This window comes from Roseovarius roseus, from assembly GCF_043355935.2.
GTDB lineage: Bacteria > Pseudomonadota > Alphaproteobacteria > Rhodobacterales > Rhodobacteraceae > Roseovarius > Roseovarius roseus.
Map to the genome: position 1 here is coordinate 57,387 of NZ_JBHFPE020000012.1, position 52,154 is coordinate 109,540.

Annotated in this window: 50 protein-coding genes and 2 pseudogenes (1 of these 52 only partly in view); 24 read left to right on the top strand and 28 right to left on the bottom strand. The window is 63.6% G+C overall.

Annotation, left to right across the window (positions count from 1 at the left end; all coding sequences use genetic code 11):
* Positions 1-928, bottom strand: the 5' portion of a protein-coding gene (locus ACEWPL_RS15355) for a DUF2125 domain-containing protein (RefSeq protein WP_393930416.1). It extends 80 nt beyond the left edge of the window; 928 of the gene's 1,008 nt are visible here — the first part of the coding sequence; its start codon is at positions 926-928; its stop codon lies beyond the left edge, outside the window.
* A gap of 99 nt (positions 929-1,027) precedes the next feature.
* Between ACEWPL_RS15355 and ACEWPL_RS15360 the strand changes: the two genes are divergently transcribed.
* The 3 genes from ACEWPL_RS15360 to ACEWPL_RS15370 all read left to right on the top strand — a co-directional run bounded on the left by ACEWPL_RS15360 (position 1,028) and on the right by ACEWPL_RS15370 (position 4,659).
* Positions 1,028-1,558, top strand: a complete 531-nt coding sequence (locus ACEWPL_RS15360) for a gamma-glutamylcyclotransferase (RefSeq protein WP_393930414.1) — start codon at positions 1,028-1,030, stop codon at positions 1,556-1,558.
* A gap of 68 nt (positions 1,559-1,626) precedes the next feature.
* Positions 1,627-2,853 carry a biopolymer transporter ExbB gene (locus ACEWPL_RS15365; protein ID WP_393930412.1) on the top strand — a complete coding sequence of 409 codons (1,227 nt, stop codon included), beginning with the start codon at positions 1,627-1,629 and terminating at the stop codon, positions 2,851-2,853.
* A gap of 3 nt (positions 2,854-2,856) precedes the next feature.
* Positions 2,857-4,659 (top strand): peptidoglycan -binding protein, encoded by a 1,803-nt coding sequence (locus ACEWPL_RS15370; RefSeq protein ID WP_393930410.1) that lies wholly within the window; start codon positions 2,857-2,859, stop codon positions 4,657-4,659.
* Here ACEWPL_RS15370 and ACEWPL_RS15375 read toward each other — a convergent pair.
* The 3 genes from ACEWPL_RS15375 to gloB form a co-directional block, all read right to left on the bottom strand.
* On the bottom strand, positions 4,646-5,623 hold the full coding sequence (locus ACEWPL_RS15375; RefSeq protein WP_393930408.1) for a M23 family metallopeptidase: 978 nt from the start codon (positions 5,621-5,623) through the stop codon (positions 4,646-4,648). The genes ACEWPL_RS15370 and ACEWPL_RS15375 overlap by 14 nt on opposite strands.
* Positions 5,620-7,944 carry an ATP-dependent Clp protease ATP-binding subunit ClpA gene (gene clpA / locus ACEWPL_RS15380; protein ID WP_393930406.1) on the bottom strand — a complete coding sequence of 775 codons (2,325 nt, stop codon included), beginning with the start codon at positions 7,942-7,944 and terminating at the stop codon, positions 5,620-5,622. Before clpA ends, ACEWPL_RS15375 begins: the two co-directional genes overlap by 4 nt.
* 159 nt (positions 7,945-8,103) lie before the next feature.
* The gene (gene gloB / locus ACEWPL_RS15385) at positions 8,104-8,871 is read right to left on the bottom strand and encodes a hydroxyacylglutathione hydrolase (RefSeq protein WP_393930404.1); all 768 of its coding nucleotides are present in this window, start codon (positions 8,869-8,871) and stop codon (positions 8,104-8,106) included.
* A 121-nt stretch (positions 8,872-8,992) separates the two neighbouring features.
* On the opposite strand from gloB, the gene ACEWPL_RS15390 reads away from it, so the two are divergent.
* From ACEWPL_RS15390 to ACEWPL_RS15420, 7 genes are all read left to right on the top strand, one after another.
* Entirely contained in the window at positions 8,993-9,739 is a 747-nt protein-coding gene (locus tag ACEWPL_RS15390) for a methyltransferase domain-containing protein (protein WP_393930401.1), read from the top strand.
* Between the two features lie 359 nt (positions 9,740-10,098).
* The gene (locus ACEWPL_RS15395; RefSeq protein ID WP_393930399.1) at positions 10,099-10,659 is read left to right on the top strand and encodes a F0F1 ATP synthase subunit delta; all 561 of its coding nucleotides are present in this window, start codon (positions 10,099-10,101) and stop codon (positions 10,657-10,659) included.
* Entirely contained in the window at positions 10,660-12,198 is a 1,539-nt protein-coding gene (atpA, locus tag ACEWPL_RS15400; RefSeq protein ID WP_393930397.1) for a F0F1 ATP synthase subunit alpha, read from the top strand.
* Positions 12,199-12,220: 22 nt separating this feature from the next.
* Positions 12,221-13,096, top strand: coding sequence for a F0F1 ATP synthase subunit gamma (locus ACEWPL_RS15405; RefSeq protein WP_393930395.1), 876 nt, complete (start codon positions 12,221-12,223; stop codon positions 13,094-13,096).
* 23 nt (positions 13,097-13,119) lie between these two features.
* On the top strand, positions 13,120-14,544 hold the full coding sequence (gene atpD / locus ACEWPL_RS15410) for a F0F1 ATP synthase subunit beta (RefSeq protein ID WP_393930393.1): 1,425 nt from the start codon (positions 13,120-13,122) through the stop codon (positions 14,542-14,544).
* Between the two features lie 72 nt (positions 14,545-14,616).
* Entirely contained in the window at positions 14,617-15,042 is a 426-nt protein-coding gene (locus ACEWPL_RS15415) for a F0F1 ATP synthase subunit epsilon (protein ID WP_393930391.1), read from the top strand.
* 123 nt (positions 15,043-15,165) lie between these two features.
* Complete coding sequence (locus ACEWPL_RS15420; RefSeq protein WP_393930388.1) at positions 15,166-15,516, top strand: H-type lectin domain-containing protein; 351 nt, start codon at positions 15,166-15,168, stop codon at positions 15,514-15,516.
* A gap of 37 nt (positions 15,517-15,553) precedes the next feature.
* Here the strand turns inward: ACEWPL_RS15420 and ACEWPL_RS15425 are convergent, their stop codons facing one another.
* Positions 15,554-16,570, bottom strand: coding sequence for a ribose-phosphate pyrophosphokinase (locus ACEWPL_RS15425; protein ID WP_393930386.1), 1,017 nt, complete (start codon positions 16,568-16,570; stop codon positions 15,554-15,556).
* Between the two features lie 172 nt (positions 16,571-16,742).
* Here ACEWPL_RS15425 and ACEWPL_RS15430 point away from each other — a divergent pair, with 172 nt between their 5' ends.
* Positions 16,743-17,555, top strand: a complete 813-nt coding sequence (locus tag ACEWPL_RS15430; protein ID WP_393930516.1) for an alpha/beta fold hydrolase — start codon at positions 16,743-16,745, stop codon at positions 17,553-17,555.
* 5 nt (positions 17,556-17,560) lie between these two features.
* On the opposite strand, the gene ACEWPL_RS15435 is transcribed toward ACEWPL_RS15430, so the two are convergent.
* The 5 genes from ACEWPL_RS15435 to ACEWPL_RS15455 all read right to left on the bottom strand — a co-directional run bounded on the left by ACEWPL_RS15435 (position 17,561) and on the right by ACEWPL_RS15455 (position 21,495).
* Positions 17,561-18,601 carry a threonine aldolase family protein gene (locus tag ACEWPL_RS15435; protein ID WP_393930384.1) on the bottom strand — a complete coding sequence of 347 codons (1,041 nt, stop codon included), beginning with the start codon at positions 18,599-18,601 and terminating at the stop codon, positions 17,561-17,563.
* Positions 18,601-19,056 carry a YcgN family cysteine cluster protein gene (locus tag ACEWPL_RS15440; RefSeq protein WP_393930382.1) on the bottom strand — a complete coding sequence of 152 codons (456 nt, stop codon included), beginning with the start codon at positions 19,054-19,056 and terminating at the stop codon, positions 18,601-18,603. Before ACEWPL_RS15440 ends, ACEWPL_RS15435 begins: the two co-directional genes overlap by 1 nt.
* Entirely contained in the window at positions 19,053-19,982 is a 930-nt protein-coding gene (locus tag ACEWPL_RS15445) for a bifunctional riboflavin kinase/FAD synthetase (protein WP_393930380.1), read from the bottom strand. Before ACEWPL_RS15445 ends, ACEWPL_RS15440 begins: the two co-directional genes overlap by 4 nt.
* A gap of 60 nt (positions 19,983-20,042) precedes the next feature.
* Positions 20,043-20,486: a MaoC family dehydratase gene (locus ACEWPL_RS15450; protein ID WP_393930378.1), complete on the bottom strand. Its 444-nt coding sequence runs from the start codon at positions 20,484-20,486 to the stop codon at positions 20,043-20,045.
* Positions 20,487-20,619: 133 nt separating this feature from the next.
* On the bottom strand, positions 20,620-21,495 hold the full coding sequence (locus tag ACEWPL_RS15455; protein ID WP_393930375.1) for an HAD family hydrolase: 876 nt from the start codon (positions 21,493-21,495) through the stop codon (positions 20,620-20,622).
* Positions 21,496-21,616: 121 nt separating this feature from the next.
* Between ACEWPL_RS15455 and ACEWPL_RS15460 the strand changes: the two genes are divergently transcribed.
* Positions 21,617-22,537 (top strand): cation diffusion facilitator family transporter, encoded by a 921-nt coding sequence (locus ACEWPL_RS15460; protein ID WP_393930373.1) that lies wholly within the window; start codon positions 21,617-21,619, stop codon positions 22,535-22,537.
* Here the strand turns inward: ACEWPL_RS15460 and ACEWPL_RS15465 are convergent.
* Both ACEWPL_RS15465 and ACEWPL_RS15470 read right to left on the bottom strand, forming a co-directional pair.
* Positions 22,522-22,821 carry a DUF1294 domain-containing protein gene (locus tag ACEWPL_RS15465; RefSeq protein WP_393930371.1) on the bottom strand — a complete coding sequence of 100 codons (300 nt, stop codon included), beginning with the start codon at positions 22,819-22,821 and terminating at the stop codon, positions 22,522-22,524. The genes ACEWPL_RS15460 and ACEWPL_RS15465 overlap by 16 nt on opposite strands.
* A gap of 3 nt (positions 22,822-22,824) precedes the next feature.
* On the bottom strand, positions 22,825-23,745 hold the full coding sequence (locus ACEWPL_RS15470; RefSeq protein ID WP_393930369.1) for a manganese-dependent inorganic pyrophosphatase: 921 nt from the start codon (positions 23,743-23,745) through the stop codon (positions 22,825-22,827).
* 98 nt (positions 23,746-23,843) lie between these two features.
* On the opposite strand from ACEWPL_RS15470, the gene ACEWPL_RS15475 reads away from it, so the two are divergent.
* Positions 23,844-24,518: a DUF2161 domain-containing phosphodiesterase gene (locus ACEWPL_RS15475; RefSeq protein WP_393930514.1), complete on the top strand. Its 675-nt coding sequence runs from the start codon at positions 23,844-23,846 to the stop codon at positions 24,516-24,518.
* Here ACEWPL_RS15475 and ACEWPL_RS15480 read toward each other — a convergent pair.
* A complete protein-coding gene (locus ACEWPL_RS15480) occupies positions 24,488-24,877 on the bottom strand; it encodes a hypothetical protein (protein ID WP_393930367.1) in 390 nt (129 codons plus the stop codon). The two genes, ACEWPL_RS15475 and ACEWPL_RS15480, sit on opposite strands and share 31 nt — an antisense overlap.
* 308 nt (positions 24,878-25,185) lie before the next feature.
* On the opposite strand from ACEWPL_RS15480, the gene ACEWPL_RS15485 reads away from it, so the two are divergent.
* From ACEWPL_RS15485 to ACEWPL_RS15500, 4 genes are all read left to right on the top strand, one after another.
* Positions 25,186-25,473 carry a co-chaperone GroES gene (locus tag ACEWPL_RS15485; protein ID WP_076534294.1) on the top strand — a complete coding sequence of 96 codons (288 nt, stop codon included), beginning with the start codon at positions 25,186-25,188 and terminating at the stop codon, positions 25,471-25,473.
* Between the two features lie 74 nt (positions 25,474-25,547).
* Entirely contained in the window at positions 25,548-27,191 is a 1,644-nt protein-coding gene (gene groL / locus ACEWPL_RS15490; RefSeq protein WP_393930364.1) for a chaperonin GroEL, read from the top strand.
* Between the two features lie 191 nt (positions 27,192-27,382).
* On the top strand, positions 27,383-27,856 hold the full coding sequence (locus tag ACEWPL_RS15495) for a GNAT family N-acetyltransferase (RefSeq protein WP_393930362.1): 474 nt from the start codon (positions 27,383-27,385) through the stop codon (positions 27,854-27,856).
* On the top strand, positions 27,853-28,698 hold the full coding sequence (locus ACEWPL_RS15500; protein WP_393930360.1) for a DMT family transporter: 846 nt from the start codon (positions 27,853-27,855) through the stop codon (positions 28,696-28,698). The genes ACEWPL_RS15495 and ACEWPL_RS15500 overlap by 4 nt, the downstream gene beginning before the upstream one ends.
* Here the strand turns inward: ACEWPL_RS15500 and ACEWPL_RS15505 are convergent.
* Positions 28,695-29,198 carry a GreA/GreB family elongation factor gene (locus ACEWPL_RS15505; protein WP_393930358.1) on the bottom strand — a complete coding sequence of 168 codons (504 nt, stop codon included), beginning with the start codon at positions 29,196-29,198 and terminating at the stop codon, positions 28,695-28,697. The genes ACEWPL_RS15500 and ACEWPL_RS15505 overlap by 4 nt on opposite strands.
* A gap of 7 nt (positions 29,199-29,205) precedes the next feature.
* Positions 29,206-29,673: an NUDIX domain-containing protein gene (locus ACEWPL_RS15510; RefSeq protein WP_393930355.1), complete on the bottom strand. Its 468-nt coding sequence runs from the start codon at positions 29,671-29,673 to the stop codon at positions 29,206-29,208.
* A 42-nt stretch (positions 29,674-29,715) separates the two neighbouring features.
* Here ACEWPL_RS15510 and ACEWPL_RS15515 point away from each other — a divergent pair, with 42 nt between their 5' ends.
* The 3 genes from ACEWPL_RS15515 to ACEWPL_RS15525 all read left to right on the top strand — a co-directional run bounded on the left by ACEWPL_RS15515 (position 29,716) and on the right by ACEWPL_RS15525 (position 32,978).
* Positions 29,716-30,453 (top strand): esterase/lipase family protein, encoded by a 738-nt coding sequence (locus ACEWPL_RS15515; RefSeq protein ID WP_393930353.1) that lies wholly within the window; start codon positions 29,716-29,718, stop codon positions 30,451-30,453.
* Positions 30,450-31,592: an alpha-D-ribose 1-methylphosphonate 5-triphosphate diphosphatase gene (locus ACEWPL_RS15520; RefSeq protein WP_393930351.1), complete on the top strand. Its 1,143-nt coding sequence runs from the start codon at positions 30,450-30,452 to the stop codon at positions 31,590-31,592. The genes ACEWPL_RS15515 and ACEWPL_RS15520 overlap by 4 nt, the downstream gene beginning before the upstream one ends.
* 123 nt (positions 31,593-31,715) lie before the next feature.
* A complete protein-coding gene (locus ACEWPL_RS15525) occupies positions 31,716-32,978 on the top strand; it encodes a lytic murein transglycosylase (protein ID WP_393930349.1) in 1,263 nt (420 codons plus the stop codon).
* Between the two features lie 95 nt (positions 32,979-33,073).
* On the opposite strand, the gene ACEWPL_RS15530 is transcribed toward ACEWPL_RS15525, so the two are convergent.
* The 9 genes from ACEWPL_RS15530 to ACEWPL_RS15570 all read right to left on the bottom strand — a co-directional run bounded on the left by ACEWPL_RS15530 (position 33,074) and on the right by ACEWPL_RS15570 (position 44,384).
* Positions 33,074-35,068: a TRAP transporter permease gene (locus ACEWPL_RS15530; RefSeq protein WP_393930347.1), complete on the bottom strand. Its 1,995-nt coding sequence runs from the start codon at positions 35,066-35,068 to the stop codon at positions 33,074-33,076.
* Positions 35,065-35,535, bottom strand: a complete 471-nt coding sequence (locus tag ACEWPL_RS15535; RefSeq protein ID WP_393930345.1) for a DUF1850 domain-containing protein — start codon at positions 35,533-35,535, stop codon at positions 35,065-35,067. Before ACEWPL_RS15535 ends, ACEWPL_RS15530 begins: the two co-directional genes overlap by 4 nt.
* Positions 35,532-36,518, bottom strand: a complete 987-nt coding sequence (locus ACEWPL_RS15540) for a TAXI family TRAP transporter solute-binding subunit (RefSeq protein WP_393930343.1) — start codon at positions 36,516-36,518, stop codon at positions 35,532-35,534. Before ACEWPL_RS15540 ends, ACEWPL_RS15535 begins: the two co-directional genes overlap by 4 nt.
* 269 nt (positions 36,519-36,787) lie before the next feature.
* Complete coding sequence (locus tag ACEWPL_RS15545) at positions 36,788-37,429, bottom strand: DUF3726 domain-containing protein (RefSeq protein WP_393930341.1); 642 nt, start codon at positions 37,427-37,429, stop codon at positions 36,788-36,790.
* On the bottom strand, positions 37,426-39,117 hold the full coding sequence (locus ACEWPL_RS15550; protein WP_393930339.1) for a hypothetical protein: 1,692 nt from the start codon (positions 39,115-39,117) through the stop codon (positions 37,426-37,428). The genes ACEWPL_RS15545 and ACEWPL_RS15550 overlap by 4 nt, the downstream gene beginning before the upstream one ends.
* Before the next feature lie 61 nt (positions 39,118-39,178).
* Positions 39,179-40,723 (bottom strand): BCCT family transporter, encoded by a 1,545-nt coding sequence (locus ACEWPL_RS15555; protein WP_393930337.1) that lies wholly within the window; start codon positions 40,721-40,723, stop codon positions 39,179-39,181.
* 54 nt (positions 40,724-40,777) lie between these two features.
* Positions 40,778-41,791, bottom strand: a complete 1,014-nt coding sequence (locus tag ACEWPL_RS15560) for a membrane dipeptidase (protein ID WP_393930335.1) — start codon at positions 41,789-41,791, stop codon at positions 40,778-40,780.
* 79 nt (positions 41,792-41,870) lie between these two features.
* A complete protein-coding gene (locus tag ACEWPL_RS15565) occupies positions 41,871-43,322 on the bottom strand; it encodes an aldehyde dehydrogenase family protein (RefSeq protein ID WP_393930333.1) in 1,452 nt (483 codons plus the stop codon).
* Between the two features lie 180 nt (positions 43,323-43,502).
* A complete protein-coding gene (locus ACEWPL_RS15570; protein WP_393930331.1) occupies positions 43,503-44,384 on the bottom strand; it encodes a LysR family transcriptional regulator in 882 nt (293 codons plus the stop codon).
* A 121-nt stretch (positions 44,385-44,505) separates the two neighbouring features.
* On the opposite strand from ACEWPL_RS15570, the gene ACEWPL_RS15575 reads away from it, so the two are divergent.
* The gene (locus ACEWPL_RS15575) at positions 44,506-44,817 is read left to right on the top strand and encodes an ETC complex I subunit (protein ID WP_393930512.1); all 312 of its coding nucleotides are present in this window, start codon (positions 44,506-44,508) and stop codon (positions 44,815-44,817) included.
* Positions 44,818-45,020: 203 nt separating this feature from the next.
* Positions 45,021-45,947, top strand: a complete 927-nt coding sequence (locus tag ACEWPL_RS15580) for an MYG1 family protein (RefSeq protein WP_393930328.1) — start codon at positions 45,021-45,023, stop codon at positions 45,945-45,947.
* Positions 45,948-47,307: 1,360 nt separating this feature from the next.
* Here the strand turns inward: ACEWPL_RS15580 and ACEWPL_RS15585 are convergent.
* The 4 genes from ACEWPL_RS15585 to ACEWPL_RS15600 all read right to left on the bottom strand — a co-directional run bounded on the left by ACEWPL_RS15585 (position 47,308) and on the right by ACEWPL_RS15600 (position 50,671).
* The gene (locus tag ACEWPL_RS15585; RefSeq protein WP_393930326.1) at positions 47,308-47,670 is read right to left on the bottom strand and encodes a hypothetical protein; all 363 of its coding nucleotides are present in this window, start codon (positions 47,668-47,670) and stop codon (positions 47,308-47,310) included.
* A 33-nt stretch (positions 47,671-47,703) separates the two neighbouring features.
* Positions 47,704-47,949 (bottom strand): hypothetical protein, encoded by a 246-nt coding sequence (locus tag ACEWPL_RS15590; protein WP_393930324.1) that lies wholly within the window; start codon positions 47,947-47,949, stop codon positions 47,704-47,706.
* Positions 47,924-48,532: a hypothetical protein gene (locus ACEWPL_RS15595; RefSeq protein WP_393930322.1), complete on the bottom strand. Its 609-nt coding sequence runs from the start codon at positions 48,530-48,532 to the stop codon at positions 47,924-47,926. Before ACEWPL_RS15595 ends, ACEWPL_RS15590 begins: the two co-directional genes overlap by 26 nt.
* A gap of 63 nt (positions 48,533-48,595) precedes the next feature.
* A complete protein-coding gene (locus tag ACEWPL_RS15600) occupies positions 48,596-50,671 on the bottom strand; it encodes a hypothetical protein (protein ID WP_393930319.1) in 2,076 nt (691 codons plus the stop codon).
* A 476-nt stretch (positions 50,672-51,147) separates the two neighbouring features.
* Between ACEWPL_RS15600 and ACEWPL_RS15605 the strand changes: the two are divergent.
* Positions 51,148-51,309: pseudogene (locus ACEWPL_RS15605) on the top strand (IS5/IS1182 family transposase); the annotation flags it as partial.
* A 102-nt stretch (positions 51,310-51,411) separates the two neighbouring features.
* A pseudogene (locus ACEWPL_RS19530) lies at positions 51,412-52,154 on the top strand (IS110 family RNA-guided transposase); the annotation flags it as partial.

Genomic DNA, 52,154 nt, shown 5'->3' on the forward strand with positions numbered 1-52,154 from the left:
TGTCGAGCGCGCTGTCACCGCCCGCCATCATCGTCAGCGCCCCTTGGGCCGTGTCGGCCATGTCGGGGGTCAGCGCACCCGTTCTGCGCGCAATCTCCAGCGCCTCCTGCCAGCCGCGCGCCTTGAGCGTGATGTCGCCTTCGGGCAAACCACGCGCATCGATATCCAGCGCCCCGGACGCCTCCAGCGACATCGCGCCCCATGTGACGGCAAGCCGCTTGACCTCTATCGCGGTCGGCTGCGGGCGTGCGCGCTCGATGGCAAATCGATCCCATGGTGCGGTGAAGTGGGCGGTGATGTCTGCCGTGACGTTATCGATCACGCGGGGCACGGAGTCCCCGCCCTCCAACTGCGCCATCAGCGCGGCGGGCGGGGCGATGTCCGTTGCGGCAAGGCCCAGATGATAGCGCGCCTCGGCGCTGCCCTCCTCGATCCGCTCGGCCGCAAGGCGCAGCGCCGCGACCGACAGAGCATCGCCTTCCTCGCCTGCCTGCGGCGCGAGCGACAGCGCCTCGCCGGTCAGCGTGGCGCGCCGAAGGGCGAGGGCCGTGCTGGGCGCGACCACCATCGAGGCGCGCATATCCGCGCTGGTCAAAGAAAATTCCGCTTCCGGCAGGGCGATGCTCTGCGTATGAGGCCAGACGGCGATCACGTGATTGGGCGTATAGCTGAGCGTCAGGAGCTGAAAGAACGGCGCCTGCCAGCCAAGGCCAGTGACCGGATCGGCCAGCCGCAGCGCGGTGAAGGTCGTGTCGAACCGGCTGGGAAAACCCTGCACCTGCAGCGTGTCGTATTCGGCCACCCACCCCTCAGCACGGCGCGCGTCGAACCAGGCGGCCAGCCCGGATTTCAGGGCGCTTGACCCGATGAACCAGTACCCGGCCCAGGCCGCCGCCAATGCCAGACAGATGGCCAGCAAAATTTTCATGCTCGCACCCCTTTTGCGCCTCAATGCAAAGATGTTTATAGAGTGTTTCGGCGCGATGCCCATGGCCTCGGCGTCCAAAGCAGCAGGAGGGGCGGCAATATGACGATGTGGGTGTTCGGCTATGGCTCGCTGGTCTGGAACCCGGGATTCGAGGTGGATCACCAGATCATCGCGACCCTGCCGGGCTATGCGCGCAGCTTCTGCATGCGCTCGGTCCATCATCGGGGCACCGAGAAAGAGCCGGGGCTGGTCCTCGCACTGGATGAGGCGCATGGCGCGGAATGCCGTGGCGTCGCGTTAGCCGTGCGGTCCGGGCAGGAGGCCGAGACTTTGAAATATCTGCGCGCGCGCGAGCTCATCTCGTCCGCCTATCTTGAGCGGGATCTGGATATCCGGCTAGCCGATGGGCGCACGGCGCGCGCGGTGACCTACGTGATCGACCCGCATCACGTGCAATATTGCGGTGGCCTGCCGCTGGAAGAGCAAGCGCGCATCATCGCCCGCGCGGTCGGCGGGCGCGGCCCGAATACCGAGTATCTGCACAACACCGCCGCCCATCTGGCCGAGCTTGGGATCAGCGACAGCGATCTGGAATGGCTCTCGGCGCGGGTGCAGACGCTTTGCGCATAACGCCTTGGCTTGGCGGGGCGATCCGCGTAGGGTGAAGCCCAACCAAAACTAGTGCCTGGAGCGTCCGCATGGACAAGCCGGACCGCGAGGTCGAGCAGCAATTCTCACAGCCGTGGCGCCAGATCGTCAGCATGTTTCTGGTCCTTGGCCTGTCGGGCCTTGGCGCGTTCATGGCGCTGCCGCGCGTCCTGCCTGTGTTCGAGGCGAACCCCTATCTCAACGGCTTCATCTTCTTCGTCTTCCTGATCGGCGTCGTTGCCTGTTTCTGGCAGGTCTTCCAGTTGATCGGCTCGGTCCGATGGATCGAGAATTTCGCGCGTGAGGTGCCGGGGGCCGATGGGGTCAAGCCGCCTCTGCTGCTGGGGCCTCTGCCCACACTCTTGCGGCAACGCGGCAAGCGGATGCAGATCTCGCAATCCTCGGCCCGCTCGATTCAGGACATGGTGGCGCAGCGCATCGACGAGGCGCGCGAGATTACGCGGTATATCGTCAACCTACTGATTTTCCTAGGCCTTCTGGGCACGTTCTATGGCCTTGCCACTACCGTGCCCGCACTGGTCGAGACGATCCGTGGCCTTGCCCCGCAAGAGGGCGAAGGCGGGGTCGAGGTCTTTACCCGCCTGATGACGGGCCTTCAGTCGCAACTGGGCGGCATGGGCGTCGCCTTTGCCTCGTCGCTGCTGGGTCTTGCCGGATCGCTTATCGTGGGTCTGCTGGAGCTTTTTGCCGGTCACGGCCAGAATCGGTTCTACCGCGAGCTGGAAGAGTGGATGTCGACCATCACCCGCGTCGGCCTTGCCGGCGCCGAGGATGGCAGCAGCGAACAGGCGCTCCTGACCGGCATCATCGACCAGATGAGCGAGCAGATGGAATCGCTTCAGCAGATGCTGACTCAATCGGACATCGCCCGCGCCGCCTCGGACGCGCAGATGGCCGATCTGACCGCCGCCGTTGCGCGCCTGGCGGAGCAGACAGACAGCACCGGCGCCACCGCTGCGCTGGGCCGCGTCGCTGACGGGCAAGAGCGACTGATCGAGGCGCTGAGCGCACGTGAGGCCCCGTCCGAGGCGGGTCTCGATGCCGAAAGCCGGATGCGCCTGCGCTCGATCGATGTGCAGATGCTGCGCATTCTCGAAGAGATCAGCGCCGGGCGGCAAGAGGCGGTTAGCGAATTGCGCACGGATATCGCCGGTCTGAAATCCGCTCTGATGAGCGCGCGCAGTGCGCGCCGCAGCTATCGCGCCGCGCCCGGTATCGCCACCGCGCCGCGTGACACACCGGAGCAGGAGGGCTGATCCATGGCCCTGTCACGCCGCACCGGGCAGCGCTTTCAATCGTCGATCTGGCCGGGCTTCGTCGATGCGATGACGGGCCTGCTGCTGGTGCTGATGTTCGTTCTGACGATATTCATGGTCGTTCAATTCGCCCTGCGCGAGACGATCACGGGGCAGGAGACCGAGCTGGATACGCTTTCGTCCGAGGTGGCGGCGCTGTCGCGCGCACTGGGGCTTGAGCAGGACCGCAGCGCGACCCTGCGCGAACGGGTCGGGGCGCTGACGACCACGCTGGAGGATGCGCGCGAGCGGCAGGACCAGCAGACGGCGCTGATCGCCTCGCTGACCGAGGCGAACGAGGCTGCCAGCGCCCGCATCGCCAGCTTTGAGGAACAGGTGGCGGGCCTTCTGGCCGAGCGGGAAACGGCGCTGGGCCGGGTGGATGACCTCGAGGCCGCGCGCGATACGCTGATCTCGGACAAGGAGGCGCTGCAACTGGCGCTGGCCGATCTGCGAGACGAGGTCGATGCGGAGGCCGAGGCGGCTCGCCTCGCCGCCGCGCAGCGCGATGCGCTGGAGGCGCTGGCCGCCGAATTGCGGGCAGAGGCCGAAGGTAGCGCGGCGCAGCTGGAGCAGACCGAAGCCGAGCTGAGTGATGCCGAGGCCGCGCGCCTTGCGCAGGCCGCTGCCGCCGAGGCACTGCGCGAGCGGCTGCAAGGCTCGCGGGCCGAGCTGACGGCCATGACCCTGGCCCTGGAAGAGCAGCGCCGCCGCGCCGAGGAGACGTTGACCTTGTTGGCTGCCGCCCGCGAGGGACGCGAGGATCTGGAGGCGCAGCTGGCCGCCGCACTGGCTGCGCGCGAGGCGGAAAATGCCGAGGCGCAGAGCCTCGCGACCGATCTGGAGACGGCAAACGGGCGCATCGACGCGCTGGAGGCCGAGCTGGCGGCGCTCAAGGCCGACCGCGCCCTGACCGAGGCGGACGTGCAGGAACAACTGACCGCCGCCCTCGCCGCCAAGCTGGCCGCCGAGAATGAGGCCGAAGAGCAGATGAGCGCCGCCGAAGAGCGTGCGGCGCTCTTGTCAGAGGCGCGCGAGCGGCTGAGCGCGCAGGAGGCCCAGACGGATGCGGCGCAGCGCGAGCAGGAATTGCTGAACCAGCAGGTGGCGGCGCTGCGCGATCAGCTGGGCCAGCTTCAGGCGCTTTTGGACGATGCGAAGGAGCGCGAGGCGGCAAGCGACGTGCAGCTGCAATCGCTGGGTCAGGATCTGAACGCGGCGCTGGCGCGGGTCGCCGCCGCCGAAAAGCGCCGCCGCGAGGCCGAGGAGGAAAAGAACCGCCTGCTCGAGGCCGAAAAGCAGGATCTGGAAAAGTATCGCTCGGATTTCTTTGGCCGTCTGCGCGACGTGCTGGGCAATCAGGAGGGCGTGCGCATTGAGGGCGACCGCTTTGTCTTTTCGTCCGAAGTGCTCTTTGCGCCGGGGCAGGCGACGCTCTCGAATTCCGGCAAGAACGAGATCGCCAAGGTGGCGGAGATCCTGCGCAACGTCGTGGACGATATCCCCGAAGAGATCGACTGGGTGATCCGCGTCGACGGGCATACCGACAACGTGCCGATCCTCGGCTCGGCCCAATTCGCCGACAATTGGGAGTTGAGCCAGGCGCGCGCCCTGTCGGTGGTGCGCTACATGATCGACTTCCTCGGGTTGCCTCCGGATCGTCTGGCGGCGAACGGCTTTGGCCAGTATCAGCCGGTCGCGGAGGGCGACAGTGCCGAGGCGCGGGCACAGAACCGGCGGATCGAGCTTAAATTTACTGAGAAGTAGGGCCGGTGTGCGCTGTGCCGTCGGCGGTGTCGATGATGGCGCCCTCGCGCAGTAATTCGGCCCTCGCGGTATAGCGGCCTTCGGGCCAAGGCGCGCGCGCCCGTTTGCCCGCGGCGCGGAAATACTGCGCCTGCGCCTTGTCGATAGGGGCCTCCTGCTCGAACACGGTCTCGCCATTTGGGCCGATGATGGTCAGGTGAAGGCTGTCGCCCTTGCGCGCGCCATAGCCATAGCCCCACGCCACCAGCGATGGCGCGTCTGTGGCCAGCGCCTCGAGTGCCGCCGTGCCCGCCTTGACCGCATCGTAATCCGGCACGCCGACCGACAGGCCAGCAGCGAGAAGACCGCCGGGCTGATAGGCCGGCAGATCGATCCAGAGCGGATCGGCCCCGGCCGCGCCGCATCCGGCCTCAGGGCGGAACGGATCGACCGTCTCGCCGTCCTTGCGCAGGCTGATATGGACATGCGGAAACTGCGTGCGCCCCGAAAGGCCAACGCGGCCCAGCGGCGCGCCGCGCTGGACGACATCGCCTTTGCGCACCATGAGGGAGCCCTTCGCCATGTGGCAATACTGCGTCTCCCAGCCGTTGCCGTGATCGATGGCCACTCCGTTTCCGCAATCGCGCCCGGCCATTTCGGCCTCCATCTCGGGGCTGAAAACGCGGTCCGCCATTCCGTCGCGCATGCCGCGCACGGTGCCGGGCGCCGCGGCGATGACATCCACACCGGCCTTCATCGCGGCAAGCGAGGGCAGGGCAAAATCGGTGCCCTTGTGGCCGTCATAGCTGAGCGCCTCGCACATGTAGTCTTGCGCGGCGGGGCCGGGATCGGCGTCAGGATATTGCTGGATGAAGCAGGTTTCGCCCAAGGCGCAATCGGCGGGCAGGCCCAGCCGAGGCGGCTCTTGGGCGCTTGCGGCGCCAGCCAGCATGGCCAGCGCCGCAAGAGTTGCGATGCGTGTCACTCGGCGGTCAGGAGCGGCGGCTTGCCTCCGCTCAGACGCGGGGTGTCGGGGCCGCTGATCTGCAGATCGATCTGCCCGTCCTTGACGCCCACCTTGACGACACCGCCCTTGGCCAGCTTGCCAAAGAGAAGCTCCTCGGCCAGAGGCTTCTTGATGTATTCCTGAATGACGCGGGCAAGGGGGCGTGCGCCCATCTTGTCGTCATAGCCTTTATCGGCCAGCCATTCAGCGGCGGGTTTGCTGAGCTCGATGGTGACGTTGCGGTCCATCAGCTGCGCTTCGAGTTGCAGCACGAACTTCTCGACCACTTGTAGGATCACCTCCTTGGGCAGCGCGCCGAACGAGATGGTCGCATCGAGGCGATTGCGGAATTCAGGCGTGAAGGTCCGCTCAATCGCCGCCGTATCCTCGCCCTCGCGGCGGTCGCGGCCAAAGCCGATGGCGGATTTCGCCAGCTCGGACGCGCCCGCATTCGAGGTCATGATCAGCACCACGTTGCGGAAATCGACCGAGCGGCCGTTGTGATCCGTCAGCGTGCCGTGGTCCATCACCTGCAAGAGGATGTTGAAGACATCCGGATGCGCCTTCTCGATCTCATCCAACAAGAGCACGCAATGCGGGTGCTGATCGACGCCATCGGTCAAAAGGCCACCCTGATCGAAGCCGACATAGCCCGGAGGCGCGCCGATGAGGCGGCTGACCGCGTGTTTCTCCATGTATTCCGACATGTCGAAGCGTATCAGCTCGACGCCCAGAGTATCGGCCAACTGCTTGGCCACTTCGGTCTTGCCCACGCCGGTAGGGCCCGCGAAGAGGTAGTTGCCGATGGGCTTTTCAGGCTCGCGCAGGCCCGCGCGGGCCAGCTTGATCGCGCTGCTGAGCGCCTCGATGGCTGCATCCTGGCCGAAGACGACACGCTTGAGCGACGTCTCCAGATCCTTGAGCACCGCCGCATCATCCTTGCTGACGTTTTTCGGCGGGATGCGGGCGATCTTGGCGACGACGGCCTCGATCTCTTTCACGCCGATGCTTTTGCGGCGCTTGGAGGCCGCAACCAGATGCTGCGCTGCGCCGGCCTCATCGATGACGTCGATGGCCTTGTCAGGCAGCTTGCGGTCGTTGATGTAGCGTGAGGCCAGATCGACGGCAGTCTTGATCGCATCATTGGTGTATTTGACGCTGTGATGCTCCTCGAAATAGGGCTTGAGGCCCTTGAGGATCTTGATCGTGTCATCGACCGAGGGCTCGGCTACGTCGATCTTCTGGAAACGGCGGGCTAGCGCGCGGTCCTTCTCAAAGTGCTGGCGGAACTCCTTGTAGGTGGTGGAGCCCATGCAGCGCAGCTTGCCGCCCTGCAGCGCGGGTTTCAGCAGGTTCGACGCATCCATCGCGCCGCCCGAGGTGGCGCCCGCACCGATCACGGTGTGAATCTCGTCGATGAAAAGAACCGCGTCGGGATGGTTTTCCAATTCGGTCACCACGGCCTTCAGCCGCTCTTCAAAATCGCCACGATAGCGGGTGCCGGCCAGAAGCGCGCCCATGTCCAGCGAATAAATCGTGGTTTTCGACAGGATTTCGGGGGTCTGGCCCTGCACGATCTTGTAGGCCAGCCCTTCGGCAATCGCGGTCTTGCCCACGCCGGGATCGCCGACGAGGATCGGGTTGTTTTTGCGCCGGCGGCACAGAACCTGGATGCAGCGCTCGACCTCATCGGCGCGGCCGATCAGCGGATCGACATCGCCGGTGCGCGATTTCTCGTTCAGATCGACGCAATATTTGGCCAGGGCAGACTCGCCCGGCTCGACGGCGCTCGAGTCCTGCGTGCTTCCTTGGGTCTCCTCATCGGCACCCTGCACGGGCCGCGCCTCGCCAAAGGCGGGGTCCTTGGCGACGCCGTGGGCGATGAAGTTGACCGCGTCATAGCGGGTCATGTCCTGCTCCTGCAGGAAGTAGGCCGCGTTCGACTCGCGCTCGGCAAAGATGGCGACCAGCACGTTGGCGCCGGTCACTTCGGTGCGGCCCGAGGATTGCACATGGATCGCGGCGCGCTGGATCACGCGCTGAAACGCGGCTGTGGGAACCGCCTCGGAGCCTTCGATGTCGGTGACGAGGTTCGAGAGCTCATCATCGATGAACTCGACGAGGGTGGTGCGCAACTCTTCGGAATCGACGCTGCATGCCTTGAGCACGCGGTTGGCGTCAGGCTCGTCCACGAGGGCGAGCAGGAGGTGTTCGAGTGTGGCGAATTCGTGCTGGCGTGCGTTGGCCAGCGCCAGTGCGGCGTGAATTGCCTGTTCCAGTGTGGTCGAGAATGAAGGCACGTGTTGGTGCTCCTTCTTGTCTGGTGCGGCGGTGTGCCGGCAACCTTGGCCTGATATTCTTAAAGTTTGGTCGATATCGGCCACGCTTCAAGGTTTTATTTGCACTAGCCGCTCACTTTTCCGCAACAATGTGGCTATGTGCTGTTTTTGGCGGCGGGTTCAGAAGGCGTCCTTGCGCTTGCGGATTTCGGCAAAGACGGCGGCGTCGGGCGCGTCCTGCAGGCCCAGATGCGCCCGGATGTCCGGGTCTGCGGCGCGCAGAAACGGGTTAGTGGCCAATTCCTCGGCCAAGGTTGAGGGAATGGTGGGCCGGCCCTCGGAACGGGCCGTCTCTATCTGTGATGCGCGGGATATAAGATCGGAATTGCCGGGATCAACACTCAGCGCGAATTTGGCGTTGCTCGCGGTATATTCATGGCCCGAATAAACCAGCGTCTCAGGCGGCAGGGCCATCAGCTTGCTCAGCGAAGACCACATTTGCTCGGCCGTGCCCTCGAAGAGACGGCCACATCCCAGCGCCATCAGGCTGTCCGCGGTGAATACCGCGCGGCTGTCAGGGAAGTGGGCGGCGATATGGCCAACGGTATGGCCGCTGACATCCAGAACATGGCCCGTCTGCGCGCCGATGGTGATTTCGTCGCCTTCGGCCACGGCGATATCAAGGGCGGGCAGGCGATGCGCATCGGCGCGCGCGCCGATCACGTCGGCAGGGTGGCTCGCCAGCAGATCGCCCAGCCCCTGAACATGGTCGGCGTGATGGTGCGTGAGCAGAACATGGCTCAGCGTCCAGCCACGCGCCGCCAAGGCATCCTTGACCGGCCCGGCCTCGGGCACATCGACGCAGAGGGTTTTCCCGGTGCCGGGATCATGCGCCAGAAAGGCGTAATTGTCTGACAGGCAGGGGATCGTGATGATTTCAAATGGCATCTGTCGCACCTCGCGGTCTTGGGGGCCCGGCACGGCAGGCCGGGCGGCGGGCCTATCAGCGGTTTTCCCGGCTCGCATCATAAGCTAGGCTCCAGCGTGACGGATCAAGGGCGCGACCGCAATGCATGTCGACGTGCAGGAGTTACGGAATTTCTATTATCGCAGCACGCTGGGGCGCGCCGTGCAGAAAACCGTGCGCGCCGAGATCGCCGCCGTCTGGCCCGAGGCCAAGGGGCAAACTGTGCTCGGCTTCGGTTTTGCCGTGCCGTTCCTGCGGCCCTACCTTGCCGATGCGCGGCGTGTGATCGCGCTGATGCCGGGGCCCCAAGGGGTGATCGCTTGGCCGCAGCGGATGCCCAACATCTCGGTCCTGTGCGAAGAAACGCTCTGGCCCATCGAGACGGGCCATGTCGACAAGCTGTTGGTGATGCATGGACTGGAGGCGAGCGAGCGACCCGCCGATCTGTTGGACGAATGTTGGCGCGTGTTGGGGCCGGGGGGATCGGCGCTCTTTGTGGTGCCGAACCGGGCGGGCCTCTGGTCGCGCAGCGATCGCACGCCTTTCGGCTCGGGGCGGCCCTATAGCCAGACCCAGCTGGAGACGCTGCTGAAATCCCACAGCTTCCTGCCCGAGCGGCACCTGACCACGCTATACCAGCCGCCCAGCACGCGCCGGTTCTGGCGCAAGACCGCAGGCATGTGGGAGCGTCTGGGCGGTCATCTGTCGGTCATTGCCGCGGGCGGCGTTCTGATGGTCGAGGCGACGAAAAGGGTGCAGGCGCCGCGCGGGCCGGGCCTGAAAGTGCGCGCGCGCAGTCCGCTGGGCGCGCTGGCGCCCAAGCCAAACCCGGTGGCCGGACAGGTCTAGCCGTGCGCGCTGCACAGATTTTCTGCTGGTATCAAGGGTCGCCGCAAGAGGGCGCGAGGCCCGCCACCTCCGCTTTGCCGTGGTTAGCGCAAACAGCGATGCGCCGGATTCGCCACCCGCGTCGCAAAATGCGCCATTTCGACGGCTATTTTTTCTGCCAAAGCGCCGCATGCTGTCTATCCTCTTGAATTCACGAGGTTTTGATGCGGGCGCACCAAAACCATAGCAACTTGCGAGGTGGCGAAGGCTCTGCTAGACCCACGCCGGATTACAATGATAAGAGTGCTGAGTGCTCGCCAACGCCCCCTCAGACGCAAACCCGCGTCTGTCGCTGGGGCCTAATTGTCGAAAGGGTGGACGTGTCCGAACCAGCTTCGATTTCCTCGGGTATCGCTGAACGCTATGCGACCGCGATCTTCGAGATCGCGCAAGACAACAACCGACTGGGCAAGCTGGAGACCGGCGTCGATCAGCTGGCCGAGGCTCTGGATGCCAGCGCCGATCTGCGTGACATGATCAGCAGCCCCATCATCAGCCGCAGCGAGCAGGAAAAGGCCATTACCGCCATTTCCGAACATCTCAAGCTGACGCCGGCGCTGTCGCGCGGGCTGGCCCTGATGGCGCAGAAGCGCCGCCTTTTCGCCGTGCCCCAGGTGGTCGTGCAGCTGCGCGCGATGATCGCGGACCACAAGGGTGAAGTGCAGGCCGACGTCACCAGCGCCAAGGCGCTGACCAAGGCGCAGTCGGACAAGCTGGCCAAGACGCTCAAGTCCAATGTCGGCAAGGACGTCAAGATCAATGCGACCGTTGATGAAAGCCTCATCGGCGGTCTTATCGTCAAGGTGGGCTCGAAGATGATCGACACGTCGATCCGCTCCAAGCTTGCATCGCTCCAGAATTCAATGAAAGAGGTCGGATAAATGGGTATCCAAGCGGCAGAGATTTCTGCAATCCTGAAGGACCAGATCAAGAATTTCGGCCAGGAGGCCGAGGTGGCCGAAGTTGGCCGGGTTCTGTCTGTCGGTGACGGCATCGCCCGCGTGCATGGCCTGGACAATGTCCAGGCCGGTGAGCTGGTCGAATTCCCCGGCTCGATCATGGGCATGGCGCTGAACCTCGAGGCCGACAACGTCGGTATCGTGATCTTCGGCTCGGACCGGGACATCAAGGAAGGCGATACCGTCAAGCGCACCAAATCCATCGTGGACGTGCCGATCGGTGATGCGCTGTTGGGCCGCGTCGTTGACGGCCTTGGCAATCCGCTGGACGGCAAGGGCCCCATCGAGACCAAGGAGCGCGGCCTGGCCGACGTGAAGGCGCCGGGCATCATCCCGCGTAAATCCGTGCACGAGCCCATGGCGACCGGCCTCAAGGCCGTCGACAGCATGATCCCCGTTGGCCGTGGCCAGCGCGAGCTGATCATCGGCGACCGCCAGACCGGCAAGACCGCCATCGCGCTCGACACGATGCTGAACCAGAAGTCGATCAACGACGCCGCTGGCGATGACGAGAGCAAGAAGCTCTATTGCGTCTATGTCGCCATCGGCCAGAAGCGCTCGACCGTGGCGCAGCTGGTGAAGAAGCTGGAAGAGACCGGCGCGATCGACTATTCGATCGTCGTCGCCGCGACCGCCTCGGACCCCGCGCCGATGCAGTTCCTCGCGCCCTATTCGGCGACCGCGATGGCCGAGCATTTCCGCGACAATGGCCGTCACGCCCTGATCGTCTATGATGACCTGTCCAAACAGGCCGTGGCCTACCGCCAGATGTCGCTGCTGCTGCGCCGTCCGCCCGGCCGCGAAGCCTATCCCGGCGACGTTTTCTACCTTCACTCTCGCCTGCTCGAGCGTTCGGCCAAGCTGAACGAAGACAATGGCGGCGGTTCGCTGACGGCTCTGCCGATCATCGAAACGCAGGGCGGTGACGTGTCGGCCTTTATTCCGACCAACGTGATTTCGATCACCGACGGCCAGATCTTCCTTGAAACCGAGCTGTTCTACCAGGGCATCCGCCCCGCCGTGAACACCGGTCTGTCGGTCAGCCGCGTGGGCTCGTCCGCTCAGACCAATGCGATGAAATCCGTCGCAGGCCCGGTCAAGCTGGAGCTGGCGCAGTACCGCGAAATGGCGGCCTTCGCCCAGTTCGGCTCGGACCTCGATGCCGCCACCCAGCAGCTGCTGAACCGTGGTGCGCGCCTGACCGAGCTGATGAAGCAGCCGCAGTATTCGCCGCTGACAAACGCCGAGATCGTCTGCGTCATCTACGCAGGCACCAAGGGCTATCTGGACAAGATCGCGGTCAAGGAAGTGGGCCGCTTCGAGGCGGGCTTGCTCAAGCATCTGCGTGGCAAGCATTCCGACCTGCTGGACTGGATCACCAAGGAGGACCCCAAAATCAAGGGGGATGCCGAGGACAAGATCAAGGCTGCGCTCGACGAATTTGCCGCCGACTTCGCTTAATTAAGGGAAAGGACGCAAGGCAATGCCAAGCCTCAAGGACCTTAAGAACAGGATCGAGTCGGTCAAATCGACCCGCAAGATCACCAAGGCCATGCAGATGGTCGCCGCGGCGAAACTTCGCCGCGCGCAGGACGCCGCCGAGCAGGCGCGCCCCTATACCGAGCGTTTCAACGCCGTTATGGGGCGCCTCGCGGCATCGGTCGGCAAATCGGAAGGTGCACCCCGTCTGCTGAGCGGCACGGGGCAGGACCAGACGTATCTGCTGATCGTGATGACGGCCGAGCGCGGGCTTTGCGGTGGCTTTAACGCCAACATCGCCAAGCTGGCCAAGCAGGAAGCGTCCAAGCTGATCGCCGAGGGAAAGACCGTCAAGATCATGACCGTCGGCAAGAAGGGCCGCGACGCGATGCGCCGCGACTACGGCAAGTACTTCGTGCATCATGTCGATTTCAGCGACGTCAAGCGCATCAGCTATGCCGATGCGCAGGGCGTGGCGACCGAGGTGCTGAACCGTTTCGACGAAGGCGATTTCGACGTGGCCAAGATCTATTTCTCGGAGTTCGAGAACGTGGTCACGCAGATTCCGACCGCGCAGCAGATCATCCCGGCCGATTTCGACGCGCCCGAGGAAGAAGATGCGGGCGCCTTCTACGACTACGAGCCGGACGAGTCTGCCATCCTGGCCGATCTTCTGCCGCGCGGCGTGGCCACGGCGATCTTTGCCGCTCTGCTGGAAAACGGGGCGTCCGAGCAGGGTGCGCGCATGTCCGCGATGGACAACGCCACCCGCAACGCAGGCGAGATGATCGACAAGCTGACCATCGAGTATAACCGCTCGCGTCAGGCCGTGATCACGAACGAGCTGATTGAAATCATTTCGGGCGCGGAAGCGCTCTAGAACACGAACCGGAGACAGCAAACATGGCAAACGCAAAAGGCAAAATCACTCAGGTGATCGGCGCCGTGGTCGACGTTCAGTTTGGCGACCACCTGCCCGAGATTCTGAACGCGCTGACCACCGACAACAACGGCAAGCGCCTCGTTCTGGAGGTTGCACAGCACCTCGGCGAGAACACCGTGCGCACCATCGCGATGGACGCGACCGAAGGTCTGGTCCGTGGCCAGGAAGTGACCGACACTGACGGCCCGATCACGATCCCCGTGGGCAACGCCACGCTGGGCCGCATCATGAACGTCGTGGGCGAGGCCGTGGACGAAGGCGGCGACGTGTCGCGCGAGGAAACCCGCTCGATCCACAACGACGCGCCTCCCTTCGCGGACCAGTCGACCGAGTCGACCGTTCTGGTCACCGGCATCAAGGTCGTCGACCTGCTGGCGCCCTATGCCAAGGGTGGCAAGATCGGCCTCTTCGGCGGTGCCGGCGTGGGCAAGACGGTTCTGATCATGGAACTGATCAACAACATCGCCAAGGTACACTCGGGCTTCTCCGTCTTCGCCGGTGTGGGCGAGCGGACGCGTGAGGGTAACGACCTTTATCACGAGATGATCGAATCGGGCGTTATCGTCCCCGACAACCTCGAAGAGTCCAAGGTGGCGCTGGTCTACGGCCAGATGAACGAGCCCCCGGGCGCGCGTATGCGCGTCGCCCTGACGGGCCTCACGCTGGCCGAGCAGTTCCGGGACCAGTCGGGCACGGACGTCCTGTTCTTCGTCGACAACATTTTCCGCTTCACGCAGGCAGGCTCCGAGGTGTCGGCGCTTCTGGGCCGTATTCCTTCGGCCGTGGGCTACCAGCCGACGCTGGCAACCGACATGGGCCAGATGCAGGAACGCATCACCTCGACCAACAAGGGCTCGATCACGTCCGTGCAGGCCGTCTACGTTCCCGCGGACGACCTTACCGACCCCGCGCCTGCGACTTCGTTCGCGCACCTCGATGCCACGACCGTTCTGTCGCGCGCCATCTCCGAGCTGGGCATCTACCCCGCCGTGGACCCGCTCGACTCGACGTCGCGCCTGATGGACCCCTCGGTCGTCGGCGAAGAGCATTACCAGGTGGCCCGCGACGTCCAGGGCATCCTTCAGCGCTACAAGTCGCTGCAGGACATCATCGCGATCCTCGGCATGGACGAGCTGAGCGAAGAGGACAAGCTGACCGTGGCGCGCGCGCGCAAGATCCAGCGTTTCCTCAGCCAGCCCTTTGACGTCGCCAAGGTCTTTACCGGCTCGGACGGTGTTCAGGTTCCGCTGGAAGAGACGATTTCGTCCTTCAAGGCAGTTGTCGCCGGTGAGTACGATCACCTGCCCGAAGGTGCCTTCTACATGGTGGGCGGCATCGAGGACGTGAAGGCCAAGGCCGAGCGTATGGCATCCGACGCCGCATAATGCATCTGCCGGACCGCCCCTCGCTTTATGGCATGGGCGGTCCGGCGCATCCGCAAATGAAGGAGGCCACCCATGGCTGACACAGTGCAATTCGATCTGGTATCGCCCGAGCGCCTTCTGACATCCGTGCAGGCGCGCGAGGTGCAGATTCCCGGCGCAGAGGGCGATCTGACGGCCATGGCCGACCACTCGCCGCTCATCACCACGCTGCGCCCCGGCATCGTGCGCGTCACCTCCTCCGAGGGCGAGCAGGAATATGCCGTGACCGGCGGCTTTGCCGAGATCAACGGCGACAGTGTTTCCGTCTTGGCCGAGCAGGCGATCCCGCGCGCCGACATGACCCAAGAGCATTTCAAAGGCCTCGTCGACGATGCGAAGGAGCGTCTGGAAAAGACCCGCGAGACCTTCAAGAACGAGCCGGGCCCCGTCGATGATGCTGCCAAGCTTTTGTCGGACATGGTCGCCATGGGCGAGCATATGGGCCTCAGCGCCTACTGATATCGCCGGTTCAGGCAAATGATTCAGGGGCCTGCATCTTGCGGGCCCTTTTTTTATCGTGGATCATAGTTTCGCCGGAATGCGCCTCTAGAGCGGACGCGGCGGGTAACGGTCAAAGCTTGTATGAAACGCATCGACACGAAACTCATGGGGATCGATCAGGGCGAGACTGTCCTTTTCTCGGAGTTCGAGAAGGGCGGCGCCATGTGGACTGGTGAGGGCGAGCGCACGCGCCGCCATTCGGTCCGTTTCACCGAGCGGTTTCGCAACCTGCCCGCGGTGCATTGCGCCCTGTCCATGTGGGATATCGACAGCGGCACCAATGCCCGGGTCGAAGTCAGCGCCGAGAAGATCACCGAGGACGGTTTCGAGGTGGTGTTCCGCACCTGGGCCGACACCCATATCGCCCGTGCGCGCGTGCGGTGGATGGCCATCGGAGAGGTCTATCACGAGGACGACTGGGATATCTATTGAGCCCGGCTGATGCTGCTTCGGGGCTGCCGAAAACGGATCAGTTGCCGAACTGGCCCTCATAGACCGGCTCCAGTGTCGGCGTCTCGAAGAGTGACGACACCGACGTTCCGTTCCAGATGTTCAGGATCGCTTGGGCAAAGACCGGTGCGGTCGGAATGATCCGGATATTGGGCGTGTTGCGGACGGCCTCGGTCGGAGCGATCGTGTCGGTTATGACCATGGATTTCAGCACCGAATTGGTAATCCGCTCGACCGCGGGGCCGGACATGACACCGTGCGTCGTGTAAGCATGCACCTCGGAGGCGCCGTTTTCCATCAGCACTTCGGCCGCCTTGCAGAGGGTGCCGGCGGTGTCGCACATGTCGTCGACGATGATGCATTTCTTGCCGGTGACGTCGCCGATGATGGTCATCTCGGCCACTTCGCCCGCTTTTTCGCGGCGCTTGTCGACGATGCTGAGCGGCGCGGTGATCCGCTTGGCCAACTCGCGCGCGCGGGCGACGCCGCCCACATCAGGCGAGACGATCATCACGTCATCCATGCTGCCCTTGAACTGCTTCATGATGTCGAGCGCAAAGACCGGCGAGGCATAGAGGTTGTCGACCGGGATGTCGAAGAAGCCCTGTATCTGCGCCGCGTGCAGGTCCATCGTCAGCACTCGCTCGATCCCGGCCTCGACCAGCATATTGGCGACCAGCTTGGCCGAGATGGGCGTGCGTGCCTTCGAGCGGCGATCCTGCCGTGCGTAGCCGAAATAAGGTATGACGGCGGTGATGCGCGCCGCCGAGGACCGGCGCAGCGCGTCGGCCATGATCAGAAGCTCCATCAGGTTGTCATTCGCGGGGTTCGAGGTGGGCTGGATGACAAACATGTCCTCGCCGCGCACGTTCTCGAAAACCTCGACAAAGATCTCGCCATCGTTGAACCGCTCGACCCGCGCGTCGACGAGGCCGACATTGACGCCCCGGTGCATCGACATGCGCCGCGCGATGGCTGTGGCCAGCGGCATGTTGGCATTGCCCGAGATCAGTTTCGGCTCTGACGTGGATGACATGGCTGGAGTCCCCTGGATGGCTGGAGCGGCGGAGGCCGTTGACGGATTCGCCGCGTTGACACCGCTTAGCATGGGCGTAGGGTCTGGCAAAGCTGCCGAAGCCGCGAGGGAGACGAAAACATGGCCGTTGCTGCATCTTTTTGCATAGATCGCCGCGGGGGCCGTGTCTGAGATGCCGCGCGGCACGTTTGGCGGCTTTCCCACCTATTGGACGTCGTTCGGGCAGGGGCCCCGTCAGGCGCTGATGATTCATTGCAGCCTTGGCGAAACCGCGATCTGGGGCGGCATGGCGCGTGAGTTGTCGGGGGCGCTGACCATGACGGCCTTCGATCTGCCCGGTCACGGGCGCAGTGATGACTGGGATGCGCGCGGCGAGATGAGCGAGGTCTGCGCGGGTATCGCGGCGGATTTCGCACGGCGCGACGCGCCGATGGACGTGATCGGGCACAGCTTCGGCGGGGTTGTCGGGCTGAGGCTGGCGATGAAGCACCCCGATCTGGTGCGCAGCCTCGTGATGATCGAGCCGGTGTTTTTCGCCGCTGCCCTGCAGGCCCGGGCCGAGGGCGCGTCAAGCGACGTGCAGGAAATGAAGGGTTTCCAGGCGGGGATGGTGGCGGGCGATCTGGCGATGGCAGCGCAAGGGTTCATAGGCGCCTGGGGTGGCGGTCGGCCTTGGGGGAGTTTCGCGCCCGAGGCCCAGACCCGAATGGCCTCTCAGATGCCGCTGATCGCGGCGGCAGGCCCCGCGCTTGTGGACGATGTCGGCGGGCTTCTGGCCCCCGGCGCGCTGGAGGGTGTCGATATTCCCGTGCTGCTGCTGGAAGGCAGCGAGGCGCCCGCCATCATTCCGAGCATCAACGAGGCGCTGGCCGCCCGTCTGCCCCACGCCCGGCGCGGCGTGATCGGCGGGGCCGGGCATATGTCCGTGGCCACGCATCCCGCGCAGGTCAGCGCCGAGGTGCTCCGGTTCCTGCGCGAGGTGTGAGGGGCTCAGTCCCTGGCCAGCGCCAGAAACTCGTCGATCAGCTCATGCGTCATCGACCAGTCGCAGACGAGGCGCATCATAATGCGCTCGTCCGGGTCGCCCTCCAGATCGCCCCAGAGGCCATAGACCGCGCCGCCGGCCTTCAGTCGCTGGTGATCGCGGCGGGGCAGGGTGGCGAAGATCATGTTCGCCTCGGGCTCTTCGACGAACTCGAGGCCCGGCATATCGCGCAGTCCCGCCGCCAGACGTGCCGCGTTGGCGTTGGCCGCGCGCGCGGCCTCCAGCCAGACACCGTCCGTGAGATACCCCTGCATCTGCGCGGAAAGGTAGCGGTGCTTGGAGAAAAGATGCGCGCCGCGCTTGCGCCGCAGCTCGAATTCCCAGGCATGGGACGGATCGAAGAAGATCACCGCCTCGACCCCTGCGCAGCCGTTTTTCGTGCCCCCAAGGCTGAGCGCGTTGATGCCCGACTGCCATGTCATTTCGGCGGGCGTGCAATCGAGTGCGGCGAGCGCATTGGCGAACCGCGCGCCATCCATGAAGGTGGGCAGGCCATACTCCTGCGCGACGCCCGTCAGCGCGCGCAGCTCGTCCAGCGTGTAAAGCCGCCCCATTTCGGTGGCTTGCGTCAATTGCAATGGCCCACGCTGCGAGGTATGCACATCTCCCTTGGTCCAGCCCTCGATGCGGGTGCGCAGCTGATCGGGGCTCATCTTGTCGCCGTCGCTCACAAGGCTCAGCTTGGCGCCGCCGGTGTAGAATTCGGGCGCGTGGCATTCATCGACATTGATATGCGCCAGCGGCGTGCAGAAAACCGCATCCCACGGTTTCGCCATCGTGGCCAGCGCCAGCGCATTGGCCGCCGTGCCGGTGGCGACCAGATAGACCGCCGCCTCGGGCGCCTCAAAAAGCTCGCGGATCTGGTCCCGCACACCATCCATGATGGACTCCGCGCCATAGCTGGGGTGATACCCGGTATCGGCAGCCACCATCGCCTGCGCCACCGCAGGATGCATCGGTCCGGTGTTGTCAGAGGCAAAATACATCAGGTCGGCTCCTCGATAATATGATCTTCCCAGTCGTCTTCGTCGATTTCGAATTCGGGCACCGTGCGGCTTTGCATCGATACGCCCGCGTCATGCACAGATTGCGGATCGCCCGAGATCAGCGGATGCCAGTCATAGAGCTTCTTGCCCTGCCACAGCAGCTTGTAGGCGCATGTTTCGGGCATCCAGTAGAGGTTGGCGTCCATGTTCGTCGGCTTCAGTACGATGCATTCGGGCACGAACTGGTGGCGGATCGGGTATTGCGCGCATTGGCAGGTGGTATCGTCGAACAGGCGGCAGGCGACGCGGGTCATCACGACCTCGCCGGTATCCTCATCCTCCAGCTTGTTCATGCAGCATTTGCCGCAGCCATCGCAAAGCGCCTCCCATTCGGGGCGCGTCATGCGGGTGAGGGGGGTGTCCTCCCAGTAGCGGGGTCGCAGCGGGGCGCTCATAACGCGTCCAGCAGATCGCGCGCGCGGGCGCAATCGGCATCCATCTGGGCGATGAAGGCCTCAAGACTGTCGAATTTTTCCTCGGGGCGCAGATAGTCGACCAGCGCGATGGACAGGTCCGCGCCGTAAAGATCGCCGGAGAAGTCGAAGAGGAACGTTTCCAGATTGGCCTGCTCGCCGTCGAACATCGGGCGCACACCCAGCGAGGCGGCACCGTGGTAGAGGCCCTCATGCGGACCGTTCAGCACGTCGACCAGCACCGCATAGACTCCGAAGCGCGGCGGGTGCAGCCCCTCGATCGACATGTTGGCGGTGGGGTAGCCCAGCTCGCGGCCGCGTTTGTGCCCGCCGATAACCGTGCCCTCGATCCGGTGCCAGTGGCCCAGCATCGCGGCGGCGTCGCGCGGGCGTCCCTCGCCCAGCGCGGTGCGGATCGCGGTCGAGCTGACCGCGCCGTCAGAGCCGGCGACCAGATCCGACAGGGTCACGTCAAACCCCATCTCGGCGCCGAAATCCTTCAGCATATCCGCCGTGCCCGCGCGTCCCTTGCCAAAGCAGAAATCGCGGCCCACCACCACATGGGCAAGGCCGAGGCCGTCAGCGATCACCTCCTGCGCGAAGGCGCGGGGGCTGAGCGCGGCCATGTCCGCATCGAAGGGCAGCTCGAACAGCGTCTCGACGCCCAGCTTGGCCAGCCGATTGGCGCGCGCGCCGGAATTCATCAGGCGAAAGGGCGGCGCGTCCGGTGCAAAATATTCGCGCGGGTGCGGAGTAAAGGTGACGACTCCCAAGGGGGCGCCCCCGGCATCGCGCGCAAGGTCGATCACCGCCTGGTGGCCCAGATGTACACCATCGAAATTGCCGATCGGGGCGCTGGCGCCCTTGGCCGTGGCCGGGACGGCCTTGTAATCACGGTAAATACGCATGGGTGAGGGGTAGCGCGCCCCATGCGCCTGCGCAAGCGGGGATGCGATCTGCCGTGCGCGCTAGTCGAACTTGCGCGACGGCGCCATCACGGTCGCCTCGCCGATCAGCACCTTCTTGCCATCCACCATGCAGCGGCAATCGAGGCCGACGCGCCGCTTGGCATGGTCGATCGAGATCACCTCGACTTCGGCTGTCACCATGTCGCCGGGACGCACGGGCGCGAGGAATTTCAGCGATTGGCCCATATAGACAGTGCCATGGCCGGGTAGCTGCTCGCCAATGACGGCCGAGATGAGGCCAGCGGTCAGCATTCCATGCGCGATACGCCCCTCGAAAATTGTGTCGCGCGCATAGTCATCGTCCATATGCACCGGGTTCCGGTCGGTCGAGACCTCGGCGAACATCTCGATATCGCGGTCGGTGACGACCTTTCGCAGGTGGCGCGTCATGCCCATTTCGATATCTTCGATGCAGATCGTGCCGCGCGGCATATTGTCCAACATTTGGCCCTCCGGGATCGTCGGCTGGGTAACTTTAGGACGCATATGCGCCCAAGATTGGAACTTTATTACTTCGCAGGCGCAGAAAATCAACCCTTAATCTGGGTTTTCTACCATCGCTCCCGGCACCGCGCGCTCAGCGTAAATGGCTGATCGTGTAGGTCGGGCTGGCCTGCTCACGTGCGAGAAATGCCTCCAACTTGTCCTTGTCGAGACCGTCATCCCCACTCGTCTCGGCCGCCGCCAAGCCACCGGTGATAAAGAGCGAATCGAAATTCTCGCCCATGGCGCCGGCGATATCGGTGCCGATACCGTCGCCGATGGCGAGGATGCCCAGATCGCCCACATCCTTGCCAATCGCCGCGAGGCGGCGGCGGGCGAGGTCATAAATCGGCGGGTGCGGCTTGCCGAAATAAAGGCTCTCGCCGCCCATTTCGGTGTAGAGCCGCGCCAGAGCGCCCGCGCACCACTCGCGCACGTCGCCGCGGTCGACGACGATATCGGGATTCGCGCAGAGCAGCTTCAGCCCCTTTTGCTTGGCATAGAGAAAGTCGGGCCGGTTCACGGCCGGGTCGGCCAACGGATCGAACGGGCCGCAGCAGACGATGCCGGTGGCCTCCTCCAGAGGCACGCGGCTGATCTCCACCGGGTCCTCGATTACCTCCATCGGCTCGAAAAATCCGAAGTCGCGCTCGGGCTCGCCCATGAAATAGACCTTGTCCCCCACCACACTGCGGAACATGGCCGCGCGGGCCGAGTCGCCGGAGGTGGCGATGGCGTCATACGCATCCTCGGGCACGCCGAATTCGTGCAACTGTGCCGCCACGCCCTTGCGGGGTTTCGGCGAATTGGTGACCAGCACCACCGTCCCGCCGCCTGCGCGGTACGTCTGCATGGCCTTGATCGCCTCAGGAAAGGCCGTCACGCCGTTATGCAGGCAGCCCCACAGATCGACAAAAAGCGCGTCATAGCGGCTGGACACTTCGGCGAGCGATTGGATGATCTGGGTCATGGCTGTCTCCTGTGCGGGGTCTGCGTGCAGATATGGCAGGCAGTCGCCCGCATGGCCAGAGCGGATGGGGTTGCGGCGCCATCAGGTGCACGGCAGATTGGCGTGTGAAAGGCAGGGCAGCATGCACGGCAACGCACCTCACGATCACGACCACGGCGATGGCGGGCACGACCATTCGCATATCCCGAAGAACGAGACCAAGATCGCCATCGCCGCCGCGCTGACCGGCACCTTCATGCTGGCCGAGGTGATCGGCGGAGTCATTTCCGGCTCGCTGGCGCTGATCGCGGATGCGGGGCATATGCTGACCGATTTCGCGTCGCTCATGCTGGCCTGGCTTGGATTTCGGCTGGCGCGGCGCCCGGCGGACTGGAAGCGGACCTACGGGTTTGACCGATTCTCGGTACTGGCGGCCTTCGTCAACGGGATGTCCCTTTTCGTCGTGGCGGCCTGGATCCTGTGGGAGGCGGTGCAGCGGCTGAACGATCCGCAGGAGGTGCTGGGCGGGGTGATGCTGTGGATCGCGCTGGGCGGTCTGGTGGTGAATGTCGGGGCCTTCTGGGTGCTGACCAGCGGCGGTAGGGGCGAGAATCTGAACGTGCGCGCGGCCGCGCTGCATGTCATGGGCGATCTCTTGGGCTCGGTCGCGGCGCTGGTGGCGGCGCTGGTCATCATCTGGACCGGCTGGACCCCGATCGACCCGATCCTGTCGGTGCTGGTGGCGGTCATCATCCTGCGCTCGGCCCTCGCGGTGGTACGGCAAAGCGGGCATATCCTGCTGGAGGGTGCGCCCGACGGGTTTGACCGGCGTGAGGTGGCACGCACGCTGCGTGAGAGTGTGCCGGGCCTGAGCGAGGTCAGCCACGTCCATGCCTGGTCAGTCACGCAGGAGCGGCCCATGGTAACGATGAAGATTTCGCTGGGGGCGGGCACCGAAAGCGCCGCCGTTAAATCGGCCATCCGCGAGAGGCTGCAAGAGCATTACGGCATCGGCCACGTGACCATCGAGGTCGAAGATGTGAGGGGTCAGCCTGCCGTATAAAGCGCCGCGGTAAAAAGCAGCAAAAGCGCCCAGGCCCATGCCAGTCCGATGATGTTGAGGGTGCGGGCAAAAGGCTGTTTGCGCGTCTTGTGGCGCAGGCGCCGCTGCGCCAGCTTGGCGGCGGGCCAGCCGCCGATCAGCGCCAGGGTCAGCAGCCTTTTCTCGGGCGTGCGCCATGCACGCGCTTCCGAGCGCCGCTTGTCCCCGCGAAAGGCGAGGTAGGTCACGGCATTGACGGCAAGGAAATAGCCACCCAGCGCCGCCGGGTGGCTGAGGTCCAGCATGCGTTACAGCTTGAGGTTCGGGATGATCTGTTTCTTGCGGCTCATCACGCCGGGCAGGACCACGGTGTCGCCCTCGACCGTGGCGTCGAATGATCTCTCGGCCAGGCCCTTGACCAAGTCGTTGGGCACCAGCAGCGTGGCTTCCTCGTTCAGGATATCGACGACGAAAAGCAGGACCTGATCGACACCATCCTCGGCGGCGACGGTTTCCATCGAGGCCATCAGGCTGTCTTTCCGGTCAAGCACCACTTTCGGTGCGGTCGTCTCGAGAACCGAGACGCGGAATTTCTTGTTCGGCAGCTCGAATTCCTTGCTGTCCATGCGCAGGAGTTCGGCGTCGGAGAAGGCCGAGACATCGGATTTTGCAGCGAACATCTGAGCGGCGTAATCACCGATATCGACGTTCAGATCCTTGGCCAGCTCATGGGCGATGGCCTCGTCCTCCTGAGTGGTGGTCGGGCTGCGGAATTCCAGCGTGTCGCTGAGGATGCAGGACAGCATCGCGCCCTTCACGCCCTCGGGCATCTGGGCCATGTCCTTGCCGATTATTTTCCACATGAGGGTGGCGGTGCAGGCCAACGGCTCGATCCGGATCTCCAGCGGGCCGCGCGTTTCCAGCCCGCCGACGAGGCGGTGGTGGTCGATGATGCTGCGGATATCGGCGCTGTTGATGGATTTGGGCAGTTCGGCCGGGTTGTTCGTGTCGACGATGACAACGGGCTGATCGGCCTCGACATCCTCGATGATCTCGGGCGTGTCGAGGTTCCAGCGCTTCAGCATGAAGGCCGCCTCGGTGTTGGGCTGACCCAGCAGCACTGGCTTGGCGTCCTCGCCCTTGATCTCGTTCAGGTACCACGCCCAGATGATGGGCGATCCGGTGCTGTCGGTGTCGGGGGAGGTATGGCCGAAAACGAGGGTTGTCATGGGCTGCGGTCCTTGGGCTGAGCGTTGCATTTTACGCGCCTTATAAGCGCCGCATCCGGGCTTGTCACGGGGGCCATCGGCGGCCAAACATGTCGGATATGATCAAAGCCGCCGAAACCGACCTGTATCCGCCCGTCAAGGCGTGGCTGTGCGCACAGGGCTATGACGTCAAGGGTGAGGTCGGCGCGGCGGATGTCGTGGCACAAAAGGGCGCCGAGATGCTGATCGTGGAGCTCAAGCTGGGCTTTTCGTTGGTCCTCTTGCAACAGGCCGTGGCCCGGCAGGCGCTGTGCGATGCGGTCTACGTCGCGGTGCCGCGCTGGCGCGGCAAGGCGGGTTGGAAAGCGTTCAAGGGCAATATCGGCCTTTGCAAACGGCTGGGGATCGGAGTGCTTTCGGTGGAGGCGAGCGGCACCGTGCAGGCCCATTGCGCGCCGGGGCCGTTCCAGCCGCGCAAATCGCCCAGGAAACGCGATCGCCTGATGCGCGAATTCGCGGCGCGCGCGGGGGATCCGACGCATGGCGGCACGAACGGGCAGGTGATGACGTCCTACCGGCAGGATGCGCTGGCCTGCGCCGCGCATCTGGCCGGGGCGGGTCCCTGCAAGGGTTTCGTGGTGGCGCGCGCCACGGGTGTGGGCCGCGCGACGAACATCATGGCCGTCAACCATCGCGGCTGGTTTGTTCGGGTCGAGCGCGGCGTCTATGCCGTTACAGAAGCGGGCGCCGAGGCCGCGCGCAGCTACAGACCGGGCGCGCCCACCGCAGGGTAATTGCGCAGATAGCTGGTCATCTGCCACCGGATCAGAAAATCCGCGTCGATCTCGCGGTAGGCGACATTCGCCATCTGCGCCGCCGCCTTGATTCGCGTCTCGTAAGGGCCGGTGCGGCCGTCACGGTCGATCATCAGGATGACAGGCGCCTTCCCGGTCAGATGCGCGGCAAAGAGCGCCTGCTGCACGCTGTCCAGCGCGCCGCGCTTGTCGAGGGCAACCTCGATCACCTCGGCCTCGGTTTCGCAATCGACGCGGATGCGGTGCAGATCGTAGCCCGCCGAATAGCCGTGCTGCGTCTCGGCCTCGCCGCCCGCGATGAGCGTGCAGAATATGGCGGCAAATCCCAGCTCGTTCATGTCGTGCTCCCTTCGGGTTTGCAGCAGGATAGTGGGAGTCGCCCCGCTGCCGGAGCAAAGGTTAACAAAAGGTTAATGAAACGTTAACGCCATTGGCGCAAAGCGATCAGTGCCGTGGCCAGGCAGTCGTCCCCACATCTTCTGCATCATGACGGCGCCGTGAGGCAGCGTGATCTTTCGCATCATTCTGCCGTTGACAGATGGTCGCAGGCTGCCTAACTACCCATCGTTAGCACTCGCCTTGAGTGAGTGCTAACGGCTCGAACACGGGCCGTGAAAACGTAACTTTGAGCTAAGGAGCCTCAGAGATGGCATTTAAACCGCTGCATGACCGCGTCCTCGTTCGCCGCGTTGAAGGCGAAGAGAAAACCAAGGGCGGCCTGATCATTCCCGACAGCGCCAAGGAAAAGCCCAGCGAAGGCGAAATCGTCTCGGTTGGAGACGGCGCACGCAAGGACAATGGAGAGCTGATCGAAATGGCCGTCAAGGCCGGCGACCGCATCCTCTTCGGCAAGTGGTCCGGCACCGAGATCACGATCGACGGCGAAGAGCTGCTGATCATGAAGGAAAGCGACATCCTGGGCAAGATGGCCTGATGATCGCATGACGCGCCGCCCCGTTGGGGCAGGGCGCATCATCCCTTTCAATTCATTCAAAAGGAAATCGAGACATGGCTGCTAAAGACGTCAAATTCGATACCGAAGCCCGCAACAAGATGCTGCGCGGCGTGAACATCCTGGCCGACGCGGTCAAGGTGACCCTCGGCCCCAAAGGCCGCAACGTGGTTCTGGACAAGTCCTTCGGCGCACCGCGCATCACCAAGGACGGTGTTTCTGTCGCCAAAGAGATCGAGCTGGAAGACAAGTTCGAGAACATGGGCGCACAGATGGTCAAGGAAGTGGCCAGCCGCACCAATGACGAGGCCGGCGACGGCACGACCACCGCGACGGTTCTGGCCCAGGCCATCGTCAAGGAAGGCATGAAGTCGGTCGCAGCGGGCATGAACCCGATGGACCTCAAGCGTGGCATCGACCTGGCAACCGCCAAGGTCGTCGAAGCCATCCGCGCCGCTGCACGCGACGTGTCGGACAGCGCCGAAGTCGCGCAGGTCGGCACCATTTCCGCCAACGGCGAAAAGGAAATCGGCCAGCAGATCGCGGACGCGATGCAGAAGGTCGGCAACGAGGGTGTCATCACCGTCGAAGAGAACAAGGGCCTCGAGACCGAGACCGATGTCGTCGAGGGTATGCAGTTCGACCGTGGCTACCTCAGCCCCTATTTCGTGACCAACTCCGACAAGATGGTCGCGGATCTCGAAGACTGCATGATCCTGCTGCACGAGAAGAAGCTGTCGTCGCTTCAGCCGATGGTTCCGCTGCTCGAGCAGGTGATCCAAAGCCAAAAGCCCCTGCTGATCATTGCCGAAGACGTCGAAGGCGAAGCGCTGGCGACCCTCGTGGTCAACAAGCTGCGCGGCGGTCTGAAGATCGCAGCCGTCAAGGCGCCCGGATTTGGCGATCGCCGCAAGGCGATGCTGCAGGACATCGCGATCCTGACCGGCGGTCAGGTCATCAGCGAAGACCTGGGCATGAAGCTTGAGTCCGTCACGATGGACATGCTGGGCTCCGCCAAGAAGGTCACCATCACCAAGGACGAGACCACCATCGTTGACGGTGCAGGCGAGAAGGCCGAGATCGAGGCACGCGTTGCCCAGATCCGCAACCAGATCGAAGAGACCACCTCGGACTACGACAAGGAAAAGCTGCAGGAGCGTGTTGCCAAACTCGCAGGCGGCGTTGCCGTCATCCGCGTCGGCGGCATGACCGAAGTCGAAGTGAAAGAGCGCAAGGACCGCGTCGATGATGCGCTGAACGCGACCCGCGCGGCCGTTCAGGAAGGTATCGTCGTTGGCGGCGGTGTTGCCCTGATCCAGGCCGGCAAGGTTCTGGAAGGCATGACGGGCGAGAACAATGACCAGACGGTCGGCATCTCGATCGTGCGCAAGGCCCTCGAGGCACCGCTGCGCCAGATCGCCGAGAACGCAGGCGTCGACGGCTCGGTCGTCGCGGGCAAGATCCGCGAATCGAACGATCCGAAGTTCGGGTTCAACGCGCAGACCGAAGAATATGGTGACATGTTCAAGTTCGGTGTCATCGACCCGGCCAAGGTCGTGCGTCACGCCCTGCAGGACGCAGGCTCGATCGCTGGTCTGCTGATCACGACCGAAGCCATGGTTGCCGATCGTCCCCAGAAGGACGGCGGCGGTGCCGGTGGCGGCATGCCCGACATGGGCGGCATGGGCGGCATGATGTAAGATCTGCCTGTTTCGCTGCGCGAAATGGACTGACGGCATCACGCCTTCGTATAGATGAGAGGGGCCGCCCAAAAGGCGGCCCTTTTTTTGTTTTGGCTGGGGCACCAAAAGAGTTTTCATGCCTCCGGCGGGGATATTTTTCGCAAGAAGAAAGACTGGCCTGGCTCGGCAAGCGTGGTAGAGGCTGCACCATGATATTGAGATTTCCGGAATTCAGCCGTGATTTGCGGCGCGGCGACGAGGCGGCAGTGGATGATCTGCTGCTGCGTGCGGTGGGTGCTGCAGATACATCGCAAATGATCGCGGCGCTGCGCGCGGCGGGCGATATCGCGGGGGAGGTGGTGCTGCCCTTTCAGGTAGGCATCGTCGGCTATTACGCGCTGGCCCGGTTGCGCGCGCCGGCGGGCTGCCTTTTCGTTGCCGCGGTTGCGATAGATTCCGAATGGCAGGGCGCCGGGCATGGGCGGCGCATGATGGGCGTTCTGTCAGAATGGGCGCGGCTGAGCGGGCAGAGCGTGATTGCAAACGGGCCAGTGGCATTTTTTGAACGGGCCGGGTTTGCGGCTATCCAAGGCCCCGCCGGGCCGTTGGCAGTGGCCGGTCCGGTGCCGCCAGAGCTGGCGCAGGGCGTGATCTATCCGCCAGCGGCAGGGCGGCAGCCGTGAGGCTATTGCTGATGGTGGCGTTGGCGATGACTGCCTTTGCCGCCAATTCCGTTCTGAATCGCACCGCGCTTACCGGTGGCGACACCGATCCGATTGCCTTCGGCGTGCTGCGGCTGACAGCGGGTGCGGCGGTGCTGGTGCCGCTGGTATGGCTGCGCGGCGGGCGCTTGGCGCTTTGGGGCGGGCGGCGCCTGGTCGGGGTGGCAGCGCTGCTGATCTACGTGTTCGGCTTTTCATTGGCCTATCTGCGGCTCGATGCGGGGCTGGGCGCGCTGATCCTCTTTGGCTTTGTCCAGATCACCATGTTCGGCGGCGCGCTCGTGCTGCGAGAGCCTGTGCCGCTGCAGCGCTGGGCGGGGGCCGCAATGGCCTTTGGTGGGCTGATCTGGCTGCTCTGGCCCGGTGCGGCGGCCAATGTGCCGCTTGCGGCCGGGCTTTCAATGGCGGCGGCGGGGGTGGCCTGGGGCGTCTATTCGCTGGCCGGGCGCGGGGGCGGTGATCCGCTGGCCGCGACAGCGGCTCAGTTTTTGCTGGCGTCGGGCGTGGTCCTCGTGGTGGGGGTGGCCTTAGCGCTATGGCCCCAATCGGACGCCCTGCGGATGACAGTGGAAGGCGCGGCCCTGGCCGTGGTATCGGGCGCCGTGACCTCGGGGCTGGGCTATGCGCTGTGGTACAGGGTGCTGCCGCGCCTTGAGGCGAGCAGCGCGGGCGCCGCGCAACTCAGTGTGCCGATCATCGCGATGATCGGCGGCGCGGCCGTATTGGGGGAGCCGCTGACGCGCGATTTTGCCGTTGCGGCGTGCCTTGTGCTGGGGGGAGTGGCCCTGTCCTTGCGCCGTTAGGGGGCGTGGCGGATGGCTGTCACCTCAAGCTCGATCATGCCACTGGGCCGCGGCCACTCGACGACATCGCCCACCTCGGCCTCAAGCAGCGCGCGCGCCAAAGGCGAGGGCGCGGCAATGAGGCCCGCGGCGGGATCGGCCTCATCCTCGCCCACGATGGTATAGCTGATGGCGCGCCCCTCTTCGTCCAGCACATCGACCGTGGCGCCGAATTGGACGCGCGGATAACCGCCTTCGGGCGGGGTCACCAGCATGGCAGAGGCAAGGCGCGCCTCGACGTAGCGCAGATCGCGCTCGGCCACGGCGAGGGGGTAGAGCGTTTCGGGATCGTCCTTGGCGGCGCGCAGGCGGTCGATCTCGGCCTCCAGCGCCTCGGCCCGCGCGCGGAGCTGCGCCAGCCCGGCGGGCGTGACGTGATTGGGGTGGGAGGAGATGGGCAGATCGTCCAGCCGCTGGGGCGCGGTGCTACCATCGTCTTCCTTGGTAAAAGCCTTGTTCATCTGGGCATCAGCCTATGATCGTTTCCAGGGGATCATAGCCGATGGCATCCGAAAAGGCGACATCCGGCAGGCTATCCGGCTTGAGCCGGATCGACGGTAGTTCGCCCTTGGTGAACCAGCGGCGGCGCGTGACGACGCCTTCGGGATCGCACCAGTCGTCGCTCAGGGCTCCGCTGGCGAGGGTGCAGCGAAAGAAAAGCTCGACCTGGTGAAAGCCGCGGCGATCGCAGTGAAACTCGTTCACGAGACAGGGCGTGCCGACATGGATGCGCAGCCCCGTCTCCTCATATACTTCGCGGGCAAGGTTGTCGGGCAGGCTGGAATGCATTTCGGCTCCGCCGCCGGGGGCACACCAAAGATCACTGGCGGCGCCGGGATAGGCGTTGACCAGCAGCAGTCGATCCTCGTGGATCAGGACGGCACGGGCGGCAAGGCGGATGGGCATGGGCGGGCTTTCACCGATGGTGGCCCGCATCGGGCCTTTTCGTGGGGCCAGTTTGCGCATATCTGCTCGGGGATGAAAACACCGCGCATCATGTTGGCGCTTGCGCTGATCCTGACCGGGCTGCCATTGGCGGCGCGGGCGGATTGTGCTGTGCTGCTGCATGGGCTGGCGCGCAGCGACGCGTCCTTTCTGGTGATGGAGGAGGCGCTGGAACTGTCGGGGATGACCGTCGTGCGCCCGTCCTACCCCTCGACCGAGGCGCGGATATCCACCCTTGCAGATGAGGTTCTGCCCCAGGCGGTCGCCGCCTGCGGAGAGCAGACCGTGCATTTCGTGACCCATTCGATGGGCGGCATTCTCTTGCGGGCATGGCTGCCGGGGCATCGGCCGGCCAAACTGGGCCGTGTGGTGATGATGGCTCCGCCCAATCATGGCAGCGAGGTCGTGGACGAGTTGGGCGGGCTGGAACTCTTCGAATGGCTGAACGGTCCGGCGGGCATGCAGCTGGATACCGGCCCGGGCACCTTTACCGACAGCCTGCCGCCCGTCGATTTCGAGCTGGGGGTGATTGCGGGCACGCGCTCGCTCAACCCCTATTTCTCGCTGCTGCTTGAGGGCGCGGATGATGGCAAGGTCTCGGTCGCCTCGACGCGGGTCGACGGGATGGCCGACCATATCGTCCTGCCGGTGACGCATACCTTCATGATGAACAATCCGATGGTCATCGCGCAGGTCGAGACATTCCTTGCCACCGGCGCCTTCAACCATCAGATGACCCTTGGTGATCTTTTTGGCTGGGGGGACGAGTGACGCTGGAGTTGCGGTTTGAGGGGGCCGATGTGCTGCGCCCCGGCGGGCTGGACCGCGCGCCGCTGAGCATTGCGGGCGGCCTTGTCGCTGAAGGCGGTGGCCGTCCGGTGGACCTGAGCGGGTTCACCATCCTGCCGGGCATCGTCGACGCCCATGGCGACGGGTTCGAGCGGCACCTCGCCCCCCGGCGCGGCGCGATGAAGGATATCGGCACGGGCCTGATCGCGGCCGAGGCCGAACTGGCGGCAAATGGCATCACTACGGCCACCCTCGCGCAATTCTATAGCTGGGAGGGCGGGATGCGCGGGCCTGATTTCGCCCGCTCGGTTCTGGACGGGTTGGCGCGGATCCGCCGCGAGGTGGTGACCGATCTGCGCGCGCAGCTGCGCTTCGAAGTGTCGATGCTTGAGGATTACGATACCGTCGCCGCCCTCGTCGCCGCGCATCAGATCGGCCATGTCGTCTTCAATGATCACCTGCCGCATGACGCGCTGGAGGCAGGCAAGCGGCCCCCGCGACTGACGGGGCAGGCGCTGCGCATTGGCCGCAATCCCGAAAAGCATCTGGAGGCGATGCAGGCCCTTCACGCCGGGATGAACCGCGTGCCCGCCGCGCTGGAGCGGCTGACGGCGGACCTTGCACGCGCCGGCGTCCTGATGGGCAGCCATGATGATCGCAGTCAGGCGGGCCGCGACAAATGGCGTAGGCTGGGCGTGAAGATTGCCGAGTTTCCGGAAACGATCGAAGCCGCCGAGGCTGCCCGCGTGGGTGGCGATGCCATCGTGATGGGAGCGCCCAATGTGGTGCGGGGCGGTTCGCATAACGGCAATGCCAGCGCGCCCGACATGGCGGCGATGGGGCTGATCGACGCGCTTGCTTCGGACTATCACTACCCCTCGCTGCGGCGCGCGGCGTTTCTGCTGGCTGATGCCGGGATTCACGATCTGGCAGGCGCTTGGCACTTGGTATCCAAGGGGCCTGCGCAGGTTCTGGGCTTGACTGATCGGGGAGAGCTTGTCCCGGGTCAGCGCGCCGATCTGGTGATCCTCGAGCAAGCTTCGCGGCGCGTCGCGGGCACCATCGCGGGCGGGCAGATCAGCTATCTCACCGGCACCGCGGCCCAGCGGCTGATCGGCTGAGAGGCGCCGCCGAAGCCTATCGGCGAAACCTTGCAAAGCACGGATGCTGCCGTCTTTCGCGCTGCGCAATTGTTGCGTAGGGTGAAACAAAAGCAGCGAATGCAGCAGGCAGAGAGGCACGCCATGAGCAATCTCAAACTGAGGACGGCAGCACTGATTTTCCTGGTCGCGCCCAGCTATGCTGGCGCGGATTTGTCAAGCGATCTGCGCCCGCAGACCCGCCCCGAGGGGCTGGAACAGGCCGCCTTGCGCGTTGCCGCATCCGATGCAGGCTTTCGCCAATGGCTGAGTGGATTTCGCAGCCGCGCCATTGCGGCGGGCATCCGTAAGGCGACACTCGACGCGGCCTTTTCCGGCGCGCAGTATGACGCGGGCATCGTCCGGCTGGACCGTAACCAGTCGGAATTCTCCAAGCAGATTTGGGACTATCTCGACACCGCCGTCTCACCCGCGCGTATCGAGAGCGGGCGCAGCGCCATCTCGCGCCACAGCGCCGCCCTGCGCGAGATCGAGCAGCGCTACGGCGTCGAAAAAGAGGTCGTCGCGGCCATCTGGGGGCTTGAGAGCGCCTATGGCGCGGTGCGCGGGGACAAGCCGCTGATCGCGTCGCTGGCCACGCTCGCCTATGACGGCAGGCGCGGTGAATTCTTTGAAGATGAGCTTCTCGCCGCGCTGAAGATCCTGCAATCGGGCGACGTGGCGCCGACCGCGATGACCGGCAGCTGGGCGGGCGCAATGGGGCATACGCAGTTCATGCCCAGCTCTTACCTGGCCCACGCCGTCGATTTCACCGGCGACGGGCGGCGCGATATCTGGGCGGATGACCCGACAGATGCGCTTGCCTCGACTGCCGCCTATCTCAAGAGTTTTGGGTGGCGCCATGGCCAGCCCTGGGGCGTCGAAGTGCGCCTGCCGGACAGCTTCGATCCGGTCCGCGCCCGCCGCTCCCTGATGCTAAGTCCCGCCGCCTGGACCGCTGAGGGCATCCGCGATATCCAAGGCCGCGCGGTGCCGAACCATGGCCGCGCCTCGATCCTGCTGCCCGGCGGGGCAGGCGGCCCGGCCTTCATGATCTTCGACAATTTCGAAGTGCTCGAGCGCTACAACAAGGCCGATGCCTACGTCATCGGCGTCGGCCATCTGTCCGACCGGCTGCGGGGCGGCCCCGCGATCGAGGCGGCCTGGCCGCGCCAACACCTCGCGATCAGCGCCACCCAGCGCAAGGAACTTCAGCGCCACCTCCAGCGGCGAGGCTTTGGAGTGGAAAAGATTGACGGCATCATCGGGCCCAATACGATCGACGCCATCCGCGCCTTTCAGGCCTCGGCCGGGCTCAGCGCCGATGGCTTTCCGACCTATGATCTTCTGAAGGCGCTGGGCGGCTAAGGGCAGATTTGGGTATTTGACCCAAGAAAAAACCGACGCACGCCGCCCTTTATTCTCACTCCGTCCCGCGCGGCGGAAAATGTTGTCATCGAGGTCTATCCCACCCTTGCCGGATGCTCGGGCTGCGCCTTGGCGCGCCGCGCCTGCGCCCAGTTCATGCCCAGCAAAACGGCGATCAGCACCGTTCCTGCAACCTCGACCGTGATGTCGGGCCAGAACAGCGCCACCACACCCGGCACCAGCAGCAGCCGCATCCAGACGGGCATCCTATGCCACAGAAACCCTTCCAGCGCAGCTGCAAAGGCTGTCAGACCCAGTATGGCAATGGCTCCGCTCCAGAGCACGAGCGGCAGCGGGCCGCCGAGGATGATTTCCTCATTGAACACCATGAACAGGGGGACGAGATACAGGCCCTTGGCGTATTTCCATGCCTGAACGCTGGTCTCCATGGGTTTTGACCCCGCAATGGCCGCACCGGCAAAGCCGGCCAGCGCGACAGGCGGCGTCACGTTGCTGTCTTGTGAGTACCAGAAGACCACCAGATGTGCGATCAGGACCGGCACCCCGAACTGTTCGGTCAGGGCTGGGCCGACCAGGATGATAAGCACGATATAGGCAGCCGTTACCGGCAGCCCCATACCCAGGATCAGGCTTGCAATCAGGACAAGGATCAGGGCCAGCACGAGATTGCCGCCCGAAAAGGCGATCATCATGGCCGAAAATTTGAGGCCCAGCCCCGTCAGGCCGACGACGCCAACAATGATGCCGGCCACCGCGCAGGCCACCGAGACCGCGACCGCATTTCGCGCGCCCAGATCAAGGGCCGCAAGGGTGAGCGTGATGCCCCGGCGGCAAAGCTCAATGAGCCCCGCAAAGGTCGGACCTGAGGCCGCGAAGGTCCAGAGCGCCCGTGCCGCCGCGGCAGCGATGATCGACAAGATTGCGTAAAAACCGACCCGCATGGGCGAATAGCCGGCGACCAGCAACGCCACCAGCGCCACCAGTGGCAAAAGGAAATGCCAACCCTCTGCCATCACCTCGCGCACTTTTGGCAACTCTTCGGCGGTCAGGCCGGTCATGCCTTGTTTGACGGCTGCGATGTGGACCAGCAGGTAGACCGTGCCGAAATAGAGGACCGCAGGAAAGACCGAGACCAGCACGATATCGATATATGGCATGCGGGTGAATTCGCTCATCAGGAAGGCACCCGCGCCCATCAGCGGCGGCATAATCTGCCCCCCGGTCGAGGCCGCAGCCTCGATCCCGCCGGCTTGGGCCGGGCGGTAGCCCAGCTTTTTCATGAGCGGAATGGTGAAAGCGCCGGTCGTGACCACATTGGCAATAGCCGAGCCGGAAATCGAGCCCATGCCCGCGCTAGCGATGACAGCCGCCTTGGCAGGCCCGCCGCGCTGTTTGCCTGCGGCGGCATAGGCGAGATCAATAAAGAATTTGCCTGCGCCGGTGGCCTCCAGAAATGCGCCGAAGAGCACGAAGATAAAAACGAATGTTGCCGCCACGCCCAGCGGAATGCCGAATATGCCTTCGGCGCCCAGCGTCATCTGGCTGGCGACGCGATCCAGCGAATAGCCGCGATGATTGAGGATGCCGGGCATCCAGTCGGCCAGGAACGGCAATTCGCCGCGGTTGCCTGCAAAGGCGTAGGCGACAAAGAAGGCCCCGATAAGCGTCATTCCAAGCCCCACGGCGCGGCGCGCAGCCTCAAGCACGACGATAATGGTGACAACGCCGATCCAGACATCGATATCGCGAGGGAAAATCTGGTTGGCAATGATGTCGATATTGATCGGAACCCACGCGCCTGCCAGCGCGCCCAGCAGGATCAGGCTCCCGTCGATCACCCAGCCCAGCACGCCACGGGCCTTATGGGGGCCAAAGACCGGATAGATCAGGAAACATAGGACAAGCACGAAACCGAGGTGGATGGGCCGCTGGAAAAAGAGACCCAAAGGCTGCACGCCGGCCGCGTAAAGCTGAAACAGCGACAACGCGATCCCGATTACCGTGATGGCACGCAGGACGATCCGTGGCGGTTTGACTTCCAGCGGGTTGATTTCTGTCACTGCAGTCATTTGTCCGCATCTCCTGTCAGTGCGATCTGCACACGTTCACGTGGGGCGGCGGCCGAGAGTGATACGGCCCGGTTACCCACCTGTAGCCGGTGGTCGACATGGCCCAGTCCGGGGCGCAGGATATAGGCGTTTCCGGGCACCGGCTCATCAATGTTGAGGATGAAGTAGCCACCGGCACCGTCAGACACCTGCTCGCCTCGGCCGGGGATATGGCCCAATCCTGCGGCGAAATCTGGCAGATGCGATTGCACGAGGACCATCCGGCCATCGCGGTTCTCGTAGCAGTCCGACACTTCGAAACCTTCGACGGAGTGATGCCACAATACGCACCATCCCGTTCCCTCCGGCACATGAAGGCGCGCGATTTCGGTTCCGTCATCGGCCCGGGTGGCGACAAGGTCCTCGGCGGCTGCGGTGACCGGAAAAAAGAGGAGGGCAAGAAGCCCTCCTCGCATTGCGAGCATCATTCGCGCAGATCATCCGGGATCTCGGCGCCGACTTCCTCGTAATAGCGCAGCGCACCGGCGTGCAGCGGGATCGGCGTTGCGCCCATCGTGAACTCGATGGTGGTCTCGTTGGCTGCGGGATGCACGGCCCGAAGTTCTTCGATGTTCTCGAAAATCGCTTTGGTCAGCTCGTAGGCCAGATCGTCGGGCATCTCGGACGACACGGTCAGCACGTTGGGAATGCCAAGTACCGTAATGTCGTCGGACACGCCGGTATAGCTGTCGCCGGGCAGTGTCGTCATGGCGAACGTCTCGTCTGCGGCGCTGGCGGCGTCCAGTTCGTCCTGCGTCAAAGCGATGATGACGATGTCCTGCGTGGTGGCAAGGTTCAGGATCGAAGAGGTGGGCGCGCCCACGGACCAGAAGCCCGCGTCGATGTCGCCATTGGCGAGCGCGTCTGCCGTCTCGTTGAAGTTCAGGCGCTGTTCGTCGATGTCGTCATAGGTGATACCGTTCGCCTCGAGAATGGCGGCGGTGTTGACTTCGGTGCCCGATCCGGGCGCGCCGATCGACACGCGCTTGCCGCGCAGATCCTCAAGCGTGGTGATGCCGCTGCTTTTCAGCGCCACGATGTGCACCATGTTGGCGTAGAGTGACGCCAGCCCGCGCACCATGTCCAGTTGCTGGCCCTCGAACTTGCCGGTGCCGGTATAGGCCTGCGCGACAGTGTCGGCCAGGGCGATGGCAAGGTCAGCGTCGCCGGTGGCGATGAGCCCCATGTTCTCGACGGATGCGCCTGTGACCTCTGCCGTGGCGGAACGCCCTTCGACATGGTTGTTGATGATCTCCGCAAGGCCGCCGCCGACGGGATAGTAGGTGCCGCCGGTTCCGCCCGTGGCGATCGAAAGCTGCTCTTGCGCCACCGCGGGTGCGCCAAAGCTCATGGCGACAAGCGCCGCCGTTCCAATCAAGCCGAGCGGCCCGCGAATTGCATGGTTGTTCATGTTGTCCTCCCAGTTCAGGCATTTTGCCCATGATGTCCCGCGTCTTTTCGCGGGTCTTGCACAGACTACAGAGTTGTCAAAGAAATGGGACCGCTTTCAATAGAAAAGACAGAAATTTCGTCGCGATGCCGTTCAGAATTGCTCGCGGAGCCAGCGTTGACGCCACGCCGAAGACCTTGAGATAGGCTGCTGCCTCAAAACGAAAAAGACATTTTTGATGAGATTCCGGCCGCAGGCACTGGGGCTAACCGGCCGCACAGCGGCAGGGGTCAGTCGTTGTCGCTCAGGCCCGCGCCTGCGCCGGAGATCCGGCTTTGCTCGGTATCGGGCGCGTAGGTGCGCGCGGCGAGGGCGGCGAGGCGGGCGGCAGGCGCTTCGGCCAGGTCATAGCGCAACTGGCATTCCGGCATAGGCAGCGCGTCATTCGTGCCATGTGCGACCTGCACATCGCCCAGCGGCATCATCGGCGCAGTAATGGCGCCCCGGACCTCGGCGGCGAAGGAAAACTCGCCGCCCTCCCAGATCATGCGCTCGGCCTGCTCGCCATCCTCGGCGGCGGCGCGCACGAAGGGCAAGAGCAGCAGGGGATAGGCGCAGGCAGTGATGCAAATGTCGCGGCTGGGCGCGTCGTTCTGGGCCAGATCGCACAGGGCCGCGCCGGCCGAGATGGGGCAGATCACGCCGCCCGCGGCTGTCCATGTGTTCAGGTCCGTATCAATGGGCCGCATCTGCGCATGAGGCGTGCGGTCATGGGCCTCCAGGAAGTGGGCAAGCGCCTCGGGGCCGGGCAGGCCGATCCCGGCCAGCCACCGCACCGCCTTGCCCGCTTCCTCGGCCATGCCCCAGCTGAAGCCCGAGCCGCGCGCGGCCTTGCGCGCAAGGCCCTCGATCTCGCTCAGCGACCAGCTCATGACGCCTCCAGTGCCGGATATGTCCAGTCATCGGCGTCACCCGTGGCAAGCTCTTCGGGGTAGGGCGCGTTCTGGAACATCGTGATACGCACCCAGCGATCCGAGCGTGGATCGAAATGGCAGGCACCGAAAAAGCTGAGTTTGGCGCGCAGCATGTCGATGGGCAGGAGAGACGCGCCGATCGTGTTGCCGCGGATCTCGGCATAGGGCAGGCGCGCGGCGATCTGTGCGCGGCGCACGATATGGCGATGCTCAGGGTGGGCGAGAGTGAAGGCAGCGACGGTATCGCCCTCGAATACCTCCAGATCGGCCATAAGGCGGGCGGCGTCGCGGCCCGGGCAAAGGGGCTGCTCGTAGGGCTCGACCGGCTCGAGGCGGCGCTCGCCCAGGCGCGGCTCCAGCTTGGCCTCCGAGACATACCAAACGCGGGCCTGCGCCTCGGGCGCGTCCCAGTCGATTTCGAGCGCCCAGCCATAGATGTCACGCATGATGATGGCGAGGCGCTCGCAAGGCATGCCGCCCCAGATGCGCCAATGGCGATCCTCGTCGCAGGCCATCTCGTCGGCCAGATCGTCGACCATCTCGGGGTATGGCTCGAGCATGAGAGACACGACCTGCTCCTGCCCTTCGAGCGTCAGGGTGTCCTCAGCCCAGTGCCAGAGTGCGTCCCAGGGGCGCATGCCCTGCAGCGCGGTTGGCGTCAGGTGCGCCTTGAGGCGGTCCAGATCGCTGCGCAGGTCGGCCAGCTTGGCGATTTGTGCGGGATGCTCGCTATGCCATGCCTTGGCATGCAGGATCGCGCGGTCGACCATCTGGCGGAATTTCTTGGCATGACGCGGCGTGGCATATGGCAGGGATCGAACGCGCGACAGGGCAGTTTCGCGCGCCGCGATCCAGCTATGCAGCAGGGCGGGGTGGTTGAGCAGGTAGGGCGCCATGCCGAGGCCGGTAGAATTGCCGATGCCAAAGCGGCGGCGCAGGGCGGGGTCCATCGGCACGGCCCTCTTTGGTGCGCGCTGGCAGGCCATATCCTCGACCAGGTCCATGACGAAGGCGCGGGTCAGGTAAACCGACAGCATCTCGATCTGATAAGGCGCCTGAAATTCCGGGCGGCCCGAGGTCGCAGCGCGATCCGCCGCGCCGAACTTGCCCGAGCCATAGACGGCGGTGGTGCGCATCAGGTAGCCCACGTCGTCGATCATTGCGGGGTCCGGCTGGCGGCCCGCAGACAGCGCATCCACGACGTGATCCCACAGACGCACTGAGCGGTTGGCACGGCTCAGCGACAGCTCGCTTTCTGTGATGCGGCCTGCCTCCTGCAAGGGCACGTTTGCGCGCAGGCGCGCCAGCTCGTCGTCATTGGGGATGCCGTCAAAAAGGGCAAAGGTCGCGTCCCATTCGGTGGCGATCACCCGGTCCGACCGCTTGGCCGGGTCAAGGTCATTGGCAAAGGCGACGAGGCTGTAGCTGCGTAGCGGTCCGTGAGCGGTATAGACGGCGGTGCCGGTGCCGCGCGCATTGATGTCGAAGACCCGTCGCTCGATCCGCCAGTTCTCGGATTTGAGGCGGCGCAGCAGGATGCGCATGAACGAGAGGCGGCTTTGATGGAAGGAGCCCAATCGTTCCAGTCGCATCACCTGATCCGGCTGGCGCAAGGCGGCGATGGCGGCGGTCATGTCGATCTGCATGGGGGGACTCCTCCTCTCAAATAAATTGGGCGGCCCCTTTGGGCCGCCCAATGCTATCATATCAATCCGTGCCGCGCCCCTTCGCAAGGGTGATGCGGAAAGCGTCCCAGAGCGACGGGAGCAGGATCAGCGAGACCGGCACTGCGGTGACGACAATGAAGCTTTGCAGCTTGCCGATGCCGCCCGAGCCGGTCCAGATCAGGATGAGGGCCATGATGCCCATCGTCACGCCCCAGAAGACACGCACGCTAGTCGAGCTGCGGTCCTCATCCGACATGGCGACCGAGATGACATAGGTCATCGAGTCGCCCGTTGTTGCGACGAAGATCGTCGTCAGGATCAGGAACAGCAGCGACACCAAAAAGCCGAGCGGCATCTGCTGGGTGATCGCCAGAAGCGCGGCGGGCAGGTTGAAGCCTTCGAAGGCGGTCGAGACCGAGCCGGGATTGTTCAGCTCGAACGCGATGCCCGAGCCACCGACGATCGAGAACCAGAAGGTGGTCACGACGGGGGCGACAATCGACAGCATGATGATGATCGAGCGGATCGAGCGGCCGCGGCTGACGCGCGCGATGAACATCGCCATCAGCGGGCCATAACCCATGAACCAGCCCCAGAAGAACACGGTCCACCAGCCCAGCCAGCCCGGATCGCCGAACACCTCGGCCTCACCGCGATAGAGTGCCATGCCGAAGAAATCGGTGATGTATGTCGAGAAGCCCTGCGCGAAACTGGAGAAGATGAAGGTCGTCGGGCCGGCGATCAGCATATAGGCCAGAAGAACGGCCGCGAGGATCACGTTGATCCGGCTGAGGATCTGGATCCCCTTGGACAGACCCGTAATGGCCGAGATCGTGTAGAGCGTGACCAGCCCGCCGATCACGACCGCCTGCGTGGTGAAGGTGTCAGGGATGCCGAAAAGCGCGTTGAGGCCATAGCTGACCTGCAGACCCAGAAAGCCCACCGGACCAACGGTGCCCGCGACCACGGCGATGATGCAGGCCGCATCCGCGATCCAGCCGATCGGGCCGCTGATGGCCGCATCCCCGAAAACCGGATAGAGCAGCGTGCGGGGCGCCATCGGCAGGCCCTTTTCGTAGTGGTAGTGCATCAGCATGATGCTGCTGAGCGCGCCCAGAATGGCCCAAGCAAGAAAGCCCCAATGCATGAAGCTTTGAGCCATGGCGGGGCCGACCGCATCTGCGGTGCCCGACTCGGCGCCGAAATAGGGCGGCGACGAGAGGAAATGCGCCATCGGCTCGCCCGCGGCCCAGAAGACGCCGCCCCCGGCCAGAAGCGTACACATGATCATCGCGCCCCACTGGAATGCGGGAAATTCCGGCACACTCATGTTGCCCATGATCGCGCGCCCGCCGGGCATCACCACCAGAACGAGGCCGATGAGGAACGTGGCCAGAAGCAGGATCTGCCAGTAGAGGCCGAAATACTTCGCCGAGAAGGCGAAGCTGGCATCGACGATGGCGGACAGAAGCTCCAGATTGACCAACGCGATGATGCAGAAGAGGGCAATGAACCCCCCGGTGATCGCGAATAGGGGTACGTTGATATGCGCGCGGGACCCGCGCTCGGCGTTCGTATCGCTCATGTTACACCCTCCCTGAGTGTTATGTAGTCGTGTCGCCGGATTGTCCCGGCAGTTCTAATTGCCCGCGGATTCGGCCTTGAAAGCGCGGGGGATGAAGTTTTCCTCGAAGAAACGCAACCAATTGCCGCCCATGAGGCCCGCAATCTCGGCTTGGTCAAAGCCGACTTGCTTGAGGCCTTTCTCGAAATTGCCAAAATCGCGGTTGTCCTTGAACCAGTCCGGCTGCGGCGGGAAGCCGGGGGCGGCAGCGCTGCCCTCGCCGTAATCGATCTCTTTGGTCCAGCGGCCCGTGCGCATCCACTCGACGATGCTGTCGGGCTGATCCTGGCAAAGATCAGTGCCGATGCCGAAATGCTGAGGCCCGAATTGCTCCGCCGCGCGGGCGATCATTTCGCAGAAATCCTGCAATGTGCAGTCCGACTTGCCCTTGAGGTGATGCGGATAGGCCGAGAATCCCATCATGCCGCCATTTTGAGTGACGGCGCGGATGACGTCATCGCGTTTGTTGCGCAGGGCAGGCTGCCATGAGTGGAGGTTGGCATGAGTTATGACGATGGGGCGTTCGCTGATATCGGCGGCCTCGATGGTAGAGCGGTCTGCCGAATGGCTCATGTCGACAACGAGCCCCACGCGGTTCATCTCCTTGATGACGGCGCGGCCCATGCGCGTGATGCCGGGATCCTCGGCCTCGTAGCAGCCCGTCGCCAGAAGCGACTGATTGTTGTAGCTTAGTTGCATGAAGCGCGCGCCCAGATCGTGCAGCACCTCGACCAGGCCGATATCGTCCTCGATGGGGCTGGGGTTCTGGAAGCCGAAGAAGATGGCCGTGCGGCCGGTCTCGTGCGCTGTGCGCACATCGCCCGCCCACCGGCCCTTCATGATGAGATCGGGGTATTGCTCGAACCAGCGGTTCCAGCGCTCGATGTTCAGAACCGTCTCGCGGAACGTCTCGTGATAGGCGATGGTCACATGCGCCGCGTCGAGGCCACCTGCGCGCATCTGGCGGAAGATCTTATCCGACCAGTTGGCGTATTGCAGGCCGTCGATGCGGGGAGTGAAGCTGGTCATGCATCGGCTCCGGGTGCGCGGTCTGCGACGGCGGATTTGAGTATTTTTACCAAGATGAAGACTGGGTTGCTTTTACGGGTCATGATGGGGTGCCCGACGCGATGTAGGCGGTTTTTACGATGGTGTAGAACTCGCGCGCGGTCTGGCCTTGCTCGCGCGGGCCGTAGGAGCTGTCGCCGCGTCCGCCGAACGGGACGTGGTAATCGGTGCCGGCCGTCGGCAGGTTGACCGTGACGACGCCCGTTCGAGCGTTGCGGCGGAAATGCGTGGCGCGAGCGAGCGAGGTGGTGACGATGCCGGAGGTGAGGCCGAAATTCGTGTCATTTACGACCTTGAGGCCTTCCTCATAGCTGGCGACCTTGATGACGCAGGCGAGGGGGGCGAACATTTCCTCGCGGTTGATCTGCATATCATTGGTGGTGCCGGTGAAGATGCCGGGTGACATGAAGTAGCCTTCTGTCTCCATGCTCAGCCTCTCGCCGCCGCAGGCGAGGGTGGCGCCCTCGGCGCGGCCTTTTTCGACCCAGGCCAGGTTTTCGGTCAGTTGCTCTTCGCTGACCACCGGCCCGATCTGGGTGCCATCTGCCAGCGCCGGGCCGACCTTCATCGCCTTGGCGCCTGCCACGAGCTTTTGGGTGAAGGCGTCATGCACGGCCTCCATGACCACGAGGCGGGAGGAGGCGGTGCATTTTTGGCCCGTGCCGCCGAAGGCACCGCCAAGGGCGAGCGTTACTGCAAGGTCGAGATCGGCATCGTCGCAGATCAGAAGCGCGTTTTTCGAACCCATTTCCATCTGCACGCGGGTGAAGTTCTGAACGGCGGCGGCGGCGATCCCGCGGCCCACAGGGACAGAGCCGGTAAAGGAAATCGCATCGACCTTCGGGCTTTCCACCAGGCGTTGACCCACGTCGCGGCCTGCGCCCATGACGAGGTTGAATAGGCCCTTGGGGATATCCTGGCGCGATATGATCTCGGTCAGCGCGTGAGCCGAGGCGGGGGTCACGTTGGCGGGCTTCCAGATCACCGCGTTGCCATAGGCGAGGGCGGGCGCGATCTTCCAGCTGGCGGTCGCGGTGGGAAAGTTCCAGGGGCTGATGATGGCGACCGTGCCCACAGGCTCGCGGCGCACGTCGATCTCGACGCCGGGGCGCACGCTATCGGCGGTCTCGCCCAGCTGGCGCAGGATTTCGGCGGCGTAGTAGGTGAAGAATTGGCCGGCGCGGTAGACCTCGCCCTTGCCTTCGGCAAACGGCTTGCCCTCTTCTCGGCTGAGCAGCGTGCCCAGCTCTTCGGCGCGGTCCATCATCTCGGTTCCGATGGCGTTCAGCACGGCCTGTTTGCGCTCAAGGCCATAGCCGGCCCATTCAACTTGCGCGGTTTTTGCTGCATCCAGCGCGCGGTCCAGCTGCTCGGCGCTGGCCTGGGCATAGGTGCCGATGACGTCCGAGAGGTGCGAAGGGTTGATATTGTCGATCTGGCCCGGGCCGGTAACCCATTCGCCGGCGATGTAGTTTTTGCGAATGTCAGTCATGGTGACGATCCCCTTGGCCTTGGCGCGCTGCGGGCGCGCCATTGTTTCGGTGACGGCAGGACCAGTTCGCTGCTGCAACAGGTCTTGCCGTTTAAAGCCGGGAGTGTCAGTCAAGAGCGTACTTCAGGGCAATCGCAAAATAGTTAACGTAATTTCAGAATAGCTGAATTTCAGGGCGGGTCAGCCGGGCGCAGGCTGAATATTCGCGTCGCGGATCACGCGGGCGAGGGCCTGTACGGCAGGACTGACCTCAGCATCGGGAGGCATGACAACCCATACCTCGCGGCACGCGGCGGTGCCTGCAAGGGGCAGGAAGGCGAGATCCTGAAACTCGGGCGGGACGGCAAGTCGCGGCAGGATCGTGACGCCTGCACCGGCGCGGACCATGCTGAGAATCGACGCGGTGTTGCGCACCATCAGGCGCGATGCGGTCAGGACCGGCTGGAAATCCGCATCGGTGATCTGCGCGCAGAGCCCGTTGGCGATGAAGTCGATTCCGGCGAGGTCAGCCCATGCCAGCCGGTCCCACCTTGCGGCCAGCGGATGCTGGACAGGGCAGACCACGCCGAACGCGTCCGAAAACAGCAGATCGCGGCGAAAGCCGGGCAGGGGTGGCAGTGAGCCGATGCCGATATCGGCGCGCGCCTCGATCAGGTCGCGCTGAACCGTACCGCTGTCGGTGTCGCGCATGTCGATCCGCACGCCGGGCCGGGCGGCCATGAAATCGCGCAGGATGGGCGGCATGACCGTCTGCGCGACCGAGGGTGTGCAGGACAGGCGCACATTGCCGGCCTTGGCGTGGGACAAGGCCTCGATTGCCTCGATGGTGCGCGCATAATGCACCAGCTCGCGCGCGGCCTCGGCGCGGATCAACTCGCCCAAGGGCGTGAGGCGCGATTTGCGGGCGCTCTCGAAAAGGGGCGCGCCGATATGGTCTTCGAACTGGCGCAGCATCATCGAGATGGCCGAGGGCGTGCGCCCCAGCGCATCGGCAGCGCCCGTCAGGCTGCCGTGATCCGCCACCGCCTGAAAACAGCGCAGCATTTCGATCTTGATCGCCATATGCCCCCAGGATGCCTCGCTGCCGCTTTGGCATGATCCTAGCGCAGCGCGGCGCTGCGCCGCAATTGACTAAGGGGCTTTCATGGTGCAATGGAAGGACAGCACCGCCGAGGAGACGCCAATGCCCGCACGTATCTATCGCCCCGCCCGCACCGCCATGTCGTCCGGCACCGCCAAGACGCGCAAATGGGTGCTGGAATATGTCGCGGACACGGCGCGCGAGGTTGATCCGCTGATGGGCTGGACATCCTCCAACGATACGCAGGCGCAGGTGCGGCTGACCTTCCCGACCAAGGACGCGGCGCTGGAATATGCGCAGGAGCATGGCATCGACGTGGTCGTGCAGGATCCCCACGCGCGCAAGCCCAACATCCGCCAAGGTGGCTATGGCGAGAATTTTGCGACCAACCGCAAGGCGGTCTGGACCCACTGAGCCCGCTGTAAATCGGGGCAAGGTTGTCTCGGAATCGGGGTAAGGATCCCGCGACGATGCTTGCCAGTCTGTTTATTGTGGCTGTGGCGCTTTGCACTCCATGAACTACGCCGCCCTTTTCGAAAAATCACTATCATTTTGATCGGAAGGACGGCCGGTTTGGTCACGCCAATCGTTTCAAACTCTGCTGGAGCCTGTCTCTGATGACCATCACCCATCTCGTCACCCATTCAGGCGGTTTTCATGCTGACGAGCTGTTGTCGTCGGTCATTCTGACGCGGCTGTTTCCCGAAGCCGAGTTGATCCGCAGCCGGGACAAGGCATGGGTCAGGCCCGCCGAGGGCCGGATCATCTATGATGTCGGGCGCGAGTTCGACGCAACTGTACGGATTTTCGATCATCATCAGCGCCCAAATCCGCTCCGCGATGATGGCCAGCCCTACAGCTCATTCGGGTTGATCTGGGCGCATTACGGTCGTGACTATCTGCGCACGATGGATGTACCCGAAAAAGATGTGCGCGGGATTCACGCCGCGTTTGATCATGGTTTCGTACTGCCGGTTGATTTGCTTGATAACGGCGCAGTAGACGCGGCCGAGGCCGGACCGCTGTTCGCCAGGCTGACCTTGCCAGTGCTGCTGGAAAGCCTGAAGCCGGTCTTTGACGACCGCGAAGAGGGCGCTGATGACCGCGCCTTCATGGCTGCACTGCCGGTGGCGCGCGCTCTTGTCGAGGCACAGATCAAACGCAAAGCCGCCAAGTGCCGCGCCGAGGCGATGGTGATGGCCGCGATTGAGGCCGCAGGCGAGGGGCGTGTGCTGGAACTGACCATGGGAATGCCTTTTCGCGCGGGTGTGGAAAAGGCCGGCGCCGATCATCTGCTCTTCGTCATCCATCCGCGCGGCACCGATTGGGCGCTGACCACGATCCGCGTGGGCGAAGACACGTTCGACAATCGCGCCGACCTTCCTGCCGCTTGGGCCGGGTTGACCGACGTTGAGCTCGAAGTTGCTTGCGGCGTGGACGGTGCGAAGTTTTGCCACAACGGTCGGTTCATCGCGGTGGCCGCTTCGCGCGAAGCGGTCCTCAGAATGGCGGATATCGCGGTGGCTGAGGCTGTGGTCGTTTAATTCTGCCGTGGACCGACGCGTTGTTCAGTATCGGTCTCAGGAGCAATGCCAACATTGAATGCAATGCAACACGAGACTTCGTAGTCTAGGCCCGAATTGGGCAGGGCGGGCGGAACGCGGACCTTCGCTGCGCGGGCAAAATGAACCCACGCAAATAAACCTCAAGACCGGACATTCACGGCATACAGTTCCGGACCAGCAGACATCGGTGACAGCTCAAAGTTCAGGAAGGCGGATTGCAAGTCAGGCCACAAACAGATTTGACTCACTCCGTATTACGCCTGCTGACAGCTCTCATTGCAAACAACAGGTAGCTCGACACAATTGCGGCCATGAAACACCAGACTGAAGTGAATGCATAGTGAGCGAACGCGAAGCCTGCGATGACGGAAAGGGTGATTACTACGCCGAAAATCTTGATATGTTTTTCAGACGACAAGAGCAAAGGCAGGCAAACGATGCCAGCGTAGACGACCCGAATGATACTGTATGGCACGACGCCCTCCCAGATTAGTCGTGAGTTGTAGTCGATAGAGTATTTCACGATCCTGAGCGGCACCCAATCTGGATTGAAAACCAAAGGCACAAAAAGAGTCAGCCCCAGAAAGAGCCCCAAAACACTCAGAGCCAAGAAAACCATTCTTCGTTTTCTGCGCGGTTCAATAAGAAACGTCGCGAACGGTACCAGGAATGGCCAGACGAGATAGGCAAAAAAACAAGAACCCCAAGGCAAAAAGATGCGATTGCCCAGGGTCCGACTGCGCGATTTCTATCCAAAGCCCGCCTTCCGAAGCTTGCTGAACACCAAAAAAGAGAGGGAAAATTGCGAATCCCAGATATCGCCGGTCTGTCTTCAAAGCGGTCCCGATTGTATATGCCGCCACTGGTAGTAGTACAGCTGCTGTTGTGAAGCTGGCGGTCGCAGAAAAGCACATGCTCGGTGTCCTCAAGTCGCTAATTATCGGCAGCCCATTAAATTTCACAAAGGAATCGTACCACACGGACAGCCCATCTCATTGAGGCATATCAAACCTTGCGATTGGCTTCCCTTTGCCTTTGGGCGTGATAAACGAACGGCTGCAATGCGAAAGTAATGCAGCGGCGCAAATGATCGTTTTGAATGTCTCACTCGGGCTGGAAGCAGACCTTTTAAATATCCCAACAGACGGCAGTAACGTCCCGCATAGTAGAAGTTCTGGCAGAGCCCCGCGAACGGCTGTTGTGGCGCTGAATAGTGCGGTGCGCGCAATGCCCGACTAAGTCGGCTGGCTGCAATGGCGCAAGTCAGAGGTATATTTCGCATGAGTTTGCCGCGCGGCTCGGCAAAGCCGCACGGCAGGTTTTGCTCAGATCCGGTGTCTCAGGCGTCTATGGCGTAACCTGCGCTGAGCGTGCTATCGGCGCGGCGTTGGGTGGCGCGCAAGGTATCCAGACCGCGCCGCCCGTCGGGCCGCTGGATGCCCAGGACGAGCGGGACGTATTGTCCTCCGGCCAGAAGCTTCGGTAGGGCGATGGCCGCCGCCGACTGGTCGAAATAGACAACCTCCTGTCCCTGATAGCGCCCCAGCGTGAGGCGCGGGTTGAAGCCGATCCCGCCACAGCGGAACTCAAGCTGCGTCGTTGGCATGCCGTGCACGATCATCGTGCCCTGCGTGCCGCAACGCACCGCCAGCCGCGCGCGGTCCAGCAGGGTCACTACGCAGGGGTCGCGGGGCTTGCCCATAGGATCATCATCCCCCTGCCAATGCGGGGCGGGTTACGTGCCGGGCAGCGGATTGGCCGCCTGAATGCCCCCCACCATGACCGAACTTTCAGGCACAAGGGCTGCGTCCCAGGTCATTTTGACGATCTGGTCGGCACCGGGGGCAAGGCCGGCGATCGGTGTCTCGCCGATCAGGTAGGTGCCGGGGACCAACGGGTTGGGCACCGTGCTGCCGGGCATGTTGGACGGCATCCATTCCTGCGGATAGCGGAATTCAAAGCCGGGAAAATGGGTGATCATGGCTCGGGCCCAGAAATCGCTGGTGGCGAACCAGACCCGCCGCCGCCACGGCGGTATGCGCGCGAAGCTTGGCGATGGTACCGTCCATCGCGTCGTCGTTTTCGGAATGCGTATAAATCGCGACGCCCTCCTGCCGGACCTCTTGGGGGATGTCTTCTTGCTCGGTCAGGCCCAACTCCCTGATCAGCGCCCTGAGCTTTTCGATCTCATCGTCGGGGATAGCAGGGGCCAGTGCCACCGCAAGGCGCGCAGGGTCGGGATCGAACGGCACCCGGACCGTGCCACGGTAATAGACCGGCATACCCTTGCGCCCCAGAACGAACCGTTCAGAATTGGCGCCATCATGGATCACGACCTGTCGTTCGTCGCCCTCAAGGTGCGGCGCATCTGCCTGCAGCAGGTACTGCCCCGGCACAATGTCCGTCGCGTGATAGCTTTGCGTCTCTTTCGACAACTTCAGAACGATGGGCTTGGATTGGGTGTCTTTCTCCCTGCGGGTTGCGGTGACCTTTGCATTGGAAATGGTTTTCCAATTTGGGTCCTCGACGCGCACGTCCAGGGCGCCTTTTGCAATCCGTTCCATGATAAATTCATGTCAAATTGGCAAAAGGCCCTGCCGGTCACGCGGACCGGCAGGGATGTCCCGTCAGATGTTGACGATGGCAATGTGGCGCCGCGGGTGAGTCCAGGAATAGGCCTCGTCGTAGTCCCATCCACTGCTGGGCCCAGCATCGCCCCCCGCAGGGTTAAAGGCTCGGCCCTGCGCGTCGATGCCAATAGTATAGGCCCCCTCGTCAGAGGCGCCGCTCACCAGAAAGCGGGCTGTCGTGGTCCAAGCGTTGTCGGTATCGGTGACGTGCCAGTGGTCATAGTCCGCCGTCGCATCCATCCGGCCCAGCGGTGTGCCTTCGCAACTACGGCCAAACAGAATGGCATTGCGTAGATGCGCCGCCGACACTTCGCAGGAAACCCGGATTTCGATGTCCGTGCCTTCGGGCCTACGAATGACCGGACACACGTCCGGCAGCGGCGACCAGCCACCGGTTCCCGAAGGACGCCACTGCATCGCAGTAAAGACCGCATGGGGCCGGATGTTGTCGATCTGGATGGGCACGGCCGCACTGGTATCCACGACGTTCTTGCCTGCATCGCCCAGTTCAAGTTGCATCTCGTAGCGGCCATTGGCATAGCGCTGCGTGCGCCAGTTCAGCAACCAGTGCGGAAACACCAGATCACCGGCAGGCAGGATGGGATACCATCCGTCCGAATCTGGCACGATGTGGATCGGCCCTCCCGCACCAAGGCGTGGCGCCCACCAGCTTTCGTCCTGCACCGGAGTAAAGCTGCCGCTGCTCTGATGTTTCTTCATCAGCCGGTATTGCACTGCGCCGGAAAAGCGGTGGCAGCCATGCAGTTGCACCGTCGACCACAGTGGTGCCGTGGTGAGAGTGTCGCGCGCAGAGGTGGACAGCCCCCCCGACCGCGCCCGGTTAACCATGCGCCCATAGCCCGTACTCAGATCGAAGTAGGGGGACTCAAGCGGCATCAGGCCCGCTGTCAGGATTGTCGGCGCGGAACAGCCGGAAGGGTCAATCTCGGGCCCTTCGCAATTGGGCGAGGACACCGCATGCGCTTCTGCTTCCAGCACGACATCCGACAGTCCGGTGCTGTTCCAACGCACGTCAAAGAAGCCTTCGGAATAAATCACTTCGTCGGTGCCATCGCCATCCACGTCCTGGGTCACACGGAAGGTAATATCGGGGACATCCTTGATCTTGGTCCAGATACCCAGAACGATATCGGTACAACGCCAGAACGGCCCGACCCAGTGGTGAGAGTCTAGATCTGGGGCGGCTTTGCGCATTTCATCGCTCATATCCACATCGAATGGCTGTCCCTTATCGGGCAGGGGTGGCGGCACGCGATGCGCGCGCATCTCAAGCTCGGCCTCCAGTTTTTCCGTGCTGGTCCCGAAAGACCCGCGGCTGACAAGCGCCTCAAGCTGGGCCGTAACGGTCTCTCCGGCTTCCTCGCGCAGCCGGTCCAGTACCTCGGGTCGCCGCAGCAGCGCGGCCAGTTGCGCGGGCTGTGCCGCCCCACGCTTAAAAGGATCAGGTTTTGGTTTCGGAATTTCGATGGGCGTCGCTGCAACCGACGGACGCCCGGCAAACCGCTCTTCTGGCGGGCGTGGCCATTTGATCCGGGGCGGTTCGAGCTCCAGTTCGGGTACCGGAATCCGCTCCAGCCAATCTTTCAGGCGGATGGGATAGAGCGTCGGGAAACAAAGCCGCGCGCGCCGCCATTTGATGATCCAGTCGATTTCCCAAGCGGGGATCCAGACACAGAAGTGGCCGCATTCATCTGTCGTGGCCGTTGTGACCGGTTCGCGTTTGCATTTCGTCGGAAAAAACCATGACCAGCGCGGCCAGCCCGGCGGGCTGTAGATGTGAAACGAACAATCGGTATCCTCGACATGCACAGTGGCGTTGGGCACGCCTTCCAATTCACCCGAGACCGGGTTGCGTTTGACAACCTGCCCGCAGACGCGGCGAAACAGCAGCAGGTCCGGATCGATCCGCCATTGCAGTTCTTTGTGAAGTTTGCTGAATTTCTGTCCCTTGAGGGTTTGCAGCGGCGCTCCGGTCAAATCCGCGAGACGCACGGCCTGCATATCAGAGATCTTGGCATCAATTGGGTCCATGCGGTCTTTTTCGGTTTTCATGTGATGTCCTCCTTTAAAATTTCTGACCGCGCTGGCGGCAGCCTTATAGGCAAGGCAAATGCGCCCCGTCAGTTTTCTGAAATAGTCAAGAATAGGCAAAAAAAACGCGGTGCCTATGGTGTGAACAGAAACAACCACCAATCCATGATTCCTTCATAGGTTGTATGGAGGGAACGGAGTTGATTTCCGTCAACGCGGCGGATATCGGCGCGGTGTTTCGCCAACTTCATGAACGTCTGCAACTTCGTCCGCAGGCTCAAGACGCTCGGCAGCCTCACGCCCTACGAACACATCTGCAAGATTTGAACTTCAGATCCAGATCGATCCATCTTGACTGCGATCCTGCAAATGCCGGGACTGAACAGGGGATCATCTTCATCAATCGCAATGGCTTGCGCGATGGTGAGCCATTGTCGCGCCATTGGTCCGAGAGACAATGGCGACCACAGAGCACGGCCCGCACAAGACGCTTTACAACCATGAAATACGACAAGCCGCGATATCAACGTCCCAACCGGAATGAGATCATGTTCGGAAGGCTCAAGGACTGGAGGCGCGTTGCAACCAGATACGACCGGTGCCCCAGGGCCTTCTTCTCCGCCATCACCCTCGCCGCAACCCTCATCTACTGGCTATGAGATGCCGTAACGGGTCTTGCGTTGCGCATCACCATTACCGCTTGCCAGATCACCGCTGCGCTGTCGCCATTCCCGTATCAAACCTGATTGGAGGAATAGGGGATGAAACTGTTTATCGGACTGGATGTGTCATTGGCCAAGACGGCGATCTGCGTGGTCAGCGAGCATGGAAAGATCGTTAGGGAAGCTGAGGTCGCCAGCGAACCGGAGCCTTTGCTCGCGTGTCTTCAGGCCCTGGACGGCAATATTGCCGCCCTGGGTCTTGAGGCCGGCCTCTTGTCACAGTGGCTGCATCGCTGGCTGACAGGTGCCGGGCTGGATGCCGTTCTGATGGAGACACGGCAGGTGAAGGGTGCCTTGAAGGCCATGCCCATCAAAACAGATCGTAGGGATGCCGAAGGCATTGCGCGTCTGCTTCACCTCGGATGGTTCCGCCCCGTCTAATGCAAGTCAGTTTCGGCGCAGGAGGTTCGCGCCATTCTCAGTGCTCGGAAGGCGATCCAGCAGAACATGATCGCGCTGGAGATGTCACTGCGCCGGCTCTTGTGTAACTTTGGTTTGAAAGTCGGGGCGATCTCCCGAGGAAAGTTTGAGCATCGCATTCGAGAGCTCGCTGGGGGCAATGTCATGCTCGAGACAGCAACAGCTCCCATGTTGCGTGCAAGGGCGTCGCTGCGCCAGGAACTTGCGGATCTTGAAAAACTGGTTCGGCAGATGGCTCAGGACGACCCGGTTTGTGTGCGACTGATGACGATGCCAGGGGTTGGTGCAGTTGTCGCCCTGACTTACCGGTCCGCCGTCGACGACCCTGCGCGCTTCACCTCTTCGAAGAATGTTGGCCCTTG

Bases quoted from the DNA above. Each gene is read 5' to 3' on its own strand.
- gloB (WP_393930404.1), bottom strand. From the start codon at position 8,871: ATGCCATTTGAAATCATCACGATCCCCTGCCTGTCAGACAATTACGCC.
- atpA (WP_393930397.1), top strand. From the start codon at position 10,660: ATGGGTATCCAAGCGGCAGAGATTTCTGCAATCCTGAAGGACCAGATC.
- ACEWPL_RS15585 (WP_393930326.1), bottom strand. From the start codon at position 47,670: ATGGGCAAGCCCCGCGACCCCTGCGTAGTGACCCTGCTGGACCGCGCG.
- ACEWPL_RS15510 (WP_393930355.1), bottom strand. From the start codon at position 29,673: ATGCGGGCCACCATCGGTGAAAGCCCGCCCATGCCCATCCGCCTTGCC.
- ACEWPL_RS15600 (WP_393930319.1), bottom strand. From the start codon at position 50,671: ATGAAAACCGAAAAAGACCGCATGGACCCAATTGATGCCAAGATCTCT.
- ACEWPL_RS15565 (WP_393930333.1), bottom strand. From the start codon at position 43,322: ATGACTGACATTCGCAAAAACTACATCGCCGGCGAATGGGTTACCGGC.
- ACEWPL_RS15480 (WP_393930367.1), bottom strand. From the start codon at position 24,877: ATGAACGAGCTGGGATTTGCCGCCATATTCTGCACGCTCATCGCGGGC.
- ACEWPL_RS15405 (WP_393930395.1), top strand. From the start codon at position 12,221: ATGCCAAGCCTCAAGGACCTTAAGAACAGGATCGAGTCGGTCAAATCG.
- ACEWPL_RS15530 (WP_393930347.1), bottom strand. From the start codon at position 35,068: ATGACTGCAGTGACAGAAATCAACCCGCTGGAAGTCAAACCGCCACGG.
- ACEWPL_RS15475 (WP_393930514.1), top strand. From the start codon at position 23,844: ATGATCAAAGCCGCCGAAACCGACCTGTATCCGCCCGTCAAGGCGTGG.
- ACEWPL_RS15365 (WP_393930412.1), top strand. From the start codon at position 1,627: ATGGACAAGCCGGACCGCGAGGTCGAGCAGCAATTCTCACAGCCGTGG.
- ACEWPL_RS15360 (WP_393930414.1), top strand. From the start codon at position 1,028: ATGACGATGTGGGTGTTCGGCTATGGCTCGCTGGTCTGGAACCCGGGA.
- ACEWPL_RS15525 (WP_393930349.1), top strand. From the start codon at position 31,716: ATGAGCAATCTCAAACTGAGGACGGCAGCACTGATTTTCCTGGTCGCG.
- ACEWPL_RS15515 (WP_393930353.1), top strand. From the start codon at position 29,716: ATGAAAACACCGCGCATCATGTTGGCGCTTGCGCTGATCCTGACCGGG.
- ACEWPL_RS15450 (WP_393930378.1), bottom strand. From the start codon at position 20,486: ATGTTGGACAATATGCCGCGCGGCACGATCTGCATCGAAGATATCGAA.
- ACEWPL_RS15420 (WP_393930388.1), top strand. From the start codon at position 15,166: ATGAAACGCATCGACACGAAACTCATGGGGATCGATCAGGGCGAGACT.
- ACEWPL_RS15430 (WP_393930516.1), top strand. From the start codon at position 16,743: ATGCCGCGCGGCACGTTTGGCGGCTTTCCCACCTATTGGACGTCGTTC.
- ACEWPL_RS15590 (WP_393930324.1), bottom strand. From the start codon at position 47,949: ATGATCACCCATTTTCCCGGCTTTGAATTCCGCTATCCGCAGGAATGG.
- groL (WP_393930364.1), top strand. From the start codon at position 25,548: ATGGCTGCTAAAGACGTCAAATTCGATACCGAAGCCCGCAACAAGATG.
- ACEWPL_RS15485 (WP_076534294.1), top strand. From the start codon at position 25,186: ATGGCATTTAAACCGCTGCATGACCGCGTCCTCGTTCGCCGCGTTGAA.
- ACEWPL_RS15575 (WP_393930512.1), top strand. From the start codon at position 44,506: ATGCCCGCACGTATCTATCGCCCCGCCCGCACCGCCATGTCGTCCGGC.
- ACEWPL_RS15555 (WP_393930337.1), bottom strand. From the start codon at position 40,723: ATGAGCGATACGAACGCCGAGCGCGGGTCCCGCGCGCATATCAACGTA.
- ACEWPL_RS15545 (WP_393930341.1), bottom strand. From the start codon at position 37,429: ATGAGCTGGTCGCTGAGCGAGATCGAGGGCCTTGCGCGCAAGGCCGCG.
- ACEWPL_RS15580 (WP_393930328.1), top strand. From the start codon at position 45,021: ATGACCATCACCCATCTCGTCACCCATTCAGGCGGTTTTCATGCTGAC.
- ACEWPL_RS15445 (WP_393930380.1), bottom strand. From the start codon at position 19,982: ATGCGTATTTACCGTGATTACAAGGCCGTCCCGGCCACGGCCAAGGGC.
- atpD (WP_393930393.1), top strand. From the start codon at position 13,120: ATGGCAAACGCAAAAGGCAAAATCACTCAGGTGATCGGCGCCGTGGTC.
- ACEWPL_RS15455 (WP_393930375.1), bottom strand. From the start codon at position 21,495: ATGACCCAGATCATCCAATCGCTCGCCGAAGTGTCCAGCCGCTATGAC.
- ACEWPL_RS15370 (WP_393930410.1), top strand. From the start codon at position 2,857: ATGGCCCTGTCACGCCGCACCGGGCAGCGCTTTCAATCGTCGATCTGG.
- ACEWPL_RS15440 (WP_393930382.1), bottom strand. From the start codon at position 19,056: ATGAGCGCCCCGCTGCGACCCCGCTACTGGGAGGACACCCCCCTCACC.
- ACEWPL_RS15550 (WP_393930339.1), bottom strand. From the start codon at position 39,117: ATGCAGATCGACATGACCGCCGCCATCGCCGCCTTGCGCCAGCCGGAT.
- ACEWPL_RS15540 (WP_393930343.1), bottom strand. From the start codon at position 36,518: ATGAACAACCATGCAATTCGCGGGCCGCTCGGCTTGATTGGAACGGCG.
- ACEWPL_RS15435 (WP_393930384.1), bottom strand. From the start codon at position 18,601: ATGTATTTTGCCTCTGACAACACCGGACCGATGCATCCTGCGGTGGCG.
- ACEWPL_RS15470 (WP_393930369.1), bottom strand. From the start codon at position 23,745: ATGACAACCCTCGTTTTCGGCCATACCTCCCCCGACACCGACAGCACC.
- ACEWPL_RS15465 (WP_393930371.1), bottom strand. From the start codon at position 22,821: ATGCTGGACCTCAGCCACCCGGCGGCGCTGGGTGGCTATTTCCTTGCC.
- ACEWPL_RS15425 (WP_393930386.1), bottom strand. From the start codon at position 16,570: ATGTCATCCACGTCAGAGCCGAAACTGATCTCGGGCAATGCCAACATG.
- ACEWPL_RS15505 (WP_393930358.1), bottom strand. From the start codon at position 29,198: ATGAACAAGGCTTTTACCAAGGAAGACGATGGTAGCACCGCGCCCCAG.
- ACEWPL_RS15460 (WP_393930373.1), top strand. From the start codon at position 21,617: ATGCACGGCAACGCACCTCACGATCACGACCACGGCGATGGCGGGCAC.
- ACEWPL_RS15390 (WP_393930401.1), top strand. From the start codon at position 8,993: ATGCATGTCGACGTGCAGGAGTTACGGAATTTCTATTATCGCAGCACG.
- ACEWPL_RS15495 (WP_393930362.1), top strand. From the start codon at position 27,383: ATGATATTGAGATTTCCGGAATTCAGCCGTGATTTGCGGCGCGGCGAC.
- ACEWPL_RS15570 (WP_393930331.1), bottom strand. From the start codon at position 44,384: ATGGCGATCAAGATCGAAATGCTGCGCTGTTTTCAGGCGGTGGCGGAT.
- ACEWPL_RS15535 (WP_393930345.1), bottom strand. From the start codon at position 35,535: ATGATGCTCGCAATGCGAGGAGGGCTTCTTGCCCTCCTCTTTTTTCCG.
- ACEWPL_RS15560 (WP_393930335.1), bottom strand. From the start codon at position 41,791: ATGACCAGCTTCACTCCCCGCATCGACGGCCTGCAATACGCCAACTGG.
- ACEWPL_RS15415 (WP_393930391.1), top strand. From the start codon at position 14,617: ATGGCTGACACAGTGCAATTCGATCTGGTATCGCCCGAGCGCCTTCTG.
- ACEWPL_RS15595 (WP_393930322.1), bottom strand. From the start codon at position 48,532: ATGGAACGGATTGCAAAAGGCGCCCTGGACGTGCGCGTCGAGGACCCA.